Here is a 42693-nt window from a genome sequence, read left to right as displayed (position 1 = left end):
AGCAAAATGCTTACCAGTTTTTTAGAAAATGAGGGAATGCTTAGAAATAATTTAATAAATACTTTTATTTCAATACATTAAGAAATTTCTAAAGTTAACAAGGTAAAAATAGTCTGCGTTAGTTTATCGTCTGATTTTGATAAATTCTCATAAATGAGAAATAGTGTGATCACGAAGGATAAAATTAAAAAAACATCCAAAAACAATGCTGTAGATTGATTTTTCGCAAATCAATTTTGCGATGATTCGCCTATTTATCATTTTCATTGAGAAATGAGACACCTTACCGGAGAAGTATCATGATTTCAGTACTGAGCAATATTCAGGATGATATATGCAATTATGCCGATGCTATTTCTGGCATTACCGGGACTGATGTAGAAATCATTGATGAATCTTTAATGCGCATTGCTGGCACCGGTAAATACCGACATATGCTCAATGAGAACGTGGCAAAAAATGGTTATATCTATCGGCATGTTTTGCAGGTCCGTGAGACGGTATTGATCAAAAACCCCGGTGAACATCCTCTATGTCAGCTGTGTGAAAAACACCATTACTGCTCTGAAATGCTGGATTTGAATGCCCCTATTTTTCTCAATAACCGTGTCATTGGGGTGATCGGTATTATTTGCTCCACGCAAATACAGCGTGACACCTTGCTTAGCCAGATCGATAAATTTGTCACCTTTATAGAGCAAATTGCCGTCATGATCTCCAGTAAGGTCTTTGAATGCCTGGAACGCTTACGCGCGCAGGAGACACTCGGCGCCTTTCGTCGTCTGATTGATGCCATGGATCGCGGCGTTGTGGCCATTGATGGCAAGGGTCGCATCTGGCATGCCAACCATTCAGCAGATCGCATACTTAACCGTGAGGTTCAGGGATTACCCCTGACCATTGAAACGACCGGAGACAGCTTGTATGGCGATGAGGAAGCATGGCTGACGCTTGAAGGGCAAAAACACCATGTGCTGTGTAAACAGATCTCGCTCTCGTCACTGGATAACGACCGATTAACCATGGTTATCTTTCGCGATGCGCACGACTACCTGAGCACGATTGCCCCCTCGCCATATGAGTCTGATACACAGGTACGTCTGATTGGCCATTCCCCCTCAATGGAACAACTCAGAAGTACCATTGGCAAAATCGCCAACAGCTATGCCAGTGTACTGATCACCGGGGAAAGTGGTTCAGGTAAAGAAGTTGTGGCATTTGCCATTCATCAGAGCAGTCCGCGTAAAGCCGCCCCCTTCGTGACCATCAACTGCGCCGCTATCCCTGAACAACTCCTGGAAAGCGAACTGTTTGGCTACGTACGCGGCGCATTCAGCGGTGCCGATCCCAAAGGACGTGTGGGAAAGTTTGAGCTGGCCAATGGGGGTAGCCTGTTCCTCGACGAGATTGGCGATATGCCACTGCATTTGCAGGCCAAGCTGCTCAGGGTACTGCAGGAAAAAGCCATCACCCGTGTGGGGTCCAACAACACCATCAATATTGACGTGCGGATTATTGCCGCAACCAACAAAAACATCAGCGCGATGGTCGAGAATAATCAGTTTCGTGAAGATCTTTTCTATCGCCTGAACGTGGTGCCATTGGTTCTCCCTTCCCTGCGCGAACGGCGGGCGGATATCGCCGTCCTGGCACAATATTTTGCCGACGAGTTTTCGCTAAGCTACCAACGACCGCCGCAAAAACTTCCCGATGATGTTATTAACCGCCTTTATGCCTGGCACTGGCCGGGCAACATCCGTGAACTGCGCAACGTCATCGAGTACATTTTTGTCATGCGCGGAGAAGCCGCCGGGATCAACGCCAGCCATCTTCCCCCTTACCTGCTTACCGCAGCCGATAGCAGAAAAAGCACCATGATGGCGCAACCTCGCCAGCTTGCCCATCAGGGTAAACAAGCTGAAAGAGATGCCATTGAAAACGCCATACAGCGATTTGGTTCAAGCGTTGAGGGTAAGAAACAAGCCGCGACAGAGTTGGGGATCAGCATTGCCACGCTGTACCGAAAAATAAAACTGTACGGGTTATGATTTCCCCTGCGTCCGCCACGGGCAGTCAATGCCTGATGGCGCTGCGCTTATCAGGCCTACGTTTCACAGGCTTTAGTAGGCCGGATAGCGCGTCAGAGCCGCCATCCAGCAGGTACAGCAAAGTGCCTTATGGTTGAGCGCTTTTAAAATTAAACCTCGCCATTCCCGCTATCTCAGATCGGCAATCAACAGGCACAGGATCTGAGTTTTTGGGAATAATTTCGCGAAAATGGAGAGAAAACGGTGATTTTTTTCGGTTAAGCTATGTTCATGCTTTGGCGCTACCTCATGGTCAAATTCACTTTTCAGGAACCAACCCGTAATGGCTAAAAGTATTCCGCAGCTGCCGCATGATCCCCATATGTGTCGCAGCTATGAAAAAAAGACTCGTAGCCCACTGGCACTCTATTCAGAGTATCAGCGTATGGATGTCGAGCTGCGGGAGCCGCTGGCCATGACTTACAGTCACTGGCATGGGCAGGTTGAAGTGAATGTGCCATTTGATGGTGATGTTGAGTACCTGTTCAATGACGAAGTAGTACAGAGCAAACAAGGCTTTATCACTCTGTTCTGGGCATGTACCCCCCATCAGCTCACGAATGCAGGGCACTGCAAGCAGATGGCTATCTTCAACTTGCCAATGCATTTATTTTTGTCCTGGCCGCTGGATAGAGAGTTGATTAATCACGTGACGCACGGCAGGGTGATTACCTCGTCGGCATCCCAGCAGCTTAGCGCTTTTGAGGTTCAACGTTGGCAAAATGAACTCAACAGCGATAACGAACAGATTCGTCAGTTAGCCATTGATGAAATCGCCCTGATGCTCAAGCGGTTTAGCCTCTCAGGCTGGCGGACAGTATTGGGAAACCAAACTGCACGGACCCAGAAGAACAGCATTTCGCGGCATTCACAATTTTACGTCAGCCAGATGCTGGAATTTATTGCCGCTAACTGTGACAAATTGCTGACAGTCGAGGCCATTGCCGATCACGTCAAACTTAATCCTAATTATGCAATGGGTATTTTTCATCGCGTAATGCAACTAACGATGAAACAATATATTACGGCGATGCGTATCAACCATGTACGGGCATTACTCAGCGACACCGATAAAACCATTCTGGATATCGCGATGATTGCGGGTTTTCGCTCCAGCAGTCGATTTTATAGCTCATTTCATAAATACGTCGGTATGCCGCCTCAGCAGTATCGCAAGCTCAGTCAGCAACGCCGAAATCATCCACCTTATGCGGAGGGATAATTGACTATAAAATCTATCTCTTATTTTACTGCTGAAATATGAACATCATAACAGCAGGCCAGAACAGATCGCCTGAAACAGTTAATAAAATAGAGTTCAATTATCAACTCACGTAACTACGCCATTCTGTAATTGATTGGCCTGTAGCAGGTATTTCTTTGGCTTGTTCAACCGTTAACGATTGGGATGGAATTATGGAAAAAAAGAGCTGTACCTCACACTACAGAAAAAAACTCTCTTTCTTCTGGTCAGTATTACCGATGGTGATCATGCTGGGCGGGATTAGCATCGGATATTTTATATTCAATATTCGCGCCGAACCTATGATCCTGATGGGAACGGCAGCCGCTTCATTTATCGCCACTGCTCATGGTTATACATGGGATGATATTCTGCAATCGATTTGCAATAAAATATCAGAAGCACTGCCAGTCATTCTGATTGTCGCCAGTATCGGTTTTTTGATTGGCTCCTGGATGGTATCAGGTACCATCCCGATGATGATCTATTATGGTTTGAAGTGGATTAACCCCCAGTATTTTTATATTTCAGCCTTTATGCTGGGTGCATTAATTTCAGTGTGTACCGGCACGTCGTGGGGTTCCATTGGTACCGTCGGAATTGCCATGATTGGTGTAGCCATTGGCCTTAATGCCTCTCTGCCCATCGCCGCCGGCGCCATTGTTTCAGGGTGCTGGTTTGGCGATAAACTCTCGCCTGTCTCTGATTCAACCAATATGGCGGCGCTGGCTGCCGGTGTAAATCTGTACTCCCATATTGGCCATTTGCTATGGACCACCGGCCCGGGATTCATTATTTGCTGCGTGGTTTATAGCTATATGGGTATGGGCATTGATGCCTCTGCCAGTGCACCAGAAAATATCACCCATTTAATGAACGCTATCGGCCAGATTTATCAGTTCAACATTCTGTTGTTGCTACCACCGATTATCGTATTGTACGGTTCACTGTCGAAAAAACCACCTATCCCGATGCTGTTTTTGTCCACCATCGTATCAATGATTCTGGCTCTGGTTTTTCAACAATTCAGCGCATCTTCGGTCGGCGAATCCGTGGTCAGCGGCTTTAAGCTCGCGATGCTCACCGGAGATCATATTCCTGCACTGTCATCTGATGTCTCACGCTTATTAGAGCGAGGCGGCGCAATCTCTATGTTCAGCAGTTTTGTGACCGTCTTCAGCGCCTTTAGTTTTGCTGGTGCCATGAGCGCGACAGGCTCCCTGCACACGGTCATTAACGCGCTGACAAAAGGGGTTAAATCAACATTCCGCTTAGTCGCTACCACCATTGTTACGACGTTCACCATTTGCGCCTGTACCGCCAATGGAACCTTACCGTTGTTATTGTGCGGTGATGCCTTTAAAGATGAATACAAAAAACGTGGACTGGCCGCGAAGAACCTCTCGCGAACTACCGAAGATGCCGGAACCGTTGTCGAACCTATTATTCCGTGGTCTGCTTCTGGTGTTTATTGCGCCACTATGCTGGGCGTGACTACTCTTGATTATCTGCCATGGGCAATTCTATGTTACAGCGGCGTCATCTTTGCATTACTGTGGGCCGCAACCGGTATTGGCATTGCTAAATATGAACCAAATGAAGCTACAGAGCATATGGTTGAGCAAAAATCATAGGCTAATACGCAGATAAATATTAGCTATCACCAGGGTAAATTTAATATATCAATTAGATATACATAAACATTCTGCGCTTTTTGTGTTGCGTAAACTATTTTCAGAGACTTTCCAGGAGTCAGCAATGTCTTTGTTTGATGATATTGTCACAAGGGATGTTAATTGTCGCAAATACGGACAATTACAACAAATGTACGGTACCAGCGATGTATTACCGCTGTGGATTGCGGATATGGATTTTGTTACGCCAGAGCCCATCCTGAATACATTACGCACAGTAGTAGAGCAGCCTGTTCAGGGCTATAACCTGGATTATCCGCAATGGAAAGAGTCCGTTATCCAGTGGTACGCAAAACAGTATGATGCCGAGCTTAAATCGCACTGGCTGCATTTTGTTCCCGGCGTCATAAAAACTATTGTCATGTCTTTGCTGGCACTTACCCGCACGGGAGACAATATATTAACCTGTACCCCAATATATGACCCCTACCCTAACCTGGTGAAAACCAGCGGCAGGCATTTACTCCAGACCCGTCTCATTGAAAAAGACGGTTGCTATGAATTTGACTGGCAAGATTTCAGCGAGAAACTTAAACAGTGCAAAATGTTTCTTTTTCCCTCGCCACACAATCCTGGTGGAATGGTGTGGTCACGGGAAACGCTTGAAAAAATCAGTCACTATTGCCAGCATGCTGGCGTCATCATTCTCTCCGATGAAGTGCATAGCGACTTAACTCTGCCAGGTAAGCAACACCTGCCCTTTTTTACCCTCGATGACGCAGCAGGAAGTCAGTCTATCGTACTGACTTCTGTCAGCAAGACCTTCAACACGGCGGCGATCCAGGGAGGGATAGCTATTATAAAGAATGATGAACTGCGTCACCGGTTCTATCATTTTCTCGATAACTGTTATCTTGCAGAGACTCACTCACTGCAACAGGCAACGATTTATAGCGCCTATACCCATTGCGGTGACTGGCACCGGGAATTATTGGCTTATCTGGCTGATAATGTAGCATTTGTTAGAAATGAAATCGAAATGCACTGTCCGTTGATCTCAATTGTCTATGGTGGCGCATCCTATCTGCTCTTTCTGAATGCTGAAAAAATGGCGCTTAACGAGACGCAGCTAAGCGATTTTTTTGTCCATGAAGCCAGACTCGGCCTGTCGCCGGGGTCACAATATGGCCCAGGCGGAGAGGGGCACATGCGTCTGAACGTTGGCTGCCCGCGCGCCGTCCTGGTGGACGCAATGAACAGACTAAAAACGGCATACCAGAAACGGCAGAACATGTAACGCAGACCGCTACGCTTGCCCTGCTTTGTCAGGGCAAAATTGCCCAAAGATATTGACCGAACTGCTATAAAGTCTTTCCCTTCTGTCGGCTGGTGTTAAACTGGAAAGTGTGATCTTCATCATAACCTGCTTAAACAGAGAAAAGAGACACTGCTATGCAACATATCATTGAGGGCTTCCTCAACTTCCAAAAAGAGATTTTCCCTCAACGCAAGGAACTCTTCCGCAGCCTGGCATCCAGCCAGAATCCTAAAGCGCTTTTCATCTCCTGTTCTGACAGCCGACTGGTGCCAGAGTTAGTGACGCAGCAAGAGCCAGGACAGCTTTTCGTTATCCGTAACGCCGGTAATATCGTACCGTCTTTTGGCCCGGAACCTGGTGGCGTGTCTGCCACCATTGAGTACGCGGTCGTTGCTTTAGGCGTGACTGATATCGTTATCTGTGGTCACTCCAACTGCGGCGCGATGAAAGCCATCGCAGAAAGCCAACCCCTGGATCCGATGCCTGCTGTCGCCCACTGGTTGCACTATGCCGATGCCGCAAAAGCCGTGGTTGAAAAGAAAACCTGGGCTAACGAAATCGATAAAGTGAATGCCATGGTGGAAGAAAACGTGATTGCCCAGTTGAACAACATTAAAACGCATCCTTGCGTGGCTGTTGGTCTGCGTAACAACGCGATTCGTCTGCACGGCTGGGTCTACGACATCGAAAGCGGAGAAATTCGTACGCTGGATAAGAACAGCAAAACTTACGTTTCGCTGGCCGATAATCCACACGTCCATTTCGAGTAAATCAGCACTGGAGCACGGATGCTCTGGCAATCCTCCCACTACGATTTCTGTCAGTAGACAAACACTCCTCTTGCGACTAGCTTTTAAACTAGCCATCAGTGTGGCCGTCGTGGAACCCGCAATAGATTAAGCGATAAAAAGGAGCCGTTACGCATGCGAACGAAAAATAACAGACTGATTAATATGTTATTTTTTCATGAGTCGTGGGATATTATGATCCTAAAAAATAATGGTTCGCATACCTTTCCCACTAACACGCTGGAAATTCTGAACAACACCCGAGCCCAACAGCTCAAAAAGAAATATACCTTTCAGGCCGATCCTTTCATTATTGAAAAAGACAATAAAGTTTATGTTTTTTATGAAGCACTAAGCTTTCGTAATTCGCAAGGTATTCTGCGCTGCCGTATCCTTGATGCTAACCTGGTTGAGCTTGAGGATGTGAAACTCGATGGTTTTGATAACCTAAAATGCCATTTATCATTTCCTTTTTTATTTTACAGCAACGATCAGCTTTTCATGATCCCAGAGTCTTCAGAAAGGAAAGAGGTTATCTTATTCCAGTCGGTAGCGTTCCCTACGCGCTGGAAACAGGTAAAAGTATTAGTACCGGACCAGGCACTCACCGATAACGTCGTCGTCTCATTGCATGAAAATCTTTATCTTTTATCCACCACGATGGAAGATGAGCTAGTTATCCATACTGCCAGTGATGTAACCGGACCATGGCAAAAAATAGAGCCCACGCTTAACCTGTCGAATCAACACCCCCGGGGCGCTGGCGCACCACACTGCGTTGATAATAAACTCTATTTCCTCACCCAGGAATGCACACCAGAGACGTACGGAAAGTCAGTTTATATCAAAGAGCTAATCACGCTTAACGCATCCAGCTTTGATGAGCGTTTGATTACGCAGATCAATGCCAGCATTAACCAAAGCGAGGGCGTTCACACACTCAACTTCACCGATAACTATATCGTGTATGACAGTAAGATAAGTAAATTCAGCCTATTTTCTATACTTAAAAAAATATCTTATAAATGCAGGGTGAAATACCGGAATTATTACCTTAACCGACGCCACCAATAACGTTTATTTATGCCGGTGGCATTAATGAATTAATGATAGTTTGCAAAAAATATATCTGGAGACTGTATGGCAATTCTAGTCACTGGTGGTGCTGGTTATATTGGTTCACATACCGTGCTGGCGCTTCTGGAAAGAGGTGATGATGTTGTGGTCATCGATAACCTTTCCAACTCCTCACAAACATCCCTGGACAGGGTTGCGGAACTGACTGGCAAAGCGCCCGTCGTTTATATCGCTGATGTGCTGAACAACGATGTTCTGAAAACGATTTTCTCTAACCATAACATTACCGATGTCATTCATTTTGCTGGACTAAAATCAGTTTCAGAATCAATAAAAGAGCCGCTGGCCTACTATGACAATAATGTCACCGGCACGCTGGTTTTGCTGCGTGAGATGTTAGCTGCAGGGGTGAAGCACTTTATTTTCAGCTCTTCCGCCACGGTATACGGTAATCCGGAAAGCGTTCCATTAAGTGAACAATCGCCAACCGGTGGCACCACCAATCCGTATGGCACATCAAAATTCATGGTCGAGCAAATTCTGGCAGACTTTTCCCGCGCACAACCCGATTTCCGAATCACCTGCCTACGCTACTTTAACCCAGTCGGCGCGCATCCATCGGGCAGGATTGGCGAAGATCCGAATGGTATCCCCAACAATCTGGTACCGTATATTTCTCAGGTGGCGATTGGCAAGCTGGAAAGCGTGTCGGTCTATGGAAATGACTATCCAACCCCCGACGGCACCGGTGTGCGTGATTACATCCATGTGATGGATCTGGCAACTGGTCATTTAGCGGCACTGGATTGTCAGCAAAAAGGTGCGGCATACAAAGTCATCAACCTCGGTACCGGTATCGGGTATTCCGTACTTAACCTGATTGCAGCCTTCGAGAAAGCGGCGCAAACCCGAATTAATTATAAGATTGTGGCCAGAAGGCCCGGGGATATTGCCGAATGTTGGTCAGACCCGTCGTTAGCACGAAAAGAGTTGGGATGGCAGGCCATCTACAATCTGGATGAAATGATACGCGATACCTGGAACTGGCAAAAAAACAATCCGGATGGCTATCACGTTTAATTTTCAACGACAAGGAGCCTGATTGCCAGGCTCCTTACTACGGCAGGCTATTCCACCGTTACTGCAGAGACGCGATACCAACCGTTGCTCAGCTTCCCTTCATTGGCAAAGTTAATTCTTGCCGCACCGGATTTATCCACAATCGCCGCTTCAATAGCATATTTCCCTTTTGGCAGCGTCCCGGGCATCGGCATCGGGTAACTCAGTGGGTGTTTTCCGGGCAGCCAGTGACGTATATCTTCCGGGACATTCCCTTGTGCCACCACCTTATTGGCCTCATTGACCAGGCGAAATGCCAGCGTGTAGGGAAGGTAAATCGGCGCGTTCCCTTCGTTATACCAGGTGCTTGTCAGGGTCAGTTCTTGTCCACCTTCCCAGACTGACTCGTGGCTCAGAGATGCTAAGCGAAACCGATAGCCCAGTTTTGTCAGTGCCTCGTCGACAATCGGACGATACTCACGGGGCACGGTTCTCGATTTCAGGTTAATCGTACTGGTATGTTGCTTCACCGCCCAGTCAAAAATCCCCTGCACTTCCTCTCGCGTATAGTGAAACGTATTTTTCCAGTCCTGCATGTACGAGCAGATCTCAAAACTCACTGGCGCATGTTTCCAGGCATCGTTAAATCCTGAATAGCTTTTCTGTGCGGCCTGCAGCCGTTGCGGGTAATCATCCGCCATATGATTCCATGAAGCAGAAAACACGCGGAGATCGCCCAGGCAGTCCGCACGCCAGCCCGCCCCGCGCGCGACCGCATTCGCCAGACTTTGCCCACCACTCATTAACATGATTTTTGGCGTACTGGGGAAAGCAGAGAAATGCATCGCCACATAGCGGTCCAACTGCGCCGTGGTGTAGCGCTCCAGCAATGGCTTCAGCATCGGGAAGTTGCTGTTATGCCACTCTCCCCACGCCCCCACCATGCCGATATCCACGAAAGCCAGGTTCTCGTTACCATCATAGCGTTTACCCATTGCGTTCAGCAGGCGCTGGCTATATTCAATAAATAGAGGATCGTCTAAATCAGGGATAAAGGTTTTTTTGTCCGGCGTCCAGGTTCCCTTTACGCCTTTTTTAATCAACCAGTCGGGAATTTGTGAACCCGTTTCCGGCTCAGCAAGCGCCATAAACCGCAGTCCGACGTTCATCGCCGGTCGATGCGCCGCGGCATACTTGAAGGCATCATCAACCAGTGCAAAATTGTACTGGCCTTCGACAGGCTCAAGGTCACGCCAGTAAAAGCGCTCATATTCAAAGCCTGTGTCGGGATAATCCGCCAGTCCAAGCGTTTCACCATATCCCTGATGAAAACTGGCTACCCCGATACCTGGGTTTGTCAGTGGGCCCGTCAATGCTTTGGGGGTTACGGTCGTTAATGCGGCCAATACCGTCAGCGGACAGAACAGACACAACAGCGCAGAAAACCATTGACACTTCATCGCAGTGACGCCCTCCACAGGTTTGTTAACACTAGCGGTCTTTCAGGCTTAACCACCAGTCCCAAATACCCACGTGAAAATGTTGGAATACATCAATACCCAATGCGGATTTGATCATATATAGCGTCAGTAATACGCAGCAGGTGACAAACAGCGTACCTAGCAGCAGCAAAAAAGTAAGCAGCATGGTCGATAAGGTCGACTCCTGACGATGCCGCTGACGTAAGTCTCTGCCGAATAAAAAAACCAGATAAAAGCGTTTACCGAAAAATGGAAAACTTCTGCGAATATCGATCCGATGCCTTGATGCCAGAGTGCTGGCGACGATCGCTTTCTCGATCCCGTCTTTTTGTTCCGGAGTCAGTCCCTCCGATATATGCTCATCAAGTTGCGCATAAAATCGTTCGATGACGGGGGGGCGATTCTGAGGACTGGTCAAAATTAACCTATATCTTTATCAATTGAGTGGTAGACATTGACTGTTTTTCTGGCAATTTCTTGCCAGTCGTAATTTTGCAAATAGACACGATAGTCCACGCTATTTGCGCTGGCCCAGGCAGTTAATTTCTCAGCAAGGCTGGACAATGAGCCGACCCGAAAATAAGCCTCAGACGGCAACTGCACTTCCAAATTTGCGGGAATATCGCTCACCACCGCCGGGAGGGAATACGACATCGCCTCCAGAAGCGCAATCGGTAGCCCTTCATGGTAGGAAGGCATAACGAAAAGCCTGGCCTGCGAAAACACCGCCTGAAGTTCATCTCCCCTTAAAAATCCGGTCATCACCACGCCAGGGGTATCAGCGGCAAGTTGCTTGAGTCGAATACTGTATTCCGTTGGGTGATCTGCATCGCCAATGAGCACTAGCGGCTGTTGCAAACCACTTTGTTTGTACGCGGAGATCGCATCATGCATCCCCTTTTCTTCCACAAACCGTCCGACCACCACGAAATAGTTTTTCGCCTCGAGTCCAAAGCGGGAAAGCGTGGCATGAAGGGTTTGATCTGACAACGGACGGGGCTTATTGACACCGTTGAAAATCAAATGCGCATCATAGCGAGCATGTTTTTTCTGAATCAGTTGGTTAATGACCTCAGAAATCACTATCACCTCATTGGCATATCTCACCGCCCAGCGTTCACCCAGCAGCAATATTTTTTTGGCGACAAATCCCCATTTTTGACGATCGTAATCAGGTCCGTGGTGGGTAAAAACCACCTTCTTACCTAACACGCGTAATAATGGGATCACCAAACCCGGCCCTATAGCATGGACATGCACAATATCAGAACCGTCGACACAGGTTCTAAACGCCGCTAAAACAGAATGCACAATCGCTTCCAGTGACCGTTTTTTGGGTGCCCACAGCGCATAGGTCTCAACTTTCTTATAAGAAGATCGTTTGTAGCTAACATACGGCGAGCGGGCGATAACACAAATATCAACGTCAAACTGTTGTTTAATCGCCGGGTAAAGATTCTGGCAGTGGGTTTCCACACCGCCCAGGACATCCGGAATACCGCGAGTACCAAAAACCGTTATTTTTTTACTCATTCTATGGCCTGCTCAGAAGTTCTTTATATAGCGCCTGTAAGGTATCCATATGTTTGCTAAGCGCATATTTTTCACTCAGGCGCGCACGCCCCCGTAAGCCCATGACGCGTGCTTTATCCGGGTCATCAACCAGAGCATCCATCGCCTTCGCCAGTTCCTGCGCATTACCCGGCTCAAATAAAAGCCCTTCAATACCGTCGCGTATTTGTTCGGGGATCCCGCCAATGCGCGACCCGATCACCGGTTTCGCGAAAGACATCGCCTCCAGTACCGCCATTGAGCAGTTTTCATAACATTCAGAGGGGAGGATCACCACGCGGGCATGCTTAATGAGCGTATTGAGGGTATCCCCTTGTTGTACATAACCTAAAAATTCAGCGTCCGGGTATTTCGCCACTAACTCGTCATGCAACGGACCGTGCCCCACTATTTTTAGCGGAGCCGGGTTACGCATTTTCTGATGAGCGGCCAGCAACGTTGCCACCCCCTTTTCACGGCTCAGGCGGCCGAAGTACAGTATATAACCGTCATCGACGACCTCATCGATGGGCTGGCTATCATCAACACCATTGACGATCACATCGATTCGCGATTTCGGCAACGTTCGGAGTAACACGCCGCGTAAAAAGACGCTGGGTGAAACAATCACATCCAGAGCCTGATAATTCTGGGCAATGTATTGCCAGGTTGCTTCTAACGAGAGCAGCAAGCTTTTCGAGGCAGAGCCTTCCTGACAGCGATAGCGGAAGGCATTGAAAACGGTACCGGTGATACAGGCATCACACACCTTCCCATCACGTAACATGGAGTATGCGGGACAGACAATCTTATAGTCGTGCGCCGTCAGCACCGTTTTACAGCCAAAATTACGCGCCACTTTAATTAACGCCGGCGTCAACTGATGGTAAATATTATGAAAGTGAACGATATCAGGGCGTTCTTTTTGTAAAAGCGCCAGCATTTTTTTGCAGGCCTGGGTGTTATGAATAAAGTTAACCGCGGTTTTGATCCCTCCCAACAGATTACTCTCTTTATGGTAATCGACATTGCTGACGAAATAATCCACATAATCAGAGGGGAAATTTTTCTCATGCTGCATGGAAAAATCAATGACCTGGACACCAGCCTGTTTCAGCATGTCGCGTTCTTGAAAATAAACCGTTTCCGCGCCGCCTTTGATGAAAAAAAACTTGTTAACTAATAATACTTTCATGGCGCCTGCCCCGGTTATTCATGAATGATTTTACTGTTGGGCGGAGTCAGCGGATCGCGTACCGGATAAAAAATACCTTTGATCAGCCCCGCTGAGCGTACGATTAAATTAATAACGCTTTGCAGCCCATCTGTTAACGAGCGATTTTGCACAATCTTCAACAAGGCAAATGCCAGTAATGGGAGAAGCGCAACGGCAAACACGTCGATATTAAAAGTGAGCAGCGCAACAAATAAGAGAATAAGGTAGAGCGCAAATACCGCCTCATTCTTCACGATGTTGAATGACTGGGAAAACCAGGGTTTCCCCCAACTACAACGCAGAAGCTCACCCGGAGCCTGGTAATAACCGCTGGTCCAGCGGCGCGCCAGCATCTTAAACGTCGGCAGCGTATGTGACGTATGACTGAAGTAAGGAATATCCAGACGCCGCAGTTTATAGCCCGCTTCGATTAAACGCAGACCCAGCTCAGCCTCTTCATACGCGTGCAAATTACGGTTGGTCAGATAACCAATTTTTTCAATTGCCGACCGACGATACAGTCCACCGCCCCCCAGATGATCGCTATCACCAAGAGGATAGATTTTATTGATCCGCTGCTTACGAGACTTAAATTCATAGTTAACGGCATCATCCATTTCGACGGTACCGGCCACCCCGGCATAGTCTGGTTCCGCCTGCAAAAAGGCAATAGCCTGGTCAATGAAGCCATCTTCCAGCTCCATATCTCCATCCATCAGTAATAAATATTCCCCTTCGCTGTACAGATAACCCAACTGATGGCCCACTCCACAACAGCGATCGCCAGGATCGGTGAGTGACACTACCGTGACGCCCTTATTGGCAGCCAACTGCTGGGTGTTATCTGTCGACAAACTGTCAGCCACGATAATCTTATGCGGATACCCGACCAACTGACGCCGAATGCTGTCGATCGTTTTCTCAATGCCTTTAGATTCGTTGAGCGTTTTAATACTCACTGAAATAAATGGTTTATTGTCCATACCATCCCCCTGCACTGCGCAGTACGGTTCGACGAATCACTAAGCTCGCCCCCAGCGATAAATAGAACAGGAACTGTAACATCGGCGTAATCATCAATATCTGACTGTAAGGTAAACTGATTAAACAACTGATAGCGAAAGCGTTAAATGCTGGCGCAAAGCTCAGTAACTGCAGATCCTGTTTATCCAACTGTTCCAGCATCAATACTGGTTTTGGCTGGCATACTTTCAGAATATAAATAAACAAGCCAATAAACAGCAGCGTGCCAATAATGCCAACTTCCCACAGCAGCATACTCAGAGCAGTCGAGTCTAAAATCAGGTTATAGATAATGTTCAAAAACCCAGGGGAGACCGTACTACCACTGTTTGTAGCATTAAGCCCATAGCCAAATAATGTGCCCGACAGTCCCCAAAGATCGTTATTTTTTAACCAGAACAGAAAGGTTGTGAAACGCCCCAACTCTCCGGTCGACATGATGTAGTTCGGATCAAAGATATAGCTCAATGAATCAATAAAAATGCTTAATGAGCCTTTCGTCGGATCGCTGCCAAAAGCGGAAGAGTAGTACCAGGCCAGTATCATAATCGACAGGCCGATGAGCACCAGCATTCCTGCCACAATGACGAATAACGTCTTCAGGTTTACCTTACTGACATCTTTAACATAGCTCGGCGATATCCACACCCATGCCAGAAATATCGGTGACAGCAGGATGACAAACTTGACCTCACCAATGATACATAACCCTATTCCAAGGATGATATGCAGCGCTGCGGATTTAAACGTCGTAAGCCCGTGCTTATATTCAGAGAGTTTCAGCAACATAATTAACAGGCAAAATAACCCCATCGCCGCGGTATTGCCGCCACCCATTGGGTCTCCGCCGAATGTGCCTACCACGGAGTCCCATTTTTCATCTTCCCCGCGCACAGCCACACGCTGAGGAACAACCAGCAAAACCTGATAAATCATCACCGGGATTTGCGCATAGAACACCCAGTACAGATAGCGCGTCGCCCGATATATCTGCGATTCACGGCAAAAACCCAACAGCAAACAAACCATCACCAGCGATAACGCGATTTCGTTTTTGAAGGCCACAATTGCGACGGTAACCCCGCCCTGAATCAGGGTCGATGTTCCCGCCAGCACCAGAAAGGAAAAATACAGTGCAAGGATAATGGTTTCCTGTGCATCCAGACGCAGCGCCCCGTCTCGCGTCTGCATCACCAGTAATCCCACCATCAGTAATGTCAGGAAAAACGGGATCCACAACACGGATTGCATGCCGGTGAAATACTGCACCAGACCACACAGAATCAGCGTTATAAAGGTGTAGACCTGTAAATAATTTCCGGTATTCAGTGTCATGGCGTCACCGGCTTGTGTTTCAGGAGATTGGCCCGCTTGTTCATTTTCAGGTAAATGAACGCATAGCGAATAAATGTCAGTGAAGAGAACAATATTACTGATGCCGCGTAATCAGGGTAAAAATAGGGAACGACCACAAACGCCAGTAGCACAATCGCCAACTGTTCAAGTTGGATACGCAGAAAATAGCGGTGCGAGCCAAAAATAAGCTCAATCACCGTTAAAGGACTTATCGCCAGCGCCGGGAACAAATAGGGCAGCATGTAGCGCGACGTCTCAATGGAGTTAATCCAGTCTTCGCTAAAACCCAGTCGCATCACAATGGGATAGAAAATAAAGACACCTAAGGTACAGACAACCCCCAGCACTAACAGCAGCATACGTACCTTCGTATACTCCTGATAATTGAAGGTGTTATTTCTGAAGTCGATGGACCATTTAGAAAAAATGGTATTGCGTACCGCGTTGCCGATAATCACTACCGGAGCCAGACAGAACCGGCTTACAACGGAAAAATACCCCGCCGTCAGCGCCGAAAACCAGAAGTTAATCAGCATAATAGGCAAGTTACTGCTCGCCATTGCCAACACCTCAGCGCTACCGACTTTAGTGATGTGATGAATATTCTGTTTAAAAAATCGCAAATTACTTGCCGGGCGCAAATGCTGCGGCGTCACCGAGCGAATATCAAACGAATGTAAAATACAGCTAGTGGTCAGCAGTATCATGGCGCAGGCCCATGACCAGTAAAATGTCTGTACCTGGTGCGTGAGCAGTACCGAGAGCACCACCACCACAGAGACAGAAATACGCTGAAAGATCAGAAAATAAAAGTTGGCTGTCCGCAGCGATAAGTTTTCCGATATTAACGCCCACGCTGTTGAAAGCGTCAGCAAATAGAGAAACAGTATGTTCTGGTGAAACAACCACGCGGTCAGGACGGCATACGGTAATGCAATGAGTGCACTTTGCAGCAAACAGAACACTACATTTTGCGCCAGCTCTTCATCCTGCTGTTTGGGAATCAAAAGCTGGGAGGCAAAGGTACATACCTGTGCCCCCACCACCGCGATACTGTAGTTGAGCGCATACAGCCCAACCTCTGCCATATCGTACTTATGTGAGATCAACCAGATAGACAGCGCACCAATCAGCTGCGAAACGACTGATGAACTGGCTATCGTAGAAGCGCTCTTCAGTAAACTCATACACGACCTGGCGTAGTCATCAGTTGGTCAGTATTGAAGTTCAATGAGCGCAACCCTTCCTGCGTTTCAAGGTTTTTTTCCTCTACCGCATTCAACACAGCGCCAATCACCACGCCCTGATTATCCTCAATTTTATCCAGCGCGCCGGCGATATTCTCCGCAGAACCGGTCCCGGCTTTCACGATAAAGATAACCCCATCAACGGCTCGTTTGATCAGTTGGATATCCTGACTCTGATTCACCGCTGCAACGTCAATAATAATGCGTTGATACTGCGACTTCAGTTCGCGCATCACGGGTTCAACGTGCTCTGACGACAGCATCAGTAAAGAGGAAATGGTCGTCTTACCGTGGGGGATGAAATCAAGATTTTCAGCGATCTTAACCCGTGCTTTTTCTAGCGGAGCCTCACCCCGCAACAGCTCCGCCACACCCGCAGACGTCGCCGATGCCAGTTCAGAAGACAGGCCGTTGGTATTGAAGAAATCTGCATCAATAAGCAACGTTTTCTGATCGAAGCTGAATGAGCTGGCCAACAGATTCGCCAACAGGGAACGCCCTTCCCCCTGCTCCGCCGAAGCAATAGCGACCGTTTGCAGCGGCCGGTTATCCAGCATAATTCGGGTGCGAATACCGTGGATGATATCGGCATTCAGCGGGTTCTTCAGTATCATATCCCGCACCTGCGCGCGACCCGAAGTACCGGTAAATCGACGAATTTCGCCCAATGGCTCGACATTGAGACGTTTCTTCAGACGGCTCAGGGTGCTAATTGAATTATCCATTGCCGCTTTGACAATGAAATACATGATGCTGAATACCACAACCAACATCACCACCATCACGAGCAACAGCGATTTATTCGGCTTAGACGGCTTTAACGGAGGAACGGCGGGATCATACAGCACCGCATCCGCATTAACCCCGGACAGCGACAATTCCTGAGTCCGCTGATAAAGCGTCTTATACAGATCTTCCATTTTATCTAACGCCAATTTTTGGCTGTTATAGGCATCCCGTTTTGATGCCATCTTCTGGAAGATCTCTTTTTGCTCAGCAACCTGCTGCTGGTAATTCTTTTCGTCGGCCAGTGCAGCCAAATACTGCTGACGTAAGCCAAGTTTTAGCTCACCCAGCACCCGACCCGTTTGATTTTGGATTGATTGCACATCGGCTTCTGCTTTTAAAATATTGGCACTTTTAGGGCCATACACTTTGCGCAGTTCCGACAATGTGCGCTGCGCCTGAATCAGCGCAATGCGTAAATCCTGAATCTGCGCATGGTCAGAAACTGATGGCAGCGAAATGATATCGCCTGAAGATTTTCCTCGGCTATTGACTTCATTGTAAACAGACTCCGCGGCGACACGGCGTTGGGTCGCATCGGCAAGACGGTTGGTCACAATGCTTAACTGCTCTGTTTCAAAACCATCAATACCACGGAAGGTCAGCAGCCCAGAGTTTTTCAGGTAGCTATCCATTTCCTCTTTTTGTTTCGCTATCGATTTCTGAATCTCTTCCATTTTTTCAAAGTTGAGATTGCGAGCCTGCTCTGCTTTCAGACGCTTTTGTTCTACCGTGTAGTTGATAAAAGCCTGAGCGACGCCATTGGCTATCTCAGCTGAAAGTTGAGGCGAGGAAGATTCATAAGAAATAGAGGCCAGATTAGTGGTACGGATACCGATGACCTTCAGGTCTTTCGACAATGTTTTCAGCGCTTGATCAACCCTCAGTTGCTGATCTTCACTGCCCGAGCCGGGCTTCATCCCGGTAAAATCCGGGTTTTCATCCAGCTTCAGATCGCGGACCGCCTGCTCGAGGATAATGCGAGACTGCATCAATGCATACTGTGTTTCGTAGTAACCACTCCGCGTTGAATCAAAACCATCAACCTGGGGAAAGGGCGACACATTATCAGCTTGAGCCTTAATCAACACCGTGGCAGTCGAAACATATTTGGATGACATCATGCTGATTAATGGATACGCGACAACCCCGGCAATAATGCCGGCCAGCGCGATTTTCCAGGCGTTCTTTTTCAGTTCTTTGGCAAAGCGGGAGAAATCGACGGAGTTTTCTCGTTGCTTGCCATTTTCCACTATAGATAGTTTCATCGTTAGAAGAACCCCATGCCAATAATCACGACATCCCCAGGACGAACAGAGTGCGTTAAATCAACATTCTCAAGTAGCTGGTTGCTACCGGAGAGGCGAATGTTGATATCTTTGCGATCTGCACGGTCAGTAAATCCACCCGCCTGAGCAATCGCTTTCTCTACCGTAAGTCCCGGCTCCCAGGCGAATCCATTCGGGCTTTTCACTTCCCCTGACACGTAGAATTTGCGGAACTCGGCAAGACTCACTGTCACCATGGGATTAACCATATACCCATTGCGCAAGCGTTGAGTTAATTCAATATTCACCTGTTCTGGTGTTTTATCTTTTAAACCCAACACGCCGATATAAGGGAAGTTTATTGTTCCACTCTTATCCACGATAAATTTCATCGTCATCTCGGGCTCCCCGTAAACAACGATATTGACAGTATCCCCCGCCCCAATTCGGTAATCCTCTGCCACCGCAGCAGGATCGTCCATTAATGGTGGCCTGGACGTTGTGCATCCGACCAACAGGATACTGAATAGCAAAAACGCGCACAGTTCTATTATTTTCATTTTAGATCTGAACCTTAGCTTTAAGCATAATCATAGAATTATCATAACCCAACGTTCTAATGACTTCCTTACTGTCGTCGGGACCGATATAAAACGAATCAGTATCCTTATTCGAGTTCAAGGTATCTAATTGATATTTAATCTCAAAATTGACAGACGGCGTGTAGTCATAGCTCATGGTTACGCTAAATACACCATTTTTATCATGTCGATCCTTGTTCTGTTTTTTATAGTCTTCCGTGGTGTATGAGTAGTCCAGCAAAGTAGAAAAACGATTACCCAGCCAGAAATGCTGGTAAGAAATCCCATACTCAGTCACTAAAATATACCCCCCAACTTCCGAGGGGTCTTTAATGCTTTGAGCAGAGTGGGCAGTGAAGACTGACTGATTTAACGGCTTCCACTCCCCCTTTATATCCCAGTTTAGACCATTAAAATCACTCGAGTTTGCGGCATTTTCAAATGTTTTGTACAGCCACGAAATATTCATGTCGACGTTGGTTTTCCCCGTCAACTGCGATTTCAGACCGTAAAGCAAATAGTATTCATTACTGTCTTTTTCTGAGTTGTTATCATAGTGACGCTGATTAGTAATAAAACTATAGCGAAAGCGCGTTCTGGATGTGTATTGGTCAAAAACTTCAGCAACCAGACTATTTTCATGCCATTCCTGCTGCTGAATATAATTGTAAAAATCCGGGCTGGTATCCTGCACATCCGAGGTATTCCCGAACGTCAGTTTTTTATATAACAGTGCCAGTTCCGCTTTGCCGCGTCCATCTGGTGCGCCATAGCTATAGCGCAACTCACTGTTGATAAAATTATTCGTCAGCGGAGAGTTAATTCCATACTGACGGAACTGGCTCGGCAAAAAACCCTCAGTGATATCGCGACCGCGGGATTCATGCCCGATAGAATCTTCCAGATTCAGGGTTAAGCCGTGCATTTGCCCATAACGCCAGGCACCGTTAAAACGGAAAAAATGGTCGTTATAGTTATCGGCAGAATTGCTTGAGTAGTTACGATAATCACCTGAATACATTAGCAAATATTTATCCTGACCGCGCTCACCGATCATACTAAACACAGGTGCCGCGCTCTGGAAAGCTGAACCTATCGCATCGCGGTTATGGGGCTGATAAGTCACGTTATCATCATAACCGTAATCCACAGCAACTTTGCCCTGGAAGTCGATCCCCGCAAAGCCAATGTGTGATTTCGGCGTTAGATCAGCCCATGCGGACTGCGATATCACGATTCCGGTAATAACTATTAATTTAGTATGCATTCTTACCGACAAATCCTTTGAAAATAGTTTTAATAATAATTTTTATATCCAGCCATAACGACCAGTTTTGAATATATTCGATATCATACTGAACGCGCTTTTCCATCTTATAAAGTGCATCGATTTCCCCACGGAAACCGTTAATCTGCGCAAGCCCGGTGATCCCCGGCTTAACTTTATGGCGGATCATGTAGTTTTCGACCTGTTTACGGTACTGTTCGTTGTGCGTAACCGCATGGGGTCTGGGACCGACAATAGACATACTTCCCTGCAATACATTAATGAATTGCGGGAGTTCATCAAGAGAAGTGCGTCGCAAGAAACTACCAAATTTTGTCACGCGGGGATCATTTTTGGTGGCCTGGATAACCGTATCGGAATTCTCCATAACTCGCATCGAGCGAAACTTCCATACCTTAATTTTTTGTCCACTCAGGCCGTATCGATCTTGTTTGAAAAACACCGGACCACGGGAGGTCAGTTTAATACCAATAGCAATCGCTAACATCAATGAGGAGATCATCACCATAATGATGCTACCGAGAATCAGGTCTTCCGCACGTTTAATAAATGAACCTGCCCCTTCAAACGGTGAGCTAAAGATGCCAATGGTTTGCAGATTGTGGATCGAGCGCAGCTTGGACATATTGTTACTGTAGGTATAAAAATCAGGAACAATATAGGTATCTACAGTGGTATCTGACATCATGGCCAAAAAGTGACGAATACGATGTAATGCCACCATCGGTAATGCGATATAGATCTCGTCGATATTCCCTTGCTTAGCCTCTTCAACCAGATTGATGACCGGGCCGCGAAAGGGACTTTTTATCTTATCCACGATATCACCACAGCGGGACAACGCGCGTTCGTCATAAAAAGCCAAATCTAATTTGATATTGGAGTATTCAGCTATCAACGCATTTTCAGCTGCCACACCGTTGTCGGTAAGACCAATAATCGCCACACGAATGCTTTTTTTCGTTGAATATTTAAAAATGAAAAAACGAATAAAATAAAGAAAAGGTAAAGGAATGAAATACCAATAAACAATAGGGGATAAAAAAGACGGTGTCAGACTTGCCAGGTATCCAAGTGACTCCGGTTCGGCCACCGTCATGCTGATCACTTCGTTGAACGATATCGCCAACAGTGTACAAAAAAGCAGCCGTTTTTGGTTGCGTATGCCGATGGTTTTTATCTTCTGCTGATACATTTTTGTGTATTCAGCAAGTAGCAGGAAAAACACTGAGAAGAGGATGCTCAGAATGACAATGGTCTTAAACGGCACCATATCTAACAGATGGGCGCTAAAAATTAACGTAATATTAATTACAATAAAATCGACCAGTTTCAAAAAGACTGGATATCCTTGACTGCTAATCTTTAGCGAATTTTTAAGCATATCTCAGCCCATTATTTATTGATATTTAATTGTTTTTTTCTCTTTTCATGTTGCTAATTATATCACAAGTCTAAAAAACGCAATGGTACATTGTCAGTAAATGTAAAAAATAATGTTGATTAGTGTGACTATCACCCACCTGTCACTTATATGATAATGATTTTATTCATTAATTTACGAACAAGCATTTTGTCGCCACCACCAAAAAAGATGATAATTTACAACACAAACGTTATTGACAGATAACAATTCGTAGACTATGAAAAGCCGTTATATGTATGATGAATAACACGAAATCGTTTCTCTTTTTCCCCTAAATAGCCGTTAAAATTAATTAACCGCGACGCCATACAAATAAAATCAATAAATCACATGCCGTTATTATTAATAATGTTCTGCTTTCTTATTTGGAATTTTCTTAAGAATAATCTGCACTCGGGAAATAAAGATATCAGTTCGTGATGCTTAAAAATCGTACTCGTACGCTCAATCCCCCTAGCGTATCGCTGCGCGACAACTGCGGGTGTGTGCGGTGTAGACGCGCAATATCGTTGACCAGAGCCAGGCCTATTCCTGCGCCTGGGACGTTGCCGACGTTATCCAGGCGATGAAACGGCAACAGCGCCTGATGCACCCGTTGCTCATCAATGCCTGGCCCGCTATCTTCAACCACCAGCACCACGGCTTCCCCCTCGCGCACTAAACGCGCCGTCACCACGCCCTGTACTGGCGTATATTTCAGCGCATTATCCAGCAGATTTCCGCACAATTCACCGAGTAGCACCTCGTCCCCTTCAATCCACAGCGCCTCCTGCTTCCCCTCATATCCCAGATCGATGGCTTTACTGCGCGCCTGCGCCAGACGGGTAAAACAGCTGGTTTGCACCACGTCATACAGATTAACGGGCGAAAAGTGCCTTTCCCCCTGTTCTTTACGCTTCACCGCGGAAAGCTGTAACAACCTTTCCGTCAGTTGAATCGTATTATCCAGCGTTGAACTCATCGCCTGTAAGCTCTCATACCATTGCTGCGGCTGCGGGCTCGCCAAAGCTACTGCCGCCTGCGTTTTTAGCACTGCCAGTGGTGTTTTGAGCTGATGGGAAGCATCTGCGCTGAAGCGCTCCTGGCGGGAGATAAGCCCTCGCAGTCGATCGATATAGCGGTTGAACGCGACAATCAGCAGACGGGTTTCCGACCACGGCAGTAACTCCGGCAATGGCGTCAGCAGTCCTGGTTCGCGGCGAACCATAAGCGATGACAACTGGCGCATGGGGCGTAATACCCGACGTAATAGCCAACCGACCAGCACCAGCGTCAGGAGAACTAATAGACCTTGTGACACCCATGAGGAAAACAGCAGTTGCCGCGCCAGATAACGACGTGATTGCAGCGTTTCAGCGACATAAATTTCGGCCATGCCAACAATCCCGCCCTCATTGACCGGCTGGAGCAGGCGTGCCACGCGGATCGCCTCACCGCGATATTCCGTGTGATAAAACCACGCTAACGCCGGATACAGCCGGGTACGCGAGGTCGCGGGCGGCATGGCCGGTAAATCGTCATAACCTGAGATAACCTTCCCCGCCGGATCGACCACCTTGTAATACAGCCTGTCGTTCATGTTCAGTTCAAAGCTGTCCAGTACCACCCACGGCACGTTGACTTGCAGGTGCTTATTACGTACCACCAGCCGCTCAGAAACCGTTCTGGCCGATGAGAGCAGCGTCCGGTCATACGCCTGCGTCGCGGCCTGTAATGCGCTAACGTAGCTGTTAAACGCCGAGAGTCCCCACAGCAACAGCAGCGGTAACCCCAGAAACATCAGCAGTTGCAGGTACAACGACTGGGGCTTAACCCACCTCATCACAGCGCTCCAGCACATAACCCAGGCCACGCAGCGTGGCGATACGCACGTCGCTCCCTTGCAGTTTCTTCCGCAACCGATGGATATACAGCTCAATACTTTCGGGGCTGACCTCATCACTCAAACTGAACACCTGCTCAAACAACTGTTGGCGTGAAACCGGACGCAGTCGACGGTACATCAGTACTGTCAGCAGGGCCTGCTCACGCGGTGTCAGCGCCAGCGGTTGTCCTTGCAACAGAAAGTAACCTTCATCGTGAAACGCCAATTCTCCCAGTTGCTGTATCCCTTGCACCTGGCCTGCGCTACGCCGCAGCAAGGCCCGCAGCCGGGCATCAAGCTCTTCAAGTTCAAACGGCTTAGCCAGATAATCATCAGCCCCTACATTCAGCCCCTTCACCCGATCGGCTACCGCGCTGCGCGCCGTCAGCAACAAAACCGGCAGCGTCTGCCCGCGTTTGCGTAGGCGCTGGACGACTTCCAGACCATCCAACCCCGGCATGTTGATATCCAGTACCGCCAGCGCGTACGTTTCACTGTGTAAAAGATGATCGGCCGACTGGCCGTCGAACACGCAGTCAACGGCAAAGCCGTTTTGTACCAGCGCTTTCTCCAGCCAGTGAGCTAACTCACGGTTATCTTCCGCTAATAAGAGACGCATATCACATCCTGTAAAGTTTCTGCCGCATTGAAAGGGAATTGAAAGGTTAATGTTTTAACAATCACGCAACCGAACCGCTACACATCGGCTCACATAATCACAAAAATCTTCTTCCGTACCCGAAAATCCGGTTTTCCGGCGTGAGGATAAACAATGAAAAAACAATTACTTCGTACCCTTACTGCAAGCATTTTATTGATGAGTACCTCTGCTTTAGCTGAACAAGCACCATCGCGCACCGAATGCATTGCTCCGGCGAAACCCGGCGGTGGGTTCGACCTCACCTGTAAGCTGATTCAGGTGAGCATGATGGAAACGGGCGCCATCGAAAAACCGATGCGCGTAACCTATATGCCCGGTGGCGTGGGTGCCGTGGCCTATAACGCTATCGTCGCGCAACGTCCTGCCGAAGCCGGAACCGTAGTGGCATTCTCCGGCGGCTCCCTGCTAAACCTGTCGCAAGGTAAATTCGGCCGCTATGGTGTCGATGACGTGCGCTGGCTGGCGAGTGTAGGCACCGACTACGGCATGATTGCCGTGCGTAGTGATTCCCCCTGGAAGACGCTGAAAGACCTGCTGACTGCCATGGAGAAAGATCCCAACAGTGTCGTTATTGGCGCGGGAGCCTCTATTGGAAGTCAGGACTGGATGAAGTCGGCGCTGCTGGCGCAAAAAGCCAACGTCGACCCGCACAAAATGCGTTATGTCGCCTTTGAAGGAGGTGGCGAACCGGTGACCGCGTTGATGGGCAATCACGTGCAGGTGGTTTCCGGCGATCTCAGTGAAATGGTGCCCTATCTCAGCGGCGACAAGATCCGCGTACTCGCAGTGTTCTCTGACGAACGTCTGCCGGGTCAGTTAGCCAATGTCCCTACCGCCAAAGAGCAGGGTTATGACCTTGTTTGGCCGATTATTCGCGGCTTCTATGTTGGGCCAAAAGTGAGCGATGCGGATTACCAGTGGTGGGTTGATGCCTTTAATAAGCTCCAGCAGACCGATGAATTTAAAAAGCAGCGTGATTTGCGTGGCCTGTTCGAGTTCAACATGAGCGGTAAGCAACTCGATGACTACGTGAAGAAACAGGTCACGGATTACCGTGAGCAGGCAAAAGCCTTCGGCCTTGCGAAATAAGCCCGGGGGCAAAGATGATGAGCGATCGTATTTTCGCGGGTATCTGGCTGTTGCTCTGTATAGCCGGGCTGTTCGTGGCCTGGCAAATCAGCAGCGAATACAGCTATGAACCCGTCGGGCCACGTCCCTTTCCGCTTGGCATTATCAGCTTGATGCTGTTGTGTGCCGTCGCGCTGCTGTTGCGCCACCCGGACACCATCAGTTGGCCTCGCCGCCACGTGCTGCAAAAGCTGCTCACGATGGTGATTGTGTTGTTGATGTACGCCTGGGGGTTTGAATGGTTAGGCTTTCCCATTGCCACTGCCATTCTCACCGTGGTGATTGGCATGCTGTTCGGCGCAACCATCCCGGCAGCGGGCATTTCCGGTTCGGTTCTCGGCATTCTGCTGTGGTATGCCTTCGACCGACTGCTTGACGTCACCTTACCACTCGGCGCCTGGCTGGGTTAACGGAGAAACGATGGATACCTGGATTTATCTTTCTCAGGGTTTCGCGGTGGCGATGACGCCGGAAAACCTGGTTATCGCCTTGATCGGCTGCTTTGTCGGCACCATTGTTGGGTTGCTACCGGGTCTGGGGCCAATCAACGGTGTGGCGATCCTGCTGCCGCTGGCCTTCGCTTTGCATCTGCCTGCGGAGTCTGCGCTGATCCTGTTGGCGACTGTTTATATCGGCTGCGAATACGGCGGGCGCATCTCCTCTATCCTGCTCAATGTTCCTGGCGACGCGGCAGCCATTATGACCGCCCTTGACGGCTATCCAATGGCTCAACAGGGACGCGGCGGCGTGGCGCTTTCTATCTCAGCGGTCAGTTCTTTCTTCGGTTCGCTTATCGCTATCGGCGGTATCATTCTGTTTGCCCCGGCGTTAGCACAATGGTCGCTGTCATTCGGTCCTGCAGAATACTTTGCCTTAATGGTCTTCGCCATTGCCTGTCTCGGCAGCATGATGGCACAGAATCCACTGAAATCATTTCTGGCAGCGCTTATCGGTCTCGGGCTCGCGACCGTCGGCGTAGACGCCAACACCGGGGTTTATCGCTTCACCTTTGACAGTGTTCATCTCTCCGACGGTGTGCAGTTTATCGTGGTAGTGATTGGGCTGTTCTCTGTCTCAGAAATATTATTAATGCTGGAACATACCAGCAGTGGCCAAACGCTGGTGCGTAAAACGGGCCGCATGTTGTTTAATGCCAAAGAAGGTATGCAGTGCGTGGGCGCAACGCTGCGCTCATCGGTGATTGGCTTTTTCGTCGGCGTCCTGCCCGGCGCCGGGGCAACCATCGCCAGTGCTATCACCTACATGACCGAGAAAAAGCTCAGCGGTAACAGCGACAGTTTTGGAAAGGGGGACATTCGTGGCGTTGCCGCACCAGAGGCAGCCAACAATGCTTCGGCCTGTGGCTCGTTTATCCCAATGCTGACGCTCGGCGTACCCGGTTCGGGCACCACGGCGGTAATGATGGGTGCGCTGACGCTGTACAACATCACGCCAGGGCCGGCAATGTTCACCGAACAACCGGATATCGTCTGGGGACTGATCGCGGCGCTGCTGATTGCCAACGTGATGCTGCTGGTCATGAACATCCCGTTAATCGGTCTGTTCACCCGCATGCTGACCATTCCGCTGTGGTTCCTGGTTCCGGCCATTGCGGCGGTTTCGGCGGTCGGTGTGTATGCCGTCCACAGCACGACCTTCGATCTGGTACTGATGGTTGGTCTCGGCGTACTGGGATACATTTTGCGTAAAATGCACTTCCCGATGTCTCCGTTGATTCTCGGATTTGTGCTCGGGGAAATGCTGGAGCAGAACCTGCGTCGTGCCCTGTCCATCAGTAATGGCAGCATGGATATTCTGTGGGCCAGCGGCGTGGCGAAAGTCCTGCTGGTGATGGCGGTCATGGTTATCGTTATCCCGCCAGTACTGCGCCTGATCCGCAAACGCAACAATAAGCCGCAGGTGGATATCGGCTAACGAATTGCCGGATGGCGGCGCTATTGCGCTCTATCCGGCCTACAACTTGGCTCGGTTGTAGGCCGGATAAGCGCAACGCCATCCGGCATTTTTATTTTCCGCGCAGCCCCTGCGTTCCTTCCAGCACATGTTCAACAAATTGCGTCAGCTTGGGCAGTGGGCGTAAATCCTGTCGCCACAACAAATGAATTGGCCGCGGTTGCGGCGTAAACCCCTCCAGCACCCGGACCAGCCGGCCATTCGCGAGCTCTTCTGCCAACAAAACCTCTGGTTGTAACAGCAGCCCGGCTCCCGCTACCGCTGCCATGCGCAGGCCATGGCCATCGTTACAGCGCAAAATCGCGTCACGTTTCCACCTGACCTCACCCGCCACACCCGGCAGTTTCCATTCATTACGTGCCGTCCACACGGTATGTGACAAACACAGATGATCCACCAGATCCCCTGGCGTGCGTGGTGTACCGTGTCGGGCAAGATAGTCCGGTGACGCACAGATCGCCATACGGTACGGACACAGATATTTCGCCACTACATCCGTCTGATGAATATCACCAATACGTATCGCCAGATCGACCCCTTCATCGACCAGATCCACCATTCGGTTGGTCAGATCCAGTTCAATGCGTACTTCTGGCCAGGTTTGCAAAAAATCCGCAGCCAGCGGCGAGACAACACAAGCCCCAAAGGAGGTTGGTGCGCTGATGCGTAGCGTACCCGCCGGAGCCCGCCGTAGCCGTTCGACCGAACGTTCAGCGATCGAAACCTGCTCCAGTACCCGACGCGCTTCTTCAACGTAAACGCGCCCGGCATCGGTCAGACTCTGACGGCGAGTGTTACGTTCCAGCAGACGCGTACCAAGCTGCGCCTCCAGCAGGGCGATATATTTCCCCACCATCACCGCTGATATCTCCAGTCGCGTTGCCGCACCGGTAAAGCTTCCACTTTCCACCACCGCGATAAACGTTTCCATGCCGCGCAGCTTATCCATATTGCAAACCCCTGGTTAGTAATCATCTAACTTTTAGCCAGTTTATCTGATTTCATTTTCATTAAAGAATAGCGGCTCACACTATTGCGGAGGTGGTTATGAAAATCGTCATTATTGGTGCCAGCGGTACAGTCGGTCGTGCAGTCACAGAGACGTTGAGCCGTAAACATGAGGTGATCCGCGTGGGCCGCACGCAGGGTGATTACCAGGTCGATATCACCTCACAAGAGAGCGTTCAGGCGCTATTTGAACAAACAGGGCGCGTGGATGCGATTGTTTCCGCCACCGGCAATCTGTTCTTTGGCCCGCTATCGACGATGACCGACAGTGAATTTAATCAGGGTCTGCAGGATAAGTTGTTAGGCCAGGTGCGTCTGGCTTTAACCGGACAACATTACCTGAATGATGGCGGTTCCATTACGCTTATCAGCGGCATTATCGCCCATGAACCCATTGCCCAGGGGGCAAATGCGGCGACCATAAATGCCGGGCTGGAAGGATTTGTGCGCGCAGCAGCCTGCGAGTTAGGACGCGGCTTGCGCATTAACCTGATTAGCCCGACCGTATTGAGTGAATCTGCTGAAGCCTACGATGGATTCTTCCCTGGTTTTGAAAGCGTGCCTGCGGCAACCGTGGCCAATGCTTACCGCCGCAGCGTGGAAGGCATTCAAACCGGACGTATTTATAAAGTCGGTTACTAACATTTTTACTGCCGCTGTGCCCCAGCAGCGGCAGTACTATTAATCATCTGTTTTTAAATAACATTCCCCTGTTTATCTCCCGCGTTTTTCATTTAACCTCACCCTTTATAATGTTAAATACTTGTTGCTTTTGATCACAAATAATAAACAAAAAGCGCATTCTGTGCGCGTTTTTCAAAAATGTAGATATTTTTAATTTATGGCTACGAAACGAGCATCGCCATGTCTCCCTGACAATCTACTGAGAGGATCGATTCTGATGAACGCACTGACTGCCGTACAACCGAACGCTGAAGATCCAGCCCAACACTACAGCGGCTTCACACTGAAACCATCAGCCCAGTCGCCACGCTTACTGGAGCTGACTTTCTGTGCTGAGACAACGGAGCAATTTCTGCAAGCCGTCGCGCAGTGGCCGGTACAGGCCCTGGAATACAAATCTTTCTTGCGTTTCAAAGTGGGTCAGATCCTCGACGCCCTGTGCGGCAATCAGTTGCAGCCTCTGCTACTAAAAACCTTGCTGGATCGTGCTGAAGGCGCACTGCTGATCAATGCCGTGGGCGTTGATGACGTGGCACAGGCAGAAGAGATGGTCAAACTGGCAACAGCCGTCGCGCATCTTATCGGACGCTCAAATTTTGATGCAATGAGCGGTCAGTACTATGCGCGCTTCGTGGTGAAAAACGTCGATAACTCAGATAGCTATCTTCGTCAGCCGCACCGTGTCATGGAGCTACATAACGACGGTACCTACCTCGAAGAAATCACCGACTATGTACTGATGATGAAGATAGATGAGCAGAACATGACTGGCGGTAACTCGCTGCTGCTCCATCTCGATGACTGGGAACATCTGGATCAGTATTTTACCCACCCGCTGGCACGCCGTGCCATGCGCTTTGCCGCACCGCCAAGCAAAAATGTTAGCCAGGACGTATTCCATCCGGTGTTTGACGTTGACCAGCAGGGCCGTCCGGTCATGCGCTACATCGACCAGTTCGTCCAGCCAAAAGACTATGAAGAAGGCGTCTGGCTGAGCGACCTGTCTGATGCGCTGGAAACCAGCAAGAACATTCTTTCCGTTCCGGTATCGGTCGGTAAATTCTTGCTGATCAACAACCTGTTCTGGCTGCACGGTCGCGACCGCTTCACCTCGCATCCTGACCTGCGTCGCGAACTGATGCGTCAGCGTGGCTATTTCGCCTATGCCACCCACCATTACCAGACCCACCAGTAAGCGCGAAGGAAAATAGCGGATGTATGATTTTGTGATTATTGGCGGCGGCATTATCGGCATGTCGACTGCCATGCAGCTGATCGATGTCTACCCGGATGCCAGAATTGCGTTACTGGAGAAAGAGTCCGGTCCAGCCTGCCACCAGACGGGCCACAACAGCGGCGTGATTCATGCCGGGGTCTATTACACCCCCGGTAGCCTGAAGGCGCAGTTTTGCCTGGCCGGAAATCGCGCCACCAAAGCCTTTTGCGACCAAAACGGCATCCGCTATGACGTTTGCGGAAAAATGCTGGTTGCCACCTCGGCGCTGGAAATGGAGCGGATGCGTGCCTTATGGGATCGCACTGCCGCTAACGGTTTAGAGCGCGAGTGGTTAAACGCCGAAGAACTGCGTGAGCGTGAGCCGAACATCACTGGACTGGGCGGTATTTTTGTCCCGTCGAGCGGAATAGTCAGCTACCGCGAAGTCACCGCTGCGATGGCGAAGATTTTCCAGGCCAAAGGTGGTGAGATTATTTACAACGCGGAGGTCAGCGCGTTAAAGGAACACGCCACCGGCGTTATCGTGCAGACCCGTCAGGGTCAGGAGTATGAGGGTTCGAGCCTGATTACCTGTTCCGGCCTGATGGCCGATCGGCTGGTGAAAATGCTTGGCATCGAGCCCGGATTCATCATCTGCCCGTTCCGCGGCGAATACTTCCGCCTGGCGTCAGAACATAACCAGATAGTCAATCATCTGATCTACCCGATCCCCGACCCGGCGATGCCATTCCTCGGTGTGCATCTCACCCGCATGATAGACGGCAGCGTTACGGTGGGTCCGAACGCCGTGCTGGCATTTAAACGCGAAGGCTACCGTAAACGCGACTTCTCGCTTAGCGATACGCTGGAGATCCTCGGCTCTTCCGGCATCCGCCGCGTGCTGCAAAACAACCTGCGTTCCGGGCTTGGTGAAATGAAAAACTCACTGTGCAAAAGCGGATATTTGCGGCTGGTGCAAAAGTATTGCCCGAGCCTGACGCAGAAAGATCTGCAGCCGTGGCCTGCAGGTGTGCGGGCACAGGCGGTGTCACCGGACGGCAAGCTGATTGACGATTTCCTGTTTGTCACCACGCCGCGTTCGATTCACACCTGTAACGCCCCGTCTCCCGCGGCAACGTCAGCTCTCCCGATCGGCGCGCATATCGTCAGCAAAGTTCACGCCCTTCTGGAGAACCAGAGTAATCCCGGACGCACGCTGCGTGCGGCACGTAGCGTGGAGACATTACACGCCGCGTTCACCCGTTAACCTTTTTAAGACAGGAAGCAATCATGCAACTTAACGATCCCACCTTGTTTCGCCAGCAGGCACTGATCGACGGACACTGGCGTGACGCCAACAGCGGCGAGACCATCGCGGTGACCAACCCCGCGAATGGTCAGCAACTGGGTAGCGTACCGAAAATGGGGGCGGATGAAACCCGCGAAGCCATTGAGGCCGCGAATCGCGCCCTGCCCGCATGGCGAGCGCTGACCGCGAAAGAGCGGGCCAATATCCTGCGTCGCTGGTTCAATCTGATGATTGAGCACCAGGACGATCTCGCCCGCCTGATGACGCTGGAACAGGGTAAGCCGCTGGCTGAGGCCAAAGGCGAAATCACTTATGCCGCCTCATTTATCGAGTGGTTTGCCGAAGAGGGCAAACGTATTTACGGCGACACCATTCCCGGCCATCAAGCTGATAAGCGTCTGATCGTCATCAAACAGCCGATCGGCGTTACCGCCGCTATCACTCCGTGGAACTTCCCTTCCGCAATGATCACCCGTAAAGCCGGTCCGGCGCTGGCGGCAGGCTGCACGATGGTGCTCAAACCCGCCAGCCAGACACCGTACTCCGCGCTGGCGCTGGCAGAACTGGCTAATCGCGCCGGCATCCCGGCAGGTGTTTTCAGCGTCGTGACCGGTTCAGCCAGTGCTGTTGGTAATGAGCTGACCGGCAACCCACTGGTACGCAAGCTGTCGTTTACCGGCTCCACTGAAATTGGACGCCAGCTAATGCAGCAGTGCGCCAAAGATATCAAGAAGGTGTCACTCGAACTGGGCGGCAATGCGCCGTTTATCGTCTTTGACGATGCCGACCTTGATAAAGCCGTGGAAGGTGCGCTGGCATCGAAGTTTCGTAATGCCGGGCAGACCTGCGTCTGCGCCAACCGCCTGTATGTTCAGGACGGCGTGTATGAGCAGTTTGCCGACAAGCTCCAGCAGGCGGTGAGCAAGCTGCACCTCGGTGACGGTCTGCAACCTGACGTCACCACCGGGCCGCTGATCGATGAAAAAGCCGTCGCCAAAGTGCAGGAACACATCGCCGACGCGCTGGATAAAGGCGCACGCATCGTGGCGGGGGGTAAGGCTCACGCACTGGGCGGAAACTTCTTCCAGCCCACTATTCTGGTAGATGTGCCTGATAACGCGAAGGTCGCCAAAGAAGAGACCTTCGGCCCGCTGGCACCGCTGTTTCGCTTTAAAGATGAAGCTGACGTCATTGCCCAGGCCAACGACACCGAGTTTGGGTTGGCGGCCTACTTCTACGCCCGTGATTTAAGCCGGGTATTCCGCGTTGGCGAAGCGCTGGAGTACGGCATCGTCGGCATTAATACCGGCATCATATCAAATGAAGTTGCCCCGTTTGGCGGCATTAAAGCCTCCGGTCTTGGCCGCGAAGGTTCGAAGTACGGCATCGAAGACTACTTAGAAATCAAATATATGTGTATTGGCCTTTAATAAAATAAATACTGGAGAACACCTGATGAGCACCAATAAAGAACTCATGCAACGTCGCAGTAACGCCGTTCCTCGTGGCGTAGGACAGATCCACCCGATTTTTGCCGAACGCGCAGAAAACTGCCGGGTTTGGGACGTTGAAGGCCGTGAGTTCCTCGATTTTGCTGGCGGTATTGCGGTGTTGAATACCGGTCACCTGCATCCGCAGATTGTCTCTGCGGTAGAAGCACAGTTGAAAAAACTGTCACATACCTGCTTCCAGGTGCTGGCTTATGAGCCGTACCTCGAGCTGTGTGAGATTATGAACAAGAAAGTGCCGGGTGATTTCGCCAAGAAAACCCTGCTGGTCACCACCGGCTCTGAAGCGGTGGAAAATGCGGTGAAAATCGCCCGCGCGGCCACCAAACGTACCGGGACCATCGCCTTTAGCGGTGCCTATCATGGCCGTACCCACTACACCCTCTCATTAACCGGGAAAGTGAACCCGTACTCTGCTGGCATGGGGCTGATGCCGGGTCATGTGTATCGTGCGCTGTACCCTTGCGCGCTGCACGGTATCAGCGATGACGATGCGATTGCCAGCATCCACCGTATTTTCAAAAACGACGCGGCCCCGGAAGATATTGCCGCTATCGTCATTGAGCCCGTACAAGGCGAAGGTGGTTTTTACGCTGCCTCCCCGGCCTTTATGCAGCGTCTGCGCGCCATTTGTGACGAACACGGGATCATGTTGATTGCCGATGAAGTGCAGAGCGGCGCAGGGCGTACCGGTACGCTGTTTGCGATGGAGCAAATGGGTGTAGCCCCCGATCTGACTACCTTCGCAAAATCCATCGCCGGTGGCTTCCCGCTGGCCGGTGTCACCGGACGTGCTGAGGTGATGGACGCCGTCCCACCGGGTGGTCTGGGCGGTACCTATGCCGGTAACCCGATTGCCTGTGCCGCCGCGTTAGCTGTGCTGAACATTTTCGAGCAGGAAAACCTGCTGCAAAAAGCGAACGACCTGGGCAAAACCCTGCGCGATGGTCTGCTGGCCATTGCGGAAACGCACCGCGAGATTGGCGATGTACGCGGGCTGGGCGCAATGATTGCCATCGAGTTGTTCGAAGATGGCGACCACACCAGACCCGATGCCAAACTGACCGCGGAAGTGGTGGCCCGTGCGCGTGATAAAGGGTTGATCCTGCTCTCCTGCGGGCCTTACTACAACGTGCTGCGCATCCTTGTTCCACTCACCATTGAAGAGGCTCAAATCCGTCAGGGTCTGGACATTATTGCTCAGTGTTTTGCCGAGGCGAAGCAGGGGTAACCCCCGTATCTGAACGGGGATTGTAGGCCGGAAGCAGCGCATGCGCCGCTTCCGGAAATATTGTGATGCCCGGTGGCGCTCCGCTTACCGGGCCTACGGGTAAGGTGCAGGAAGCGACGTCAATAACAATAACGAGGTTTAAAGATGGGGCAAGTGTCACAATCACATGATTTAGGGGGCGGGCTGAAATCACGCCACGTCACCATGTTGTCCATTGCCGGGGTTATCGGCGCCAGTTTATTTGTAGGCTCAAGCGTCGCGATTGCCGAAGCCGGTCCGGCGGTGCTGTTGGCATATCTGTTCGCCGGGTTACTGGTGGTCATGATTATGCGCATGCTGGCCGAAATGGCCGTTGCCACACCCGATACAGGTTCCTTCTCCACCTACGCCGATAAAGCTATCGGGCCATGGGCCGGTTATACCATCGGTTGGTTGTACTGGTGGTTCTGGGTGTTGGTGATCCCGCTGGAAGCTAACATTGCGGCCATCATCCTGCATTCATGGATCCCTGGAGTGCCTATCTGGCTGTTTTCCCTGGTTATCACCCTGGCATTAACCGGCAGTAATTTGCTGAGCGTCAAAAATTACGGCGAGTTTGAATTCTGGCTGGCGCTGTGTAAAGTGATTGCCATTCTGGCATTTATCGCCCTCGGTGCAGCGGCGATTAGCGGCTTCTATCCCTACGCGGAAGTCGGCGGCGTTTCACGACTGTGGGATCAGGGCGGCTTTATGCCCAATGGTTTTGGCGCAGTACTCAGTGCGATGCTAATCACCATGTTTTCCTTTATGGGCGCGGAGATTGTCACCATTGCCGCCGCAGAATCCGACACCCCAGATAAACACATCGTACGGGCGACAAACTCGGTTATCTGGCGTATCTCTATTTTCTATCTGTGTTCCATTTTCGTGGTGGTTGCGCTGATCCCGTGGAACATGCCGGGACTGAAAGAGGTTGGGTCGTACCGCTCGGTACTGGAGTTGCTGCATATTCCGCATGCAAAGCTGATCATGGATTGCGTCATTTTGCTGTCGGTAACCAGTTGCCTGAACTCCGCGCTATATACGTCATCCCGTATGCTCTATTCCCTGAGCCGTCGTGGCGATGCCCCCGCATTTATGGGTAAAACAAACCGCAGCAAAACGCCGTATGTGGCAGTACTACTCTCTACCGGGGCGGCATTCCTCACCGTTATCGTCAACTATTACGCGCCGGCCAAAGTATTTAAGTTTCTGATCGACAGCTCCGGCGCCATCGCACTGCTGGTCTATCTGGTGATTGCTATTTCTCAGTTACGGATGCGCAAGATCCTGCTGGCGCAGGGCGGTGAAATTAAGCTGAGAATGTGGCTCTTTCCATGGCTTACCTGGCTGGTGATCGCCTTTATTGTCTTCGTATTAGTGGTGATGCTCTTCCGTCCGGCGCAACAGCTGGAGGTGGTGTCGACCGGGCTACTCGCCATCGGGATTATTTGCACCGTGCCCATTATGTCACGCTGGAAAAAACTGCTATCGTGGCAAAAAACACCGTTGCAAAATACGCATTAAATCTGATCCCGGCGCAGGCCGGGACATTTATTCAGGAGTAAGACCATGACCGCCATTTCCCAACCGACGGCCATTGATGGGTACCGCTGGCTGAAGAACGATATCATCCGCGGTATATATCAGCCTGATGAGAAACTGCGTATGAGCCTGCTGACTTCACGTTATGAACTGGGCGTTGGGCCACTGCGAGAAGCGCTTTCGCAACTGGTTGCAGAGCGACTGGTCACGGTGGTCAATCAGAAAGGGTATCGGGTGGCGCCGATGTCCGAGCAAGAGTTACTCGATATTTTCGATGCCCGCGCCAATATGGAAGCCATGCTGGTGGGTCTGGCTATCGCGCGTGGCGACGACGCCTGGGAAGCCGAGATTCTGGCGCGTGCGCATATGCTCAGCAAGCTGGAGGCCGTTGACGCCAGCGAGCAGATGCTTGATGAGTGGGATCAGCGCCATCAGGCGTTTCACACGGCGATTGTTGCTGGCTGTGGTTCGCAATATCTGCTGCAAATGCGTGAACGGCTGTTCTCTCTGGCGGCACGATACCGTTTCATCTGGTTGCGTAAAACGGTGCTGTCGGTAGAGATGCTGGAAGATAAGCACGATCAGCATCAAACGCTTACCGAAGCGATTCTGGCGCGCGATGCCGCCCGCGCCAGCGAGTTAATGCGCCTGCACCTGCTGACGCCAATACCCATTATTCAGCAAGCCATGTCCGGCAAACTGCTGACGGGAAAAGCCTAGTCGCGAGTTTGGACCCAGAAGGCATGGATAAGGCCTGGGATGTAGCCCAACAGTGTCAAAACGATATTGAGGATAAATGCCCAGCCGAATCCTTTCCCCAGCAACACGCCAAGCGGAGGCAGAATAATAGTAAAAACGATTCTCCAGAAACCCATACACACTCCATACAAGCAAAAAAAATAATCATTTCTTAGAAATCTAAGGTTAGTGAGTTTATCCAACTCTGCCTGGCTTCCCCTGCTGTTTTACCCTCCTTTACGCTCTTTACGCTGGCGTACGATGCTCACTTACTTTAGAATTAGCTTAACTTAGAAAACACTAAAGTATATATGACTGAACTCGAACAACTGCAGGCCAGCGCAGAACAGGCTGCCGCCCTACTCAAAGCGATGAGTAATCCAAAACGGTTACTGATTTTGTGCATGCTTTGTGGCTCACCGGGTACCAGCGCGGGAGAGTTAGCCCGCGTTACTGGTCTTAGTGCATCGGCCACCTCGCAGCATCTGGCAAGAATGCGCGAAGAGGGGCTGATAGACAGCCAGCGTGATGCCCAGCGCATCCTTTACTCCATTAAAAATGCGGCCGTGAACTCGCTGATCGCCACATTAAAAACACTGTATTGCCCATAAGGAACCACTATGACCATTGGGATGATTTCCCCCCACGAGGCGCAGACGCTGTTAGCTCAGGGCGCAAAACTGATTGATATCCGCGACGCTGACGAGTATCTGTACGAGCATATTCCCGAGGCGCACCTGGCACCGCTATCCACCCTGGAGCAGGGTTCACTCCCCGCAAACTTACGGGCTGAGCGCATTATTTTTCACTGCCAGTCAGGCAAGCGTACACAAAACGCGGCGGCAAAATTGAATGCCGCCGCCGCGCCAGCACAGGTCTGGCTGCTTGAGGGCGGGATCGACGGCTGGAAAGCGGCAGGTCTCCTGGTTGCAAAAGATAGCTCACAACCGTTGCCGCTAATGCGTCAGGTGCAGATTGCCGCAGGCAGTCTTGCCTTGCTTGGCGTCATTCTCGGTTATGCCGTTAACAGCGGCTTCTTCTTACTCAGCGGTTTTGTTGGTGCGGGGCTGGTACTTGCGGGTGTAACTGGCTTCTGCGGTATGGCGCGACTGCTCGACAAAATGCCCTGGAACCGACGTACTCATTAAGCGGTAATAGAAGAAACAGCGCTGTACCCGCCGATTGACGTGATCTATGGTGGGCTTTGTGATTAAGAAAGGAGCGCAATATGTTTAAACCTGGCGATCTGGTGCAACCGCGTATGGGCGGACCAAAACTGAAAGTTGTCGAAGTGAAAGACGAACAAATTGTGGCTGTACAAGCCAGCAATGAAAGCGGCGAAAAATACACCCTAAAAACTGCTGATGTCACGCGATATTCTGAAGAAGGCGATTTCGGCGTCTGCTGAAAATAAGCGGTGAGGTTCCCCTCACCGCATTGATATTAGATCAAAAAATCATCGAGAGATTTACCGGCAGCCAGTGCCTGCGCAATCGGCTTCGGCGTGCGGCCTTGTCCAGTCCATGTTTTTGTTTCACCATTGGTATCCGTAAAACGATATTTCGCCGGACGTGGTTGACGTTTTTTAACCGAACGCGACATTGCCGCCGACATGCTCAACAGTTCTTCAGGATCAATCCCATCAGCTTTCATCATCGCCAGCAGTGTATTAATTTTTTCCTGCTGTTCTGCACGTTGGCGCTGCAGCTGTTCTTCTTCGTCACGTCGTTCTTTGGTGACTACCCGGAGTTTTTCCAGCATATCGTCCAGAACCTCGACGGATAATTCACGCGCCATGGCACGTAGCGATCGAATATTATTTAAGTTTTTTAACATTGAACTCATATTAATAAAACCTCTTTAACGCAAAAACAAAAATTGGTATTACGACACAAATTGTATGCGAGTGTTTTTTCTTTTTCCAGTCTCTTTTTTGTCGCAAGATATTAAAACGACAATCGCTAATATTATTTACCTTGTCATACAATGAATTTTAGTCACCGATATTTTATATTCGGCCAGCAACCAGAATAAATAGACGTCGTGATATCTCACTGCCGCACCAGATAAACCAATATAGGCATCGCACAGGCGTTGCGGTAGATATGCGAAATATTCGTCAACATTCAAAAAGGAGCGCAAAAAGTTCAGAAAAACAAGTCAAAACAACTTATTGATTTTTAATGATTTTAATTTGCATAACAACGAAAATGCCAAAACGAACAAAAAACAAACCATCACAGAGCATTTTATCGACAAAAAGGCAATAAATAAAAATTTTAAGCTAGTTGCTAGTTATTATGTAGGCAGATATCCTATTAAAACGCGAAAGCGACAAGACAAATCACTAGCAACAAAGGTATTGAAAACCTTTTTTCCCCTTTTTACAAGGAGCATTAACATGTTCTCTCCGCAGTCACGCTTGCGTCATGCTGTAGCAGACACGTTCGCGATGGTTGTTTATTGTTCTGTCGTGAACATGTTGATCGAGATATTCCTTTCAGGAATGAGCTTCGAACAGTCACTGTATTCCAGACTGGTCGCCATCCCCGTCAACATCCTGATCGCCTGGCCATACGGTATGTACCGCGATTTGTTTATGCGCGCGGCACGCAAAGCTACGCAGGCAGGATGGGCAAAAAATCTGGCGGATGTGCTGGCCTATGTCACGTTCCAGTCACCGGTGTATGTGATTATTCTGCTGACGGTTGGCGCTGACTGGCACCAGATCACGGCTGCGGTAAGTTCAAACATCGTGGTCTCAATGCTGATGGGTGCAGTATATGGCTACTTCCTTGATTATTGCCGCCGCCTGTTTAAGGTCAGCAGCTACCACCAGGCTAAAGCGTAAAAACATCTCATCGCGACTGGCACCGCCAGTCGCGTTATCAGTTTGAACTCACGTCGCCAAACAACCCATTCAAATAACGTTCCAGCGCGATACGCGAGCTAAAGCCGTGTGGAATACCATAATGTTCATGAGTATCGCCGGCTAAATAAAGCGGGAATTGCTGATAGTGATCGCAGGTTTTAATATCCGTGGCTGGTTCTGCCAGTGAAGAACTACGCTCTTTTAGCGTGGGATGAATAACCAATGCGGTACGCCCCATCCGCGCTTCACGGTTTACGTATACATAATTCTCGCCACGTCGATAACCGTATGTTTTCTGTGTGACTACATCAACGGTAAAGCCCACTTTTTCAAGTACGCGCGCCACCTCATCAGGTCGTAAATACATATTATTTTCCTCGTTATCTTTTACTGCGGGCTTACCTTACCTGATTCAGCATTAGCAACGCTTTCAGAAAAGTCCATAAACGAGTGCAGACGGTGAGATGAATATCTTAAGAACAACGCAAATTTATGTCAGCGCCAACCGGAGTTGATATGCAGCCTGCTGCGCCATTTCCGCCGTTCGGATATTGGTGAATGACAGTAATATTCCCCCCTTACCTGCTGAGGTGATGCGCCATCGGCTTAAGGCCTGAACCGCCAACCCGACCTGATTCGCTTTGCGTACTAACGCAGTGTCATCCCCCGCCACGGCGATCACCAGTTGGATCCCGCCCTCTTGTGGTACCACGCTAAAACCCTGCTCTGTCAGAGCGCTTTCCATCCATTGACGCCGTTGGGCATAATGCTGGCGCATCCGTTTTAAGTGCCGCCAGAAATGACCGTCGCGCATAAAATCGGCCAGCGTTTGTTGCCATAAAACCGGCACACTGCAAGCCGTTAGCGCTGCCTGTTGGCGAAAATGTGCGACCTGAGTCAGCGGAACCACCAGCCAGGCTGTGCGTAAAGCGGGAAATAACGATTTACTGAACGTGCCCGCATAAATCACCCGCTGCGGCGCATCCAGACTTTTAAGCGGCGGTAACGGTTTGCCGTGGTAACGAAACTCACTGTCGTAGTCATCTTCGATTACCCACGCCTGTGCGCGGTCAGCCCATTCCAGCAACTGGTGACGGCGGGCCAGAGAAAGCGCCACGCCCAGCGGACTTTGGTGTGCGGGTGTCAGCAAGGCAAAACGCGCCTGTGGGTAGTCACGGATCCCGGCACTGACATCAAGGCCATCGGCATCAACCGCAACAGGCATCAGCTCAATGCGTTCCTGGGTGACCACGGGCCGAATCAATGGAAAACCGGGATCTTCGACCCACATCCCCTCGCCGGGTGTAGCCAGCGCACGCAGGATCAACATCATTGATGCCGCATAACCCGACGTAATAAAAACCTGCTCCGGAAGACATTCAATGCTGCGTGACACTCGCAGGTAATCAACTATCGCCTGGCGTAGCAGCAGTTCACCACAAACATCCCCCACCGCGAGGTCAAAACGTGTTTGGGTGCGCAAACGTCGTCCCATGACCCGTGCCCAGATATCGCGCGGAAAAAGATCAAGCGCTGGCAATCCCATCTGAAAAAGCTGTGGTGTGCCGTTTTCTCCGGCGAATACGGTAGGGGTTGCGGGCGAGGTTTCCAGTCGCAATTGCTCGCTGACAAAGGTTCCCGCCTGATCGCGTCGCGTAAGCCAGCCCTGCGCCACCAGCTCAGCATAAGCGTTTTCTACCGTCGAACGTGAAACCCCCAATTCCTGGGACCAGGTTCGGCTGGAGGGTAATCTTGTGCCAGGCTTAAGATCGCCTTTCTCAATAGCGGTTTTTAACTGACGGGCAATTTGCTGGTAGCGCGGCATTTATGGTCTGCTTTTTAAGTAAAAATATGGCTCTCTTTAGCAGACCATTATAGTGCTACATTGCAGGTCATCCAAATGAGGAGCAATACCATGACAATGTTACGCCAGCCCTATTACGAACTCAGTCCTGAAGTCTATAGCGCCCTGGTTCAGGCAAGCAAAGCGTTGGAAAACTGCGCACTGGAACCCACGCTGACAGAACTGATTTACCTGCGGGTTTCACAAATCAACGGCTGCGCATTTTGCCTTGAAATGCACAGCAAAGCGCTGCGCAAAGCTGGCGTGGAGCAAGCCCGTCTGGATGCGCTGGCGGGTTGGCGTGTGAGTCACCATTTCAGCGAACGAGAACGTGCGGCACTGGCATGGGCCGAGTCCGTCACTCATGTCGCCAGTAGCCATGCCGAAGACGATGTTTATCTGCCACTGCTTGACCATTTTAGTGCCAAAGAAATAAGCGACCTGACCTTCGCAATCAGCCTGATGAACTGCTTTAACCGCCTGGCTGTGGGTATGCGTATGTAATTACGCACCGCCGGATGGCGGCATAAATGCCTTATCCGGCCTACGATGCGCTCTCCTTGCCGTTGGAAAACGCATGTCATTATGCGCCGTCGGATGGCGGCATAAATGCCTTATCCGGCCTACGATGCGCTCTCCTTGCCGTTGGAAAACGCATGTCATTA

General features: G+C 50.0%; 40 protein-coding genes. 22 read left to right on the top strand and 18 right to left on the bottom strand.

Going from position 1 to position 42693, the window contains the following annotated elements; all coding sequences use genetic code 11:
• Window positions 1–299 precede the first annotated feature (299 nt).
• The 7 genes from NNO03_RS19915 to galE all read left to right on the top strand — a co-directional run bounded on the left by NNO03_RS19915 (window position 300) and on the right by galE (window position 9227).
• Window positions 300–2048 carry a sigma-54-dependent Fis family transcriptional regulator gene (locus NNO03_RS19915; RefSeq protein ID WP_271450323.1) on the top strand — a complete coding sequence of 583 codons (1749 nt, stop codon included), beginning with the start codon at window positions 300–302 and terminating at the stop codon, window positions 2046–2048.
• A 322-nt stretch (window positions 2049–2370) separates the two neighbouring features.
• The gene (gene melR / locus NNO03_RS19910) at window positions 2371–3309 is read left to right on the top strand and encodes a transcriptional regulator MelR (protein ID WP_271450322.1); all 939 of its coding nucleotides are present in this window, start codon (window positions 2371–2373) and stop codon (window positions 3307–3309) included.
• 194 nt (window positions 3310–3503) lie between these two features.
• Window positions 3504–4964: a Na+/H+ antiporter NhaC gene (gene nhaC, locus NNO03_RS19905; RefSeq protein ID WP_271450321.1), complete on the top strand. Its 1461-nt coding sequence runs from the start codon at window positions 3504–3506 to the stop codon at window positions 4962–4964.
• Window positions 4965–5088: 124 nt separating this feature from the next.
• On the top strand, window positions 5089–6261 hold the full coding sequence (locus NNO03_RS19900) for a MalY/PatB family protein (RefSeq protein ID WP_271450320.1): 1173 nt from the start codon (window positions 5089–5091) through the stop codon (window positions 6259–6261).
• A 155-nt stretch (window positions 6262–6416) separates the two neighbouring features.
• On the top strand, window positions 6417–7052 hold the full coding sequence (locus NNO03_RS19895) for a carbonic anhydrase (protein WP_005122990.1): 636 nt from the start codon (window positions 6417–6419) through the stop codon (window positions 7050–7052).
• A 153-nt stretch (window positions 7053–7205) separates the two neighbouring features.
• Complete coding sequence (locus NNO03_RS19890) at window positions 7206–8144, top strand: hypothetical protein (RefSeq protein ID WP_271450319.1); 939 nt, start codon at window positions 7206–7208, stop codon at window positions 8142–8144.
• 66 nt (window positions 8145–8210) lie between these two features.
• Window positions 8211–9227, top strand: coding sequence for a UDP-glucose 4-epimerase GalE (gene galE, locus NNO03_RS19885; RefSeq protein ID WP_271442506.1), 1017 nt, complete (start codon window positions 8211–8213; stop codon window positions 9225–9227).
• A 47-nt stretch (window positions 9228–9274) separates the two neighbouring features.
• Here galE and NNO03_RS19880 read toward each other — a convergent pair whose 3' ends face one another.
• The 13 genes from NNO03_RS19880 to tctD all read right to left on the bottom strand — a co-directional run bounded on the left by NNO03_RS19880 (window position 9275) and on the right by tctD (window position 24912).
• Window positions 9275–10666: a DUF4832 domain-containing protein gene (locus NNO03_RS19880; RefSeq protein ID WP_271450318.1), complete on the bottom strand. Its 1392-nt coding sequence runs from the start codon at window positions 10664–10666 to the stop codon at window positions 9275–9277.
• Between the two features lie 31 nt (window positions 10667–10697).
• A complete protein-coding gene (locus tag NNO03_RS19875; RefSeq protein ID WP_101742956.1) occupies window positions 10698–11105 on the bottom strand; it encodes a hypothetical protein in 408 nt (135 codons plus the stop codon).
• 2 nt (window positions 11106–11107) lie between these two features.
• On the bottom strand, window positions 11108–12220 hold the full coding sequence (locus NNO03_RS19870) for a glycosyltransferase family 4 protein (protein WP_271450317.1): 1113 nt from the start codon (window positions 12218–12220) through the stop codon (window positions 11108–11110).
• Between the two features lies 1 nt (window position 12221).
• Entirely contained in the window at window positions 12222–13433 is a 1212-nt protein-coding gene (locus NNO03_RS19865; protein WP_271450316.1) for a glycosyltransferase family 4 protein, read from the bottom strand.
• Between the two features lie 14 nt (window positions 13434–13447).
• Window positions 13448–14437 carry a glycosyltransferase family 2 protein gene (locus NNO03_RS19860; protein ID WP_271450315.1) on the bottom strand — a complete coding sequence of 330 codons (990 nt, stop codon included), beginning with the start codon at window positions 14435–14437 and terminating at the stop codon, window positions 13448–13450.
• Window positions 14427–15812 (bottom strand): capsular biosynthesis protein, encoded by a 1386-nt coding sequence (locus tag NNO03_RS19855; protein ID WP_137383564.1) that lies wholly within the window; start codon window positions 15810–15812, stop codon window positions 14427–14429. The genes NNO03_RS19860 and NNO03_RS19855 overlap by 11 nt, the downstream gene beginning before the upstream one ends.
• A complete protein-coding gene (locus tag NNO03_RS19850; RefSeq protein ID WP_271450314.1) occupies window positions 15809–17020 on the bottom strand; it encodes a lipopolysaccharide biosynthesis protein in 1212 nt (403 codons plus the stop codon). Before NNO03_RS19850 ends, NNO03_RS19855 begins: the two co-directional genes overlap by 4 nt.
• The gene (locus NNO03_RS19845) at window positions 17017–19134 is read right to left on the bottom strand and encodes a polysaccharide biosynthesis tyrosine autokinase (protein WP_271442513.1); all 2118 of its coding nucleotides are present in this window, start codon (window positions 19132–19134) and stop codon (window positions 17017–17019) included. The genes NNO03_RS19850 and NNO03_RS19845 overlap by 4 nt, the downstream gene beginning before the upstream one ends.
• Window positions 19135–19136: 2 nt before the next feature.
• Window positions 19137–19694, bottom strand: a complete 558-nt coding sequence (locus tag NNO03_RS19840; RefSeq protein WP_048212978.1) for a polysaccharide biosynthesis/export family protein — start codon at window positions 19692–19694, stop codon at window positions 19137–19139.
• 1 nt (window position 19695) lies between these two features.
• Window positions 19696–20982 (bottom strand): outer membrane beta-barrel protein, encoded by a 1287-nt coding sequence (locus tag NNO03_RS19835; RefSeq protein WP_271450313.1) that lies wholly within the window; start codon window positions 20980–20982, stop codon window positions 19696–19698.
• Window positions 20972–22387 carry an undecaprenyl-phosphate glucose phosphotransferase gene (locus NNO03_RS19830; protein WP_271450312.1) on the bottom strand — a complete coding sequence of 472 codons (1416 nt, stop codon included), beginning with the start codon at window positions 22385–22387 and terminating at the stop codon, window positions 20972–20974. Before NNO03_RS19830 ends, NNO03_RS19835 begins: the two co-directional genes overlap by 11 nt.
• Window positions 22388–22838: 451 nt before the next feature.
• The gene (locus tag NNO03_RS19825; protein ID WP_271450311.1) at window positions 22839–24251 is read right to left on the bottom strand and encodes a sensor histidine kinase; all 1413 of its coding nucleotides are present in this window, start codon (window positions 24249–24251) and stop codon (window positions 22839–22841) included.
• Window positions 24238–24912, bottom strand: coding sequence for a transcriptional regulator TctD (gene tctD, locus NNO03_RS19820; protein WP_116360823.1), 675 nt, complete (start codon window positions 24910–24912; stop codon window positions 24238–24240). The genes NNO03_RS19825 and tctD overlap by 14 nt, the downstream gene beginning before the upstream one ends.
• A gap of 153 nt (window positions 24913–25065) precedes the next feature.
• Between tctD and NNO03_RS19815 the strand changes: the two genes are divergently transcribed.
• The 3 genes from NNO03_RS19815 to NNO03_RS19805 are packed head-to-tail and all read left to right on the top strand — an operon-like array spanning window position 25066 to window position 28017.
• Entirely contained in the window at window positions 25066–26043 is a 978-nt protein-coding gene (locus NNO03_RS19815; protein ID WP_061068421.1) for a tripartite tricarboxylate transporter substrate binding protein, read from the top strand.
• A 14-nt stretch (window positions 26044–26057) separates the two neighbouring features.
• Complete coding sequence (locus NNO03_RS19810) at window positions 26058–26492, top strand: tripartite tricarboxylate transporter TctB family protein (RefSeq protein ID WP_105242189.1); 435 nt, start codon at window positions 26058–26060, stop codon at window positions 26490–26492.
• A 10-nt stretch (window positions 26493–26502) separates the two neighbouring features.
• Complete coding sequence (locus NNO03_RS19805) at window positions 26503–28017, top strand: tripartite tricarboxylate transporter permease (RefSeq protein ID WP_137383555.1); 1515 nt, start codon at window positions 26503–26505, stop codon at window positions 28015–28017.
• A gap of 91 nt (window positions 28018–28108) precedes the next feature.
• On the opposite strand, the gene NNO03_RS19800 is transcribed toward NNO03_RS19805, so the two are convergent.
• On the bottom strand, window positions 28109–29005 hold the full coding sequence (locus NNO03_RS19800; protein ID WP_271450310.1) for a LysR family transcriptional regulator: 897 nt from the start codon (window positions 29003–29005) through the stop codon (window positions 28109–28111).
• Window positions 29006–29103: 98 nt separating this feature from the next.
• On the opposite strand from NNO03_RS19800, the gene NNO03_RS19795 reads away from it, so the two are divergent.
• From NNO03_RS19795 to csiR, 7 genes are all read left to right on the top strand, one after another.
• Window positions 29104–29706: a short chain dehydrogenase gene (locus NNO03_RS19795; RefSeq protein WP_271450309.1), complete on the top strand. Its 603-nt coding sequence runs from the start codon at window positions 29104–29106 to the stop codon at window positions 29704–29706.
• Between the two features lie 259 nt (window positions 29707–29965).
• Window positions 29966–30943: a glutarate dioxygenase GlaH gene (gene glaH, locus NNO03_RS19790; RefSeq protein ID WP_271450308.1), complete on the top strand. Its 978-nt coding sequence runs from the start codon at window positions 29966–29968 to the stop codon at window positions 30941–30943.
• A 19-nt stretch (window positions 30944–30962) separates the two neighbouring features.
• Window positions 30963–32231: an L-2-hydroxyglutarate oxidase gene (gene lhgO / locus NNO03_RS19785; RefSeq protein WP_271442303.1), complete on the top strand. Its 1269-nt coding sequence runs from the start codon at window positions 30963–30965 to the stop codon at window positions 32229–32231.
• A gap of 23 nt (window positions 32232–32254) precedes the next feature.
• Window positions 32255–33703 carry an NADP-dependent succinate-semialdehyde dehydrogenase gene (gene gabD, locus NNO03_RS19780; RefSeq protein WP_271442302.1) on the top strand — a complete coding sequence of 483 codons (1449 nt, stop codon included), beginning with the start codon at window positions 32255–32257 and terminating at the stop codon, window positions 33701–33703.
• A 25-nt stretch (window positions 33704–33728) separates the two neighbouring features.
• The gene (gene gabT / locus NNO03_RS19775; protein WP_271450307.1) at window positions 33729–35012 is read left to right on the top strand and encodes a 4-aminobutyrate--2-oxoglutarate transaminase; all 1284 of its coding nucleotides are present in this window, start codon (window positions 33729–33731) and stop codon (window positions 35010–35012) included.
• Window positions 35013–35156: 144 nt separating this feature from the next.
• A complete protein-coding gene (gene gabP / locus NNO03_RS19770) occupies window positions 35157–36557 on the top strand; it encodes a GABA permease (protein ID WP_137383548.1) in 1401 nt (466 codons plus the stop codon).
• A gap of 45 nt (window positions 36558–36602) precedes the next feature.
• Entirely contained in the window at window positions 36603–37295 is a 693-nt protein-coding gene (gene csiR, locus NNO03_RS19765) for a DNA-binding transcriptional regulator CsiR (RefSeq protein ID WP_271450306.1), read from the top strand.
• Here csiR and NNO03_RS19760 read toward each other — a convergent pair.
• Window positions 37292–37450: a YqaE/Pmp3 family membrane protein gene (locus NNO03_RS19760; RefSeq protein WP_006687217.1), complete on the bottom strand. Its 159-nt coding sequence runs from the start codon at window positions 37448–37450 to the stop codon at window positions 37292–37294. The two genes, csiR and NNO03_RS19760, sit on opposite strands and share 4 nt — an antisense overlap.
• A gap of 174 nt (window positions 37451–37624) precedes the next feature.
• On the opposite strand from NNO03_RS19760, the gene NNO03_RS19755 reads away from it, so the two are divergent.
• The 3 genes from NNO03_RS19755 to NNO03_RS19745 all read left to right on the top strand — a co-directional run bounded on the left by NNO03_RS19755 (window position 37625) and on the right by NNO03_RS19745 (window position 38721).
• Window positions 37625–37924 carry a helix-turn-helix transcriptional regulator gene (locus NNO03_RS19755; protein ID WP_075847557.1) on the top strand — a complete coding sequence of 100 codons (300 nt, stop codon included), beginning with the start codon at window positions 37625–37627 and terminating at the stop codon, window positions 37922–37924.
• A gap of 9 nt (window positions 37925–37933) precedes the next feature.
• Window positions 37934–38461: a rhodanese family protein gene (locus tag NNO03_RS19750; RefSeq protein ID WP_271442298.1), complete on the top strand. Its 528-nt coding sequence runs from the start codon at window positions 37934–37936 to the stop codon at window positions 38459–38461.
• 80 nt (window positions 38462–38541) lie between these two features.
• Complete coding sequence (locus NNO03_RS19745) at window positions 38542–38721, top strand: hypothetical protein (RefSeq protein WP_137383543.1); 180 nt, start codon at window positions 38542–38544, stop codon at window positions 38719–38721.
• Between the two features lie 35 nt (window positions 38722–38756).
• On the opposite strand, the gene stpA is transcribed toward NNO03_RS19745, so the two are convergent.
• Window positions 38757–39158, bottom strand: a complete 402-nt coding sequence (stpA, locus tag NNO03_RS19740) for a DNA-binding protein StpA (RefSeq protein ID WP_271442297.1) — start codon at window positions 39156–39158, stop codon at window positions 38757–38759.
• 556 nt (window positions 39159–39714) lie between these two features.
• Here stpA and alaE point away from each other — a divergent pair.
• The gene (gene alaE / locus NNO03_RS19735) at window positions 39715–40164 is read left to right on the top strand and encodes an L-alanine exporter AlaE (protein WP_003037259.1); all 450 of its coding nucleotides are present in this window, start codon (window positions 39715–39717) and stop codon (window positions 40162–40164) included.
• A gap of 37 nt (window positions 40165–40201) precedes the next feature.
• Here the strand turns inward: alaE and NNO03_RS19730 are convergent, their stop codons facing one another.
• A complete protein-coding gene (locus tag NNO03_RS19730; protein WP_005122944.1) occupies window positions 40202–40552 on the bottom strand; it encodes a DUF2002 family protein in 351 nt (116 codons plus the stop codon).
• A gap of 123 nt (window positions 40553–40675) precedes the next feature.
• The gene (locus NNO03_RS19725; RefSeq protein WP_271450305.1) at window positions 40676–42010 is read right to left on the bottom strand and encodes a PLP-dependent aminotransferase family protein; all 1335 of its coding nucleotides are present in this window, start codon (window positions 42008–42010) and stop codon (window positions 40676–40678) included.
• Window positions 42011–42100: 90 nt separating this feature from the next.
• On the opposite strand from NNO03_RS19725, the gene NNO03_RS19720 reads away from it, so the two are divergent.
• Complete coding sequence (locus NNO03_RS19720) at window positions 42101–42532, top strand: carboxymuconolactone decarboxylase family protein (RefSeq protein ID WP_271442295.1); 432 nt, start codon at window positions 42101–42103, stop codon at window positions 42530–42532.
• Window positions 42533–42693: the final 161 nt, after the last annotated feature.

Origin of the sequence: Citrobacter sp. Igbk 16, from assembly GCF_028069755.1 — a bacterium.
Taxonomy (GTDB): Bacteria; Pseudomonadota; Gammaproteobacteria; order Enterobacterales; family Enterobacteriaceae; genus Citrobacter.
The sequence above is the reverse complement of the archived record's forward strand: the minus strand, read 5'-3'. Positions and strand labels throughout refer to the sequence as shown.

What these genes read in the sequence shown, in the direction of transcription:
- NNO03_RS19915 (WP_271450323.1), top strand. Translation starts at nt 300, where the DNA reads ATGATTTCAGTACTGAGCAATATTCAGGATGATATATGCAATTATGCC.
- melR (WP_271450322.1), top strand. Translation starts at nt 2,371, where the DNA reads ATGGCTAAAAGTATTCCGCAGCTGCCGCATGATCCCCATATGTGTCGC.
- nhaC (WP_271450321.1), top strand. Translation starts at nt 3,504, where the DNA reads ATGGAAAAAAAGAGCTGTACCTCACACTACAGAAAAAAACTCTCTTTC.
- NNO03_RS19900 (WP_271450320.1), top strand. Translation starts at nt 5,089, where the DNA reads ATGTCTTTGTTTGATGATATTGTCACAAGGGATGTTAATTGTCGCAAA.
- NNO03_RS19895 (WP_005122990.1), top strand. Translation starts at nt 6,417, where the DNA reads ATGCAACATATCATTGAGGGCTTCCTCAACTTCCAAAAAGAGATTTTC.
- NNO03_RS19890 (WP_271450319.1), top strand. Translation starts at nt 7,206, where the DNA reads ATGCGAACGAAAAATAACAGACTGATTAATATGTTATTTTTTCATGAG.
- galE (WP_271442506.1), top strand. Translation starts at nt 8,211, where the DNA reads ATGGCAATTCTAGTCACTGGTGGTGCTGGTTATATTGGTTCACATACC.
- NNO03_RS19880 (WP_271450318.1), bottom strand. Translation starts at nt 10,666, where the DNA reads ATGAAGTGTCAATGGTTTTCTGCGCTGTTGTGTCTGTTCTGTCCGCTG.
- NNO03_RS19870 (WP_271450317.1), bottom strand. Translation starts at nt 12,220, where the DNA reads ATGAGTAAAAAAATAACGGTTTTTGGTACTCGCGGTATTCCGGATGTC.
- NNO03_RS19865 (WP_271450316.1), bottom strand. Translation starts at nt 13,433, where the DNA reads ATGAAAGTATTATTAGTTAACAAGTTTTTTTTCATCAAAGGCGGCGCG.
- NNO03_RS19860 (WP_271450315.1), bottom strand. Translation starts at nt 14,437, where the DNA reads ATGGACAATAAACCATTTATTTCAGTGAGTATTAAAACGCTCAACGAA.
- NNO03_RS19855 (WP_137383564.1), bottom strand. Translation starts at nt 15,812, where the DNA reads ATGACACTGAATACCGGAAATTATTTACAGGTCTACACCTTTATAACG.
- NNO03_RS19850 (WP_271450314.1), bottom strand. Translation starts at nt 17,020, where the DNA reads ATGAGTTTACTGAAGAGCGCTTCTACGATAGCCAGTTCATCAGTCGTT.
- NNO03_RS19845 (WP_271442513.1), bottom strand. Translation starts at nt 19,134, where the DNA reads ATGAAACTATCTATAGTGGAAAATGGCAAGCAACGAGAAAACTCCGTC.
- NNO03_RS19840 (WP_048212978.1), bottom strand. Translation starts at nt 19,694, where the DNA reads ATGAAAATAATAGAACTGTGCGCGTTTTTGCTATTCAGTATCCTGTTG.
- NNO03_RS19835 (WP_271450313.1), bottom strand. Translation starts at nt 20,982, where the DNA reads ATGCATACTAAATTAATAGTTATTACCGGAATCGTGATATCGCAGTCC.
- NNO03_RS19830 (WP_271450312.1), bottom strand. Translation starts at nt 22,387, where the DNA reads ATGCTTAAAAATTCGCTAAAGATTAGCAGTCAAGGATATCCAGTCTTT.
- NNO03_RS19825 (WP_271450311.1), bottom strand. Translation starts at nt 24,251, where the DNA reads ATGAGGTGGGTTAAGCCCCAGTCGTTGTACCTGCAACTGCTGATGTTT.
- tctD (WP_116360823.1), bottom strand. Translation starts at nt 24,912, where the DNA reads ATGCGTCTCTTATTAGCGGAAGATAACCGTGAGTTAGCTCACTGGCTG.
- NNO03_RS19815 (WP_061068421.1), top strand. Translation starts at nt 25,066, where the DNA reads ATGAAAAAACAATTACTTCGTACCCTTACTGCAAGCATTTTATTGATG.
- NNO03_RS19810 (WP_105242189.1), top strand. Translation starts at nt 26,058, where the DNA reads ATGATGAGCGATCGTATTTTCGCGGGTATCTGGCTGTTGCTCTGTATA.
- NNO03_RS19805 (WP_137383555.1), top strand. Translation starts at nt 26,503, where the DNA reads ATGGATACCTGGATTTATCTTTCTCAGGGTTTCGCGGTGGCGATGACG.
- NNO03_RS19800 (WP_271450310.1), bottom strand. Translation starts at nt 29,005, where the DNA reads ATGGATAAGCTGCGCGGCATGGAAACGTTTATCGCGGTGGTGGAAAGT.
- NNO03_RS19795 (WP_271450309.1), top strand. Translation starts at nt 29,104, where the DNA reads ATGAAAATCGTCATTATTGGTGCCAGCGGTACAGTCGGTCGTGCAGTC.
- glaH (WP_271450308.1), top strand. Translation starts at nt 29,966, where the DNA reads ATGAACGCACTGACTGCCGTACAACCGAACGCTGAAGATCCAGCCCAA.
- lhgO (WP_271442303.1), top strand. Translation starts at nt 30,963, where the DNA reads ATGTATGATTTTGTGATTATTGGCGGCGGCATTATCGGCATGTCGACT.
- gabD (WP_271442302.1), top strand. Translation starts at nt 32,255, where the DNA reads ATGCAACTTAACGATCCCACCTTGTTTCGCCAGCAGGCACTGATCGAC.
- gabT (WP_271450307.1), top strand. Translation starts at nt 33,729, where the DNA reads ATGAGCACCAATAAAGAACTCATGCAACGTCGCAGTAACGCCGTTCCT.
- gabP (WP_137383548.1), top strand. Translation starts at nt 35,157, where the DNA reads ATGGGGCAAGTGTCACAATCACATGATTTAGGGGGCGGGCTGAAATCA.
- csiR (WP_271450306.1), top strand. Translation starts at nt 36,603, where the DNA reads ATGACCGCCATTTCCCAACCGACGGCCATTGATGGGTACCGCTGGCTG.
- NNO03_RS19760 (WP_006687217.1), bottom strand. Translation starts at nt 37,450, where the DNA reads ATGGGTTTCTGGAGAATCGTTTTTACTATTATTCTGCCTCCGCTTGGC.
- NNO03_RS19755 (WP_075847557.1), top strand. Translation starts at nt 37,625, where the DNA reads ATGACTGAACTCGAACAACTGCAGGCCAGCGCAGAACAGGCTGCCGCC.
- NNO03_RS19750 (WP_271442298.1), top strand. Translation starts at nt 37,934, where the DNA reads ATGACCATTGGGATGATTTCCCCCCACGAGGCGCAGACGCTGTTAGCT.
- NNO03_RS19745 (WP_137383543.1), top strand. Translation starts at nt 38,542, where the DNA reads ATGTTTAAACCTGGCGATCTGGTGCAACCGCGTATGGGCGGACCAAAA.
- stpA (WP_271442297.1), bottom strand. Translation starts at nt 39,158, where the DNA reads ATGAGTTCAATGTTAAAAAACTTAAATAATATTCGATCGCTACGTGCC.
- alaE (WP_003037259.1), top strand. Translation starts at nt 39,715, where the DNA reads ATGTTCTCTCCGCAGTCACGCTTGCGTCATGCTGTAGCAGACACGTTC.
- NNO03_RS19730 (WP_005122944.1), bottom strand. Translation starts at nt 40,552, where the DNA reads ATGTATTTACGACCTGATGAGGTGGCGCGCGTACTTGAAAAAGTGGGC.
- NNO03_RS19725 (WP_271450305.1), bottom strand. Translation starts at nt 42,010, where the DNA reads ATGCCGCGCTACCAGCAAATTGCCCGTCAGTTAAAAACCGCTATTGAG.
- NNO03_RS19720 (WP_271442295.1), top strand. Translation starts at nt 42,101, where the DNA reads ATGACAATGTTACGCCAGCCCTATTACGAACTCAGTCCTGAAGTCTAT.